Genomic DNA, 57,671 nt, shown 5'->3' with positions numbered 1-57,671 from the left:
AGATTTTCAGGCATTGCGGCAAATTGTTGTGTACAATCCATCATCTCCCGAGAAAGTAGTTTTAAATGATACTTCAGAATGGACTGCTTCTGTTTTTCCGGAGAGCGGAACATTGGTAGAGGGCATCAATACAAAATGTGCAGTTCGGTTACAGTCAAAAGGCATCACCCCATCCGAATGGAGCGGTTATGTAGTAGATGCAACCAAACCTGATGTAAAAATAAGCTCTTTTAAAGGCTTTGATCAAAACGTAGGCGCCTTTTCATTAACCCCGAAAGCGGGAGTACAATACCAGTTGATCATAAATGATTCTAAAGGAAACAGAAAGGTTGTTGATTTGCCTGCTGTTTCCGATTCGGGGATAAACCTTCAGGTTTCAACCGGAAATGAAGCGGTAAAGTTTTCTTTAAAATCTAAAAACACAGCATCAGGAACTTCATATACCGTAATCGGTACCATCAACAATCAGTTGGTTTTTAAAGTTAATTCTGATAAAATTTTTGAAAAGAACTTTTCAATTCCCGCACAGCAGCTTGTTAACGGAATTCTTCAGCTCACCGTGTTCGATGATAAAGAAAATATTGTAGCCCAAAGACTTACTTTTGTTCAGCCGGGATTATTAAATATTAAAAAACCGGAAATCAAATCTGTAGCGTTCAATGAAGCTTCAAGAGCTTCAAATGCTTTCAGTATCGCTCCGAATGAAAACAACGATGCTTATACGGTACTTGTAATGGACGGAAGCCTGGAAAGTTCTGAGGATGAAAACAGCCTCTTGAGTACGTTATGGCTTACCGGGGATATTCCTTCTAAAATATATGCACCGGCTCAATACTTCACGCCAAACCGTAATCCTGAAGCGTTGGATGCTCTTCTGATATCAGAAAAATGGAAAAGATTCGACTGGCGTAGCATCATGTCGGGTACGTTCCCAATCATCAGTTATCAGCCGCAGCCCTATATTTCGTATAAAGGAAAAGTGACGGTACAGGGAAGACCTGCCTCGAATGCGGAATTAAATCTTTTATTCGAAATGCCGCAAGGCGGAACAAATCTGTCTCAGATAAAAACGGATGATAAAGGATTTTTTACCCTAAAAGGACTGATCTTTGAAGATGCCATTAAATTCTCTTATCAGCTAAATGATCCTAAAATCCCAAAGGAGCAGGTGCAGGTGATTTTCCAGCCGGATTATTCATTTGTTACTTTGAAAAAAGCATTGCCGGAAAGCAATTATCATCTTGTACCACGTGAAAATAATGAGCAGCCGACTGAAGCCGTAAAGAGATATATGGCAACAAAAAATACGCAGAGCAATATTGATGAAAAAGCAACGCTTATTGAAGAGGTGCGATTAAAAGCCAAGAAAAAAGATAAAACAAAAGAGCTTAACGATAAATTAAGCAGTCCGTTATTCAGAAGTATGAATGAAACGGTTTTTGATTTTGTAAATGACGACAACTCAGCACAGGGATACATGAATATTTTGCAGTGGCTTCAGGGAAGAGTTGCCGGACTGACCATAGAATCCAATATGGGAAACTATATTCCAAAATTAAGAGGAGCTAACATCAATATTTATCTGGATGAAATGAAAATTGATGCCTCACAGATCAATTCAGTACCCATCTCTGATATTGCGATGGTAAAAGTCATCAAAGATTATTTTGCCGGCGGATCCGGAGGAAGCAGCGGGGGCATTGCCATCTATACCAAACGTGGCGGAATAACCGGTTCTTTAAGTGATTCCGCAACTTCTACAAAATTAAAAAAGTCCGTTATGAATGGCTTCGATAAAGAAGCTCCTTTTGTCAGCCCCGATTATAATGACCGTGGATTTAAAGACATTTCTCAGGATCTGCGGACCACCCTGTACTGGAGTCCTTATGTAGAAACAAACACAAACGAATCAGCAAGGATACAGTTCTTTAATAATGATGAGGCTAAAAATTTTAAAATAATCATTATGGGATTCGATACCAAAGACTATGTTCCCATCTACTATAATGAAATTGTTCAATAAAACTAAATGAAAACAGTACCACTCGTACTGTTTTTATATTTTATAATAGTCTTAAAATAATTCAGGACATCCGGGAAAAATCAAAGATTTTTTTAAACTTATGTATTCTTAAATTTGTGCAAAAATTATCCTTACATCTAGTGTGACTATGTGTTTTAAAAGCTTTTGCAACCTTTGTGATTTATAAACTTTAAGCATCCTTTTTACAATACATTCCTCTTTTATAAAAAAGTCTGTATTTTAGCCGCTTAAATTTTAAAATGAACGCCACACGTTATATACAGCAGATTCTTGATATTCCTGAAAAAAATATTGTCCCTACCCTTCAGCTGTTGGCCGAAGACTGTACCATTCCTTTTATTGCCCGGTACCGGAAAGACAAAACAGGAAATCTGGACGAAACACAGATTGAACAGATCTCAAAGATCAGCAAACAGTTTGAAGAGATTGTCAAAAGAAAAGAGACCATCCTGAAATCTGTAGAGGAGCAAAATGCTCTTACCCCAGAATTAAAACAAAGAATTGAAGAAAGCTTCAACCTGCAGGAGCTTGAAGATTTATATCTTCCGTTTAAGAAAAGAAAAAAAACCAAAGCCGATGCTGCAAAGGAAAAAGGTCTTGAACCTTTAGCTAAAATGATCATGAGCCAGAAAGCCCAGGACCTGCAGTCTCTGGCTTCAAGATACCTCAATGAGAAAGTCGGGACCGAAGAAGAAGCACTTCAGGGAGCGAGAGATATCATGGCTGAATGGATCAACGAAAACATGTATGTCCGCAAAAACCTGAGAAGGATCTTCCAGAGAAAAGCTGTGATTACCTCGAAAGTTGTAAAGGCAAAGCAGGAAGAAGAAGATGCTAAAAAATTCTCACAATATTTTGAGTGGGAAGAAAACCTCAGCAGAACTCCCTCCCATCGTCTCCTGGCCATGTTGCGTGCAGAGTCTGAAGGCTATGTAAAAACAAATGTGGGAATTGATAAAGATGAAGCGATTGAATTTATAGAAAATGCAATTATTAAATCCAATAACGAAACAGCGGAACAGATTGCGCTGGCTATAAAAGACAGCTACAAACGCTTGCTGGAACCTGCCATTTCAAATGAAACACTGCAGGAAGCCAAAGAAAAGGCAGATAAAAAAGCCATCGAAATTTTCTCTGAAAACCTCACACAGCTGCTGCTTGCCCCTCCACTGGGAGAAAAGAGAATTCTCGCCATCGACCCGGGTTACAAAAGCGGATGCAAAGTCGTTTGCCTGGATGAAAAAGGCGATCTTTTGCATAATGAAACCATTTATCCTCACGCACCACAAAATGAATCCGGCATGGCTATGAAGAAAATACGGTCTATGGTAAATGCTTATAATATTGATGCCATCTCCATAGGAAACGGAACTGCGAGCCGCGAAACGGAATTTTTCATCAAAAAAATTGCTTTCGACAAACCGTTACAGGTTTTTGTAGTTTCCGAGGCAGGAGCATCCGTATATTCTGCCAGTAAAATTGCAAGAGAAGAATTTCCATCGTATGACGTCACCGTTCGTGGTGCAATATCCATCGGAAGAAGATTATCGGATCCTTTGGCAGAGCTTGTGAAAATAGATCCTAAATCCATCGGCGTAGGGCAATATCAGCATGATGTAGACCAGACCCAACTGAAAAATGAGCTGGATTCTACTGTGATGAAGTGCGTCAACGCAGTGGGGATCAATCTTAATACGGCCAGCAAATCATTGCTGAGCTATGTCTCCGGGATCGGTGAAAAAATGGCGGAAAATATTGTAAATTTCCGTGCCGAAAATGGTGCTTTTGAAGACCGTAAACAACTGAAAAAGGTTCCGAGACTGGGCGAAAAAGCTTTTCAGCAGGCCGCTGCGTTTGTAAGGATCAGCAATCCGAAAAATCCTTTGGATAATTCTGCCGTACATCCTGAAGCATACGGAATTGTGGAAAAAATGGCAAAAGATTTAGGCATCAAAACGCATGAACTCATTGCCAGTAAAGAAAAAATTGCACAGATTACACCTGAAAAATATATCACAGACGATGTCGGAATTTTAAGCATTAAAGATATTTTAAAAGAGCTTGAAAAACCGGGACTGGATCCAAGAAAAGCAGCAAAGGTTTTTGAATTTGATCCGAATGTGAAGAAAATTACGGATCTGAAAATCGGGATGATTCTTCCCGGAATTGTTAATAACATTACAGCTTTCGGGTGTTTTGTAGATCTGGGAATAAAAGAGAGCGGACTGGTACATATTTCCCAGTTGAAGGACGGATTTGTATCTGATGTGAATGAAGTGGTAAAACTACACCAGCACGTTCAGGTAAAAGTAACGGATATAGATGAAGTCAGAAAAAGAATACAGCTGAGTATGATCTTATAAATTATTGTGAAAATATCAGAAATTAAAGAGCGAAAAGTGATTCACAGGCCGACTTTTGATTTTGACAGGTACGGTAAAAGGATCTATCATGCCTACGAGTATTATCTGCCTTATAATCCCGGTTTTAAAGGAAATGAAACCCAGAGATTATTTGCCAAATGGATTGATATGGCTTTATTTTCTGCACTTTTCTATTATTTGTTTCATGAAAATATCCTGATAAGTATCGGGTTGTCTATTCCGGCCGTTATCATTTCGGGGTCAACAACCGAAACGTATTTCGGCACAACATTAGGAAAAAAAATATTCAGAATGAAAGTGATTGATGATGAAGGAAATTACCCTGTTTTTCTTCACTCCTTAAAAAGAAATCTCCTGTGTCTTGCGAATTTATTTCCTCTTTTTACGGAATATAGTTCAAAAACCGCTGCAATGGGTAGAAGAACAGGAATACAGATGAATTTCCGCATGCATCTCAATAATAAAATCTGTACCACTTATATAGTTAAAGAAAGTAAGATGATGGAAATAAAAAGTATACTGGATGCAGAGCATCCTAAACATAACGGACTGATCGACTCCGATAACTGATAAAACAAAGCCGGCTAATTCAGCCGGCTTCATTATTATTTTTTAGATTCTTCAACAGAAACTTTTCTGAAATCCTTGAAAAGTTTGCTTAGTTCTAAAGCTGCTTTACGAGCTCTGGTACCAGCTGCTTTGTTTCCTTTTTCTGCCTGTTGGTTTGCTTCAGTTGTAAAAGCTTCAAATTCCGCGTTGATTTTTTCAATTAATTCTTTCATTATTTTTAAAATTTAGGCTGCAAATATATGTTTTATGGCAATTCCAGCCTAATAGAGAAGAAAAAAAATAGAATAATTAACCAAATTTAATCTTTTCCTTGTGGTTTCAATTTATTTTTTAAATAAAATCTTATCTTTTAATGTTTTTTGTTCGGCATCCAAACACATATCTTTTACATTTATGAAATGAAACTTAATCCTAAAAAAAGTCTTTAAAAATTAATTTAAAGACTTCATTCATTTTACTTTTTCTGAAATTTATCTCCTCAGCAGATATTTGTGCTGTCCCTGAAGTACAAGTTCCGATTTCTGATTATAAACGGTCACTTCAGTCGTTACTACTCCCAGGTCACCTTTTGGTTCCAGATTGGTAATCATCAGTGAAGAATATAAAGTATCTCCGGAATGCACTTCTTTCAGAAATCTGCATGACTGTTCTAAAAAACTGACGAAAACATTCCCGAAATAATGCGGCAACAGCGTAGCTCCCGGTGCAGTAAAGGCTAAAACCTGTAATCCGTGTACTACCGGTGCCTCATGGCCGTACCTCTTTGCATATTCCTTATCGTAGTGAATAGGATGATTGTCGCAGGATACTGTCTGAAAAGCAGAAGCATGTGCATCCGTAAGTGTTCTGCTTGGAGCTCTGAAAACCTCTCCTATTTTCAACTCGTCGAAACCTCTTTGCGGGACAATAGAAAAATCTTCAGGATTAAAAACAGGTGATTCGGCATTTGAATTTTCCATAAAATTAATTTGGCGTTAAGAGTAAATATTAGCTTTCACCAATAAATATTCTAAAGTTTATGCTGTGATAAAATCCAAAAGATCTTTGTTAATAGTTTCATGCTCGGTAGTTGGCATTCCGTGAGGGAAACCGGGATAGGTGATCAGTTTTCCGTTCTTTAATAATTTAATGGACTTTAATGCAGCATTGGCAATAGGAACGATCTGGTCATCCTCACCATGCATCACCAAAACCGGAATATCCACCGCTTTAAGATCTTCACTTAAATCGGTCTCTGAAAACGCTTTAATTCCGTCATAATGAGCTACGATTCCGCCCATCAGTCCCTGTCTCCACCAGTTTCTCTGGACACCGTCTTTTACATCAGCGCCTTCTCTGTTATACCCGTAAAAAGGAAAAGTAAGGTCATAATAAAACTGATTTCTGTTGTTCATGGTCTGATTTCTGATATCATCAAAAACCGACATCGGCACACCATCCGGATTGCTTTCACTCTGCACCATCACAGGAGGAATTGCACTGATCAATACTGCTTTTTTAGCTCTTCCGTTGGCATATTTATTCACATAACGGATTACTTCACCACCGCCTGTTGAGTGTCCGATGTGAACCACATCCTTCAAGTCTAAAAATTCAACCAATTCTGCAGCATCAGAAGCATATTGCTCAATGGTGTGGTTATAAATATTCTGGCTGGAACGTCCGTGACCTCTCCTGTCGTGAACGATTACCCGGTACCCTTTTTTCAGAAAGAAAATAACCTGGGCATCCCAGTCGTCTGAAGATAATGGCCATCCGTGGTGAAACATTAATACCGGTCCTTCACCCTGGTCTTTGTAAAAAATTTCTGTTCCGTCTTTTAATGTAAGTGTACTCATTGTTGTAATTTTTTGATTAATGTTTAAATTCAAAATTATAATTACAAAATATGCCACTTAATAAATAACTATTTAAATATCAATTATTTAAATCTAAATATAATTATTTTAAAATACGAAATACCGTAATATTATGAGGAGTGTATGATTAAAACGGATAAAATATATGAAAATCAGGAATCCCCGGTGAGCCTTTTAAGCATTCCTTTAAAAATAATTCCGTGAAAAGGCAAAACGGCAAACCAGTATAATCTTCCTGAAATCCCATGCGGCCTGAATACGGCTTTTTGCCATAATTTCCCGCGGTAAATTTTAAACATCAGCCAGGCTTCTCCAGGAAGTTTCATTTCAGCAAAAAGAATCAGTTTTCCTTCCTGTCGATCTGCATATAAAACCCTCCAGAAATCCAGGGCGTCGCCTTCATGAAGTCTGTCCGGATGCGTCCGCCCCCGCCTGAGGCCGGGTCCGCCTACCAGAAGATCCATAAAACCGCGAATTTTCCATAAACTCTGTCCGTACCATCCGTTACTGCCGCCGAGCCGGAAAATTCTTTCGATACATTTTTCACGATCATCATAAGCGCCGCTTCTAAGATCAGTAAAACAGCCGTAATGAGGAACTTCCATAAAATCTTTGAGGCTGGTATCTCTCCTGCTGCTTATAAAACTGTCTTTCCAGCTCGAAACAATTTCATTTGCCTGAATTTTTGCAAGCGTTCTTTTTAAAGCTGTTTCATAGGAAAAAGGCTGTATTCCGGTAATACGTTTTATTTCAGACAGACTTTCGGGTCTGCAGATTACTTCAATTTTCATGCTTCCTACCAATGCTGTTGCAAGATTATATGACGTGGAAGTAATAAAATAAAGCCAGTATGAAGAAAGTTTCGGGGTCATCACCGGCAGTGTGAAGATCTTTCTTTTCAGGTTTCTTATCCGTGCAAATTCCAGAAGCATCTGCTTATAGGTAAGCACATCATCACAGCCGATATCAAAACTTTTATGATAACTTTCTTCTTTAAAAAGAACAAAGATCAGGAAATCCAGGACATTAGCGATACCAATGGGCTGACATTTGGTATCCAACCATCTTGGAGCTACCATTACCGGCAATTTTTCTACCAGATCCCGAATGATCTCGAATGAGGCACTTCCCGACCCTATAATAATTCCTGCCCTTAAAACCGTAACAGGAATCTTGGATTCCATTAAAATTTTTTCAACCTGAAATCTCGAACCCAGATGTTTTGAAAGTTCTTTTTCATTTACCAGACCCGATAAATAGACTATATGCTGACATTCGGTAGTTTCAATAAATGTTGCAAAATTATCTGCACATTTCTTTTCAGAATCTTCATAATCATTACTATTGCTCATAGAATGCATGAGATAATATGCCCCGGAAATGTCTTTGGGAATATTTTCCAGAGTTTCCGGTTTCAGGAAATCTACTTCCACCACTTCGATAAGAGATTCGTCGATATCCGTATTTCTTGAAAACCGGCTTGCATCTCTGCAGCAGCACACTACTTTATAGCCTTGTGCAGCGATCACGCTGATCATCCTTTTTCCGATATATCCGGTGGCTCCCGTAAGCAGTATTTTTTTCATATCATATGATTCTGTGAATTATTATTCAATCCCCGAAAAAATCATACCCTTTCGAGCAGATGTCCAAAATAATCTTTCTTTTTGACCAGATAACTTTCATTGACCTCGTTTGAATCGATCTCAAGAGGCAGCCTGTTTTCAAGGATAATTCCACTGTTTTCAAGAGATCTCAGCTTATCCGGATTATTGGTAAGAAGGTTTATTTTTTGTATTTCCAGCATTTTCAGAATCTCAACGGCAACATCGAAATTTCTTCCGTCGGCCGGTAAACCCAATTTAAGATTGGCTTCCACTGTATCCAAACCTTTTTCCTGAAGTGCATATGCTTTAAGCTTATTAATAATTCCGATGTTTCGGCCTTCCTGTCTCAGATAAATGATGACCCCTCCGTTTTCAGCCATAAATTTCATGGCGGCATCGAGCTGCTGCCCGCATTCGCATTTTTTGGAATGAAAAATTTCTCCGGTAATGCACTCCGAATGAAAACGAACATTAACAGTTTTATTAAAATCCGTGTTTTGTGCAACCAGAGCCAGGTGCGGATTCCAGTCGGACTCATTTTCGGAAATTGCGTACATCGAGAATACTCCGAAATCGGTTGGTATATTGGATTGTGCCTGTATCTTCATCATAATAATTTTATTTAAGTGATTTTTTATAATACAAATTTATACTTTATTTATATATAAAGTAAATTAATTTACTAAATTTGAATATTATTTATTTAATATAAAGGATAAGCATATGAAAACCATCGTAATAGTAGGCTGCGGTAGCGGTATCGGGCTTGAAACAGCAAGAACACTTTCGGAAAAATACAATATAATAGGAATTTCCAGAACTAAACATCCGGAACTTGATAATATCAATCTAAAATTTTATGAAAAGGATATTTTATCGGATAACCTCGAGGACATTGCTTTTCCAGATGTAATCGACGGACTGGTTTATGCACCGGGAAGTATTAATCTTAAACCACTTAACAGACTTTCTGAGGAAGATTTTACCCATGATTTTGCCATCAATGTCCTCGGTGCCGTGAAATGCATACAAAAATTGCTTCCCAATCTGAAAAAATCCGGGAATGCATCAATTGTTCTTTACAGTTCTGTGGCAGCAAAAACGGGAATGCCGTTTCATGCTTCAGTTTCAGCCAGCAAATGCGCTGTAGAAGGTCTTACAAGAAGCCTTGCAGCTGAATTTTCAGCACAGAAAATAAGATGCAATGCCATTGCCCCATCCTTAACAGATACTCCACTTGCTTCACAGCTGTTATCTACCCCGGAAAAACGAGAAGCTTCAGCAAAAAGACATCCGCTGCAGAGAATCGGGAACGCCGGTGAAATGGCCAGATTAACTTCTTTTTTACTTTCTGATGATGCTTCATGGATTACAGGCCAGATTATCGCTATTGACGGAGGTTTAAGTACCATAAAACTGTAATATTTGATATAAAATGATATTTTTACTCTAAATTTGTACTATGAATACTGATTTTTTTATCGATCTGCTTCATCAGGTAAAAGATTTTGAAAATTCGGATGCACACAAACCGAATTCCAGTGTTGAAGACTTCCGTCTCTGGCTGAATGATAAAAAATACAGGGAAGAAAGCCCTACAAAACTATTTACCACTGAAGAACATGAAGTTTCGTTTACAGAAAATGAGATCTGTAAGCAGGTGTTATTGTTGGGCAGATATTCCAGACAGCTTATCCGGAAAGGTTTGGGAGAATTCCCGAATCTTGCCAATGAAGAGTTTACTTATCTCTATCGTCTGAAAGATGAACCGGACCTTACAAAAATTCAGCTTATTGAAAGAAACGGCCATGAAAAACAGACCGGAACCCAGATCATTAAGCGCCTTCTGGAATCCGGTATGATTGAAGAAAGAAATGATGCGGAAGACAGAAGAAGCAAACGACTGAAACTCACAGCAAAGGGGGAAGAAGTTTTTCACGAATCGGTAGAAAGTGTTAATAAAACCTCTCAACTTCTTTCGGGCAAACTGGCCAAAGAAGAACGGGAAGAACTTTTAAAGCTGCTAAAAAAGCTGAATGAATTCCACTCTCATCTTTATCACGAGTATAAAAATTCCGGTTTTAATGATATGATACAATTATTATAACAGTTGATTTATTTTTTTGTGATAAAAACTATATTTTACTTACCAATATTTATTTACAGATACAAAAAGTTCAATATATTTGTTTATTATATCATTAATAAGAGAACTGTCTAACCATTCCCCGTTTCAATGAAAAAATATATTGGGTTTTTATTACTCGTATTGCTTCCGTTTTATGCATATAGCCAGCAGGATCCATCTGCAGATGAATTATTTGTGAAGGCAAGAACTGCCGCATTCGACGAAAAAGATTATACAAAATCAATTGACCTTGCCAAACAGGCGTTGCAGAAAGCTCCCAACTATACGGATATTTCCGTTTTTTTAGGAAGAGTATACACGTGGAATAAGGATACCGGGTCTGCAAGAGCGATTTTTGAAGAGCTTGGCAAACGAGAGGTCCGGGATGAAGATTATTTCATTGCATATGCTTCTCTTGAATATTGGAATGATGATAATACGAAAGCCATTGAAATTGTTGATAAAGGACTATCCTTTCATCCTAAATCTGAAGCATTATGGCTTCTGAAGGCAAGAGCTTATTTTGCCGACAAAAATTATAAAGAAGCTGAGGATGCAATCAAAAATCTTTTAGCCATTAACCCTAAAAATACGGAAGCGATCAATCTTGCAGTAAGAATCAATGATCTGGCTGCTAAAAATGCAATCAGTGTTACCTATAATTACTCTCATTTTGACAAACAGTTTCCAGATGACTGGCACATTGTAAGTGTAGGCTATAAAAGGGTAACTCCCATAGGATCTGTAATCCTGAGAGCAAACTATGCCAACAAATTTGCGGAAAACGGTATACAGGCAGAGCTGGAAGCTTATCCGAGATTATCCGATATGTTCTACCTGTATGTAGGCGGAGCCTATTCTAATGATGTGGGCATCTTCCCGAAATACCGCACAGGAGTTTCATTAAATGCAAATCTCCCGCACAGCTTTGAAGCGGAAATCGGTTACAGACAGCTTTATTTCAGCAATAATATATGGATGTACACGGCTTCTGTAGGAAAATATTACAAAAATTTCTGGTTCAATATCCGTACATATATTACTCCTGACAATAAAAATATTTCCCATTCTTATACAGGAACGGTGCGTTATTATACCAAAAGTGCTCAGGATTATTTTGCATTCCAGATCGGAACGGGAATCAGTCCTGAAGAATCCCGCAACAATCTCCTGGAAAATGAAACCTTCAAGCTGAAAACCTTTAAAGTAGGCGCCGAATATAATTTCTCAGTTAAACGAAACCTGTTTTCGATAGGTACTATGTATTTCAATCAGGAATACCGGCCTAATGAAAAAGGAAATCAGTTTGACGTTACTTTAGGATATACAAGAAAATTCTAATGTTCATAAATACCTTCAATCATTTATAGCGTAAATAATAATTTAAGGATGGCTGCTGAGCTATCCTTTTTCATTACTTATGGATAATAGTCTTCAACCATTTTCTGCAATGGCACATGAAGATTTTTTCGTAATGACTAGATGATTTAATTAAGAAAAAAAAGTTTATTGAAAACAATTTCAATAAACTTTAAATATTATCAATAATAACAGATATTACAGAAGATTACACCAACTATTTTACTGTTAACTTATTTGGCTTTTTTCTTAAAATTGGTGAATACGGAATCCGGCATCAGTTTTTGCGTCTGATAGAATTTGGAATTCATTCTTTTAAACTGATCAAAACGTCCTTTTACCCTTTTTAAGACCTCTGGATTATCATAGCTTTCTTCATCAAGGTTATTAAGAATAAAAAGTTTGTCGTCGTGCAGATAGTATTTGTCGGAAACAAAATCCGTGAGAAGACTTTTACTCTGCATGATCGGATAATCCGCTTTGGTGATCTGTACATCCGAAGACAGTCCTTTTCCAACCCATGTTACGGTAGATGGCGTAATAAGATTATAATTTTTCCGGTAATATGCCAGAAAAGATGGTGCTATGTCCAAATGACTTACTGTTTTCATGAATTTTTTAGGCCCTTTCAGCAATGGTGAATAAATCATCATTGGTACATGGAACCTGTCAATTTTATCCTGAATAAGAATTTCCGGCATACTGTGATCTCCTGTAATAAAGAAAATTGTTTTTGCAAAATCCGGCCTTTTACGGTAGTTTTCAAAAAACTGTTTTAAAGCATCATCAGCATTTAAAATGGAGATCAGCTGATCTTTATATTGTCCTGCCCATTTTTTCTGGTCAGCAGTTAAAAGATTTGATGCTAACTTCTCATTGTACATTTTTTCATAATACGCTTTATTATTAATCAAAAACGGATTGTGGGTGGAGAGTGTAAGAACCATGTTAAAATATGGTTTCGACTGCACTTTCTGTACTTCAAGTACTTTTCTGAACACTGCCTGATCTTCATAACCCCAGCTATCGCCTTCATTATTTGCAGGAAGCCTTTTATACCCTTCACCATAAGATCCGATATCTACAATATGATTCACTTTGCTGTATTCAAGATAATTCCTGTAATTATCAAATTTCAGGTTACCTCCATAATAAAATCCGGTTTCAAAACCGTTAGCTTGAAGAATATTGAAGAGATTAAAATGATCCGGAATTTTTTCCATTTCAAGAAATCCGTTTTTACCGAAGGGCAAAGAACCTGTAAGCGACGGTAACGCAGCAAAAGTTCTTCCTGCACTGCTCAGACCATTTTCCCAATAAAGACTCTGATTGGAAAGAGAATTCAGGAAAGGTGTAAAATTCCCGACATATCCTTTTGGAGAAGTGTAGGCGTGTCCGAAGCCTTCCAATGTGACAAATACAAGATTCGGGATTTCATCGGATTTGTTTAAATATGCTCCCAGAAAATCCTGGGTATCTTCTTTTTTCCAGAAAGGAAAACCTTCATTCAACATCGTATTGGAAGATGCTATCTTTTCATCGTCACCACCAAAAAATTCTGTAATTTCAGGATGATCACTTATAAAATTTTCTTCATTGGCTTTAAAGAAATATTCCCATTTGCTCTTTCCTGCATTCTGACTGAATTCATTAGCCTTATCAAGTGTTTCAGAATGTAGGGCTTCCGAAGGAATAAAAAATGCAATTAATCCAAGCGACAGAAAAGTTATACCCGGATAAATTGATTTGAAGCCGGAACGTCCTGACATCCACAACGGAACGAATGATACAGCCAGCAAAATAGCAAACAGCGCATAATTTTTAAAATTGAGCATTCCGCTGGCCTGAAGAATCTGCTTCATTTCTTCTTTACTGTAGTATATAAGGTCTGCCCCCAACAAATTTCCTGTTTCGGAAAAATAAAGAAATAAAATATACTGTAAAACAACGACAAGTCCGCAGGCAGCTATTGCCAGCGTTTTGGCCCAGCTTTCTTTAATAAAATTAATGATGAGATACAGAATACCAAATCCGAACATAAGTTCGAAGATAAAAAGAATATTGTCTGCAAAAAGAGAACCTGCCACTGCAGAAGTGTCAATTTTTGTAAACATATATCTGTACCAGAACCACTCTGCCAGAATTCCGACAAGAAAAAGGACACTGAAAACAGAGGCTAAAGCGCCCCATTTTTTAAGTCCGTGTTTCAGGATAGCCCAGATTTTTTCTTTCAGCGGTAAATTTTTTGTATTCTGATTAAAACCCTGCCTCGTCATTTCCCCCCAGCCATGAGACTTTTTAAAATAATCGATAAAGCCATTTACACCCGCTTTTACAACAATTGGGTGAAAATAGAATGGTTCTGAAAATGCTGTGCTGATCAATGCAAAGAAGTCCTTTCTTTTACCATACACCTGCCGGCTTACCATGTCTACCAGTATTCCGTAAACCGAATAGAGGAATCCCATGGATAATACCAAAGCAAACAAAACAAAGAAAAAAGGCCAGTTGATGATTCCTAAAAGAAGAAATATGATAAATACGATGTACCCTGAAAATTCTACCAAAGGTCCTAGAAACTCAAAGAAGAACCAGTATGGAAGACTTATCATTCCTAACTTTTTATATTTAGGATTAAACATCATTTTGCGATGTTTCCAGAGGGTTTCTATAGTTCCTCTCATCCAGCGGTTCCTTTGTTTTTTGAGGATATCTTTTGTTTCCGGAACTTCTGTCCAGCACAAAGGATCCGGAATGGTAATTACTTCATACGGCTCATTCCGTTCTTCCATATATTTTCTCATCCTCACGACAAGTTCCATATCTTCTCCTACCGTATTCCTGTCGTAACCTCCGCAATCCAGAACTATTTTCCTGTCGAAAACCCCGAATGCCCCGGAAATAAGAATAAGCCCTGAAGCTCTTGACCAGGCCATTCTTCCCAATACAAATGCGCGGATATATTCCAATGCCTGTGTTCTTCCCAGCAGCGTTTTCGGCATATTTACACTGACTACTTTTCCGTCTTCGATCACACAATTGTTTGCCAACCGGATCACTCCGCCACAGGCAATAATTTTTTTATCAGTCTGTTCAAGAAACGGTTTTGCCAGCCTCAAAATCGCATCCTGTTCCAGGATACAATCTACATCGATACATACAAGATACTCTCCGGAAGAAACATTAATTCCGACATTCAGCGCATCTGCTTTACCCCCGTTTTCTTTGTCTACAACGATGAGTTTTCTGAAAGCCTGATTCCTGCTTTTATATATTCCTTTTATTTTATTGGTTTCGATTTTTCCCTGAACAAAATAAGACACACATTCCAGATCGTAAGCTTCAATAAGCTTCTGCATAGAATCATCCTTACTTCCGTCATTGATAATAATGATCTCAAGGTTATGATAATATAAAGAAAGCAGGGATCTTACATTTTCAACAATGGTCATTCCTTCATTGTAAGCAGGAGCAAGAAGGCTGAAAACAGGCGCATTGGGATTGGCAGCAATAATACTGTAATCGGTAAAAACATTTTCTTTTTTATATCGTAATACTGCTCCGAGCGCGTAAATTCCTACCCAGCCGTAAATAATTGCCACCGCCGTACCGTACAATAAATACAGCCATATAACAACATCATAAACAATGTGTGAAAATTCTAACATACTTTTTCCTGCAATGCGTATTTAATAATTTGGACTAACTCTTCCGAGTCTTCTTCATTTTCAGCGAGCTCTGATAAATAATCTCCATACCCCAGCTCATATAGTGCCTGCGCAGCATTCACCTTTATTCCGGAATGAGCATCTCCGGAAAGCTCTTTTTTAAGCAGATCTATACAGCACTGATCTTTTGAGATTTTCATCACCCTGAGAATTTCAATACGAACTTCATCCGGCTGATCATAATAAATTCCTGAAAGATACTGGACGGTTTCCGGGTTTTCCAGCGACATGAGCGTCTGCACGGCTTTTACACGGACTTCAACTGAAGAAATATTCAGCAATCCGATGAGTTTCGGATAGAAATTAAGAAGCTGAAACTTTTTTATTAATTTAAGCGTAAAAATAACAACCGAATCGTTTGTACTTTCAAGCCATTTCGATATAGCATCTTCCGAATCTGCGGGTAATGAAGAAATAGATAGCAGAAACCGGAGCTGCTGCCATTCTGAAATCCTGGTGGGAAAATCATCTAAGAAATGAAGACCCTCAAATCCTTTGAACCGTACCATCGCGAATTGTGCTTCCTGGTAAACCTGGGGTGATGGATGTGACAAATACTGCTCAACCTTCGGAATAGCATCCTGAACTTCCATTACGGTAAGTTCCCGTATTCCCCTGGCAATGAGATAAGCTTTCTTCTGATTCAGCTTTTTCATCGCTTCTTTACGGAGATCATATTCCCTGAAAAGCTCCGTAATTTTATTTTTTGCCACACCTGAAAACTTTTTTTCCGAATCCACAAGTTTCTCAAGAAACAGATTCCTGAATGAAGCGTTTACAGAAAGAGCTTTAAAGTAGATATCTTCCGGGATCTCATCATCCGCATATACAATTACATCAGATATTTTCTTATTGATAACTTCAGACCAGCCGGCTCTTCGTACAGATCTGTTGTATTCTATGATGTTGTAAATAAGTACAATCAATGCCAGCATCAATACCAATGACAACATGACAATAAAAACAACAAAAAGAAAATGTATCGATGAAATTACCATATATCTTATTTTGACAAAAATCTTTTAACCCTCAACATCAATTCACTTGGACTGAACGGTTTTACGATAAAATCCGACGCCCCCAGATCAAAAGCATTAAGCACCACCTCTTCCTGTCCCATACTCGAAAGCATAATGACAGGTACATCTTTTCCCATTGTTTTTATTGCTGAAAGGATTTCTATTCCCGAAGCAAAAGGCATCATAATGTCGGTAATGGCAAGATCAACGTCATTTTCCTTTAATGTTTCAATAGCTTCTTTCCCGTTTCTGGTCAAAATTACTTCATGTCCTTCTTTCAACAATTTATGTTCTATTGTTTTAAGAATCAGTTCATCATCTTCTGCGATCAAAATTAGCATAACTCTGATTTTTTTACTTTATTAAATTTTTTATGATATTTATTCCTCTTTTTACTTCTTCTTGTATTTCTTTATTCATGGCTGAAAAGTCCATTTCTTCTTCTGCCTTCTTTTCCCACCTCAGTGCACATTCAGCGAGTTTAAAAAGGCCGGCAATTCCTCCTGTTCCTTTCAGTTTATGAAGAATCATTCTGGTTTCTGCAATATCTTTTTCCTGTGCTGCTTTTTCTACATTTTTTTCTACCTGTACAAGTTCCTGGATGAGCAGATTGAGAAACATTTCCTTAAAATCATCGTCATCATCCCCAATCTGTTCTTTCAGCATATTGATATTGATGTATTTCTCAGGTTTTATTTCTGATTGATCTTCATTTTTTTCATGATGATCAGTTTTTTTATTATTGCTTCCAACACTGATGTATTTTTCGAGCATTTCCTGAAGATCGGTCTGTCTGAGAGGCTTAGGAAGGAAATCATTCATTCCGGCTTCCAGACATTTTTCTTTTTCACCCAGGATATTTCCTGCGGTAACGCCAATAATCGGAACATCAGCATAATCCGGAAGCATACGGATCTGTTTTGTGGCTTCAATACCGTTCATTACCGGCATCTGGACATCCATAAGAATGGCAGAATATCGTTTTTTCCTGCATTCTTCCAATGCTTCCAGCCCGTTTACGGCTTCCGTAAGATGTGCATCAGGAGCAATGGATGTCATCATTCTGTTATTCAACACCATATTTACAGGATTATCATCTACCAGAAGGACTTCAAGGTTACTCATGAAAGAGTGGGATTCATTTTCAGGATGTTCCTGCGCTGCAACTTCTATCACACTACTTTGCGCCACTCTTCTCAGAGTTTTGTATAAATCATCAGATTTAATAGGTTTCAGAAGGAAATAAGAGTTATCCTCTTTTTTAAATGAATTAATAATATCATGTTCCTCTGAAGAGGTATGAAGAACCACCAACGGTGAAATTTCTTTTCGCTGATTAAACAATTCCCTGATCTTATCAATGGTTTCCAGTCCGGAAATAACCGGCATGTGATAATCCATAAGAATTACATCGAAGCGCTCCCCTTTCAGAAGAATCTGCAGTGCTTCCATTCCGTTGGCAGCCAATGTAGAATCAATATTTTTATACGCAAGCATGTGCTGAAGAATAATCCTGTTGCTTTCGTTATCATCTACCACCAATGCTCTTTTTATCGTCATATCTTCCTCTTCCCTGGATTCGGAGATTTCATAAGGCATTTCTATATCAAAGAAAAATACAGAACCTCTATCCGGCGCACTGATCAGCGACAAATGACTTCCCATATATTTCAGAATATTGTTTGAAATGGTAAGGCCAAGCCCCGTTCCGCCATATCGTTTGCTGATCGAACTGTTTTCCTGGGTAAATGCATTAAAAATATATTTCTGCTTTTCAACCGGAATACCAATTCCCGTATCCCTTACAGAAAACCGCAGTGAAATATTTTTATCATCCATACGGAGTTTCTCCACTTTCAGCTCAATCTCTCCTTTTTCCGTAAACTTAACGGCATTTCCAAGCAAATTGATCAGGATCTGTTTTAATCTGGATTCATCGATCAGAAGTGTTTTCGGTAGTCCCGGCTCGATATTCAGGAGAAGTTCGATATTTTTTTTCTGCGACTGATAAAGGATCACATTGATGACCTGGCTCACCATGTCATACACATCGCTTTTCTCAATCAACAGCTCCAATTTTCCGGATTCTATCTTGGAAAAATCTAAAATGTCATTGATAATGTTGAGCAGGTTTTCCCCCGATTCATTAATATAATTAAGATATTGGGTCTGAATTTCATTCAGTGGTGTTCTGAGAAGAAGATCAGAAAATCCGATCACTCCGTTGAGAGGCGTACGGATCTCATGGCTCATATTGGCAAGGAATTCAGATTTTGCCTTACTGGCCATATCGGCCACTTCCTTCGCATTTCTCAGTTCCTCATTTACTTCGACTGCTTTTGTGACATTCTGTACGGAAACAATCACACCACCTACTTCATCTTCAGTAAGATACCAAGGTCCCACCTTCAGATCATAATGCTGAGTTTCTTTCTGGCCCTTCAGCTGAACAGTGAAATCTTCATTGATATAGGTCTTTCCTTTGAGTGCATTTTCATATATTTCTTTTCTCTCCTCCGGAATATCTGGCGATATGGCGAACAAGTTATTTCCGATAAGATCCACATCGTTCATATTAAATTCCTCCCTCCATTGGGTACTTACGGAAACATAATTGAGATCCTTATCAAACATGGCCAGAGGAATCGGAACATCCGTCACAAACGACTGCATCATCGCTTCTTTTCTGGTCACTTCCAATAACATTTTTTTGAATGCATCAATATCCTGGATGATCCCGAAAACCCTGCTGCAGACCTCACCCTCAAACTCCGGGAGCCCTTTTACCCTTACCCAGATCGTAACTCCGTCATTGCGGACAAGCTGCAATTCTTCATCAAAAGGAACTCCTTCTGTAACTGCCCTGTTAAAGAGAAATTCCATCCTTTCACGGCTATCTTCTTTATAGAATCCGAGCGCATTTTCAAAATCAGGCTGGAAATTATTTTTGATTTTATGAATTTCTTTTGTACTCTGGGACCAGAAAACAGTTCCTGTTTTCATATTGACTTCCCAGCCTCCTACCTGGGCAACGGAGCTTGTTTGCTCCAGCATTTTTTTAGTGTAAATAAGATCTTTCTCAAGCGTCATTCTTTCAGTTACATTAAGAGCAGTGCTTACTACATAAGGTTTTCCTTCCTTATCAATCTCCACCATATTATGGTACATCCAAATCAGTTCTTCACCTTCTTTGGTTTTGAGGATCATGGTTCCGAAATCTTCGTTATTTTGCTTGATGCGGTCAAGATATTGTTTTAGTAAAAGCCAGTTTTGTTCCGGCACAAGATCTTTCAGATTAAGACCCGCAACCTCATCTGCAGAGTAATGTAATGTTTCTCTTCCTTTTTCATTTACGGCAAGAATATTTCCTTCCATATCATGCATGCTCATCAGGCCGATGGCATTTTCAAAGAAACTTCTGAAACGTCGTTCCGAGCTTTCCAGCTGCCTTCTTTCTTCGATCTGCTGGGTAATATTAATTCCGAAACAGAATATTTCGGAGTATTTCTGATTTTGTGTAAGATACCATTCTACAATGACCGAAGTCCCGTCTTCAATTTTTGTAGAAGTTGTAAAGGTGGCTTCTTTCATGCTGCCAGGAAATTTTTCAAGTTCCGGCAAAGATTTTTTATCCTGTTCTAAGAGGGTTAAAAAATTATGTTCTATCGCTTTATCTTTAGTAACTGAAAAAACTTTTTCAAAAGAAGGATTAATATCTTTCAGCATAAATTTATTATCCAGCACACAGATAAGATTATTTGAAATATTAAATGTCTGCTGGAAATATTCTGCATTGATGATCTCTCTGTTGCTCATTAAAAGTCTGGTTACAACTTCACCAAGTTTTTTGAGTGCGGAAATCTGGTTTTCCGTAATATTTTTGGGTTCAAAATCGATTACACAGATTGTTCCCAACGCAAATCCTTCATCATCAATAAGCGGAACACCGGCATAGAAGCGGATTCCCCCTTCCAGAATCATAGGATTATCAGAAGATCTTTCATCTAAAAGCGTATCATTGATAACCACTACTTCCGAGCTTGCTACGGAATACTGGCATAAAGTATCCTTACGGTCTACAGAATCTATGGCAAGACCTATACAGCTTTGAATCCTCTGCGTATCTGCTTCCATAATTGATATCAGTGATGCCGGACAGTCCGTAATAAGACATGCCGTTTCTGCAAAAACATCCAGTTCCGGATCTTTGCCAAGATTGATGAGATCAAGAAGCTCTAATTTTTTTACTCTTCCAGCCTCATTGTCAGGAAAAGGATAATTATTCATATTGATAACTAATTTCTTTCATAATGTTAAATATAATTAGAAAATTGCTAAAAAAATAGTTTTTTATAAAGTTTTAGTATTATATCACATTTAAGAGATTAGCATTTTCAGGCTTAAAACTAATAAAAATTTATCTGAGTATCAAAAAAGTACATTACATATGCATCAATGTGGTATTTTTCTCTCTTATGGATATTATAAATTTAAAAAGCTTCTCAATGGGAGAAGCTTATAGAAATGACTGCAAAATGAAGTGATAGATATTTCAAAGATATTTGATATCTAATAACATTTTTATGATTCTTGTCATAAAATATTTTTTTTCACCTTTTACGACATTATGATATTGATCTGTTTTCATGATGCTTATCAAGCTCCAGCTTAAAGCAGCCAAGAATAAATTCTGTATAATACAATTGTGCGTTTACCTGTTTTGTACGGGAATGCAGATCAAGTTTTTCCGAAAGAAGCACCTCTCCTTTATAAACAATAGCAAAATAGGCAAATAGCTTTTGTTTTGATTCCGGAACCGGTGTAGCATATCCTGTAACAGCTATCGACCAGTCGCTTTTAAAAATCTTTGAAACATTCAGCGCCATAGTTTCGGCAATATTAGGGGATACACAGTCGCAAGCCAGCGCTTCAGATTCATCTACCTGCAAAAGATTGATTTTTTCATCAGGTGTATAAGCTGTAATACCGCCTTTATAAAATTTGGAAGCATCTTTCATCTGCGAAAAAGAAAACTGTAAAAACCCCGAAGTAACACTTTCTGCTACAGCAATGGTTTCATCTACTTCCAAAAGGTAGTTTCCGATATATTTAAACAGATTTTGCAGTTCCATAATAAAATATATAAGAGATCTTACGGAGAGTTCTTCTGAACTGATTCCGATTTTTGAATTTTTTAAAATCATTAATTCTGTCTGTTTTGTAATTTAGATCTGAAATCGCCAGACCTTCTTTTGCGAAGCAATCAATTTCAGTAAACCTGAGAATTTAATACAATTTCTGTTCTTAAGGCTTTGCCGGAAGGTCTTCTCCTTCATATGCAAAAGCGTTGCCAGTAAAAACAAACATGGTACCTGAATTTTTCAATTTTTTAGCATAAAAATAAATTGCAGCGAGTAGACTTGTTCTTATAAAAAAGGATTAAATGAATTTAATCTAATTTAGACAATGTGAAAGATAATTCTTATGATTCTGATCAATACGAAATGATTATAGTATAATTTCAAATTATGGAAATAAGAAGAATTAATTTATCTCTTTTAATATAAAGTCAGGTTAAAAGTCTGCGTACTTGTACATTCAAGAAATAATAAAATAAGAATGTTTGTGTGATAAAAAAATAATCTGAATTTTGTCTCCACTTTGTATAAAAGACCCGTCTGATAATGAATTAAATTTAGTAAAAAAAGATTATAAAACCAGAGAAAATATTAACATTTTTATGATTTAAACATCTGTAATGCAATTATGGATAATATTATCCTGGAATAATGCACAATGCTAAATAATATAATTCAGATTATAATTTTATATGAGTAATTTAAAAATCACATCACGTATATAGTATAAATAAATACCATTTTATAATTATAGATAAATTTTATTACTAAATTTACATATAAAATAAATTGGTCATGCAAGAACAAACAAAAATTACAAAGGAAAAAATATTCGAATTATATGGCGATTATCTTCTAAACAATGGTGAAAAACCTAAAAATGTTTATCTCTTTGCAAAAGAAAATAACTTTGAAGAAATAGAATTTTATCATTATTTTTCAGGATTTGAGCAGATTGAAAAAGAAATCCTCAATCACCTTTTCATTAAATCCCTTGAGCTGGCTAATGAAGTTAATTCTTCTGATGAAATTGCCACAAAAGAAAAACTTCTGAATGTCTATTATATTTTCTTTGAAAACCTTACCATGAACCGGTCTTTGGTGTTATCAGTTTTAGGAACTCATAAAATACAAAATATCAGAATCCTTCAGAATCTTCGGGAAACACACAGACAATTCATTAATACTTTAGATTTTAAAGAATGGGAAATTTTTGAAAAAGCGAAGCAGGATATCAGAACATTCAATGAAAAATCGAGACAGGAAGCATTGTGGCTTCATTTAGTTTCTGCCATTGAATTCTGGAAAAAAGACACTTCGCCTGATTTTGAAAAAACCGATATTTTCATCGAAAAAACTATTGATACCGGTTTTGAATTAATTGATAATGAACCATTAAGAAAAGTATTGGATTTGGGAAAATTTCTTTGGAAGGAAAAATTTAAAATGAGTTGATGTATGGTTTTTGGCCACTTGCTTTTAGCTTTTAATCCAATTATTGCATTTAAGACTTTGCTGAGTACAACGCCTTTGCCTCAATTTATGATTTATTGTTAGAATCGGCGAAACTTCGTCTTGCGAACCTTAAAACAGTCAGCAATAAAAAAATCATTGTGAACATTGCGTTAAAAAGATTTGATAAACAAAATTTAAAAATGAAAACACTCAATAAAATTCCTACAGGAAAAATTGAACGGACAAGCAGCCTTCTCAAAGCAGGAGCAAAAGTCGGGGTCAATTACCTGAAATATTACGGAAATAAAATTACGAAAGATGAAGATGAAGCCCGTAAGATTCTCAATGAAGATAACGCATCAGACATCTACGATTCATTAAAAGAGCTGAAAGGCTCTGCTCTGAAGGTAGCCCAAATGCTGAGCATGGAAAAAAATATTCTTCCGGTAGAATATGTAGAAAAATTTTCGCTTTCACAGTTTTCCGTTCCGCCCTTGTCGGGCGCTTTGGTGAAGAAAACATTCAGAAAATATTTCGGAAAAAATCCGGAGGATATTTTTGATGAATTTTCCTCCGAATCAGTCAATGCAGCAAGTATCGGGCAGGTTCATACCGCAAAAAAAGACGGTCAAAAAATGGCGGTTAAAATCCAGTACCCCGGTGTAAGAGAAAGCATTTCCAGCGACCTGAAAATGGTAAAACCCATTGCCATGAAGATGTTCAACATCAAAAAAGAAGGTTCGGAATCGTATTTTCAGGAAGTGGAAGACAAATTATTTGAAGAAACCGATTATAATCTGGAGCTCAGGAGAAGTCAGCATTTTGCAGAAGAATGCAGTCATCTTCCGAATGTCAGATTTCCGCATTATTATCAGCAATATTCTTGTGAAAAAATCATCACGATGGACTGGATGGCCGGAATTCACTTTTCGGAATTTACCAAAAAACAAAATTCTCAGGAAGATTTAAACAAAATCGGACAAACCCTTTGGGATTTTTATATGTACCAAATGCACGTTCTTAAAAAAGTTCACGCCGATCCGCATCCCGGAAATTTCCTTATTTCGGAAGATAAAGAATTGCTGGTTATTGATTTTGGCTGTATCAAAGAGATTCCGGAAGATTTTTACACTCCGTATTTTGAATTGGCGAAAGAAGAAAATTTAAAAAATCCTGAAGTTTTCCGTGAGAAATTATTTACATTGGAAATTCTGCGCGAAGAAGATTCGCCACAGGAGAAAGAGTTTTTTTCCAAATTATTCTACGAATTGCTGGAACTGTTTACAAGACCATTCAACCGGGAAAAATTCGATTTTGCTGATGAGTCTTTCTTTCAGGAAATTGCCGACCTGGGACAGCGATACGCCAAAATAAGCAATATAAAAGGAATGAATACCAACCGGGGTTCCAGACATTTCATTTATCTGAACCGAACATTTTTCGGACTGTATCATATGATGCACGATCTGAAAGCAAAAGACGTGGCGATTAATAATTTTAAAAATTACAGTGAGTAATATTTAACCGCAAGAGCCACAAAAGATTTTTGATGAATTTATAGTTATTCAAAAGTACGAAAAGAGTTTAAAACAGAAATTCAATAGATTTTGTTAGCTTTTAAGTCTCTATATTTTATAATAATTTTTTGTTTCTTTTATGACTTTTACGGTTAAAATTATAATGATAAAACTTAAAATATGCCATCAGGATTACCCTCCAAAATCTGTGAAGTCTGCGGACTGCCCTTCAACTGGCGGAAAAAGTGGAAGAAAAACTGGGACGAAATAAAATATTGCAGCGAAAGATGCCGAAAAAACAAAAAATCAACATCCTCTGGTTCACCAAAGATCTGAGAACGAGAGATTCTGAATCGTTATACAACATTTTGCAGGAAGATTTACCTTTTCTTGCCGTTTACGTTTTTGATGCTGACTTTTTTCAACAACAACAGTTCGGATTTAAAAAAATCGGGAAATTCAGAGCAAAATTTTTACTGGAAAGTATTGACTATTTAAAACAAAATTTAAGCGGAAAAAACGTTCCTTTCTTAATAAAGTATGGTAATCCGGAAGATGTTTTCAGAGAAATTTCCGAAGAATTTGAAATCGTGAAGATTTTCTGCCAGGAAGAATGGACAAAAGAGGAAACCGTTATGCAAACAAAAATCCGGCAGATCATTCCAGATGCAGCTTGGGAAAAACCGTATTCCCAGTTTCTTGTACATCCGCTTTTTGTTTTCAAAACGTTGAATAAAATTCCGATGCTTTTCACTACTTTCAGGCAAAAGATTGAAAAAAATCTGTTGATCCGCCCTGAATTTGAATCGGAAAATCTGATGTACAACAAAGAATATATTGTGGCTGAAAGTGATGAAATTTCACTTGAGACTTTAGGTTTTGAAGATTTTGAGCCCGATAAAAGAAGCGCTTTTCCTTTTTCCGGAGGTGAAGATACAGCTTTAAAAAGGTTACATTATTATTTCCGGGAAACGCAGAGTCTGAGCAAATATAAAGAAACGCGAAACGGTTTGTCAGGAACAGATTACAGTTCCAAGTTTTCACCTTGGCTTTCGGACGGAAGTATTTCAGCTGTAACAATTTACCACGAAATTAAAAAATATGAAGAAGAATCGGAAGCCAACGATTCGACCTATTGGCTGATTTTCGAACTGCTCTGGCGGGATTTTTTCAGATATATTTCCTTACAGCATAAAGATTTGATTTTCAGGAAAAACGGAATTAATCATCAAAAATATTTCTACAAAAATAATGAAGAAGCAATTCAAAAATGGAAAGATGGAAAAACTAATTCCGATTTTGTGAATGCCAATATGCTCGAATTAAAAAATACCGGCTGGATGAGCAACAGAGGACGACAGAATGCAGCTTCCTATTTCTGCAAAATTCTGAAACAGGACTGGAAAATAGGGGCCGCCTATTTTGAAGAAATGCTGATTGATTATGATGTGCACAGCAATTATGGCAACTGGATGTATCTTGCCGGAGTCGGAAATGATAACCGCAATCGTATTTTTAATCCCGAAAAACAGGCAGAAATGTATGATCCTAATGAAGAATTCAGAAAATTATGGCTAAAAGAATAAAACATACCGCCCAACTGGTTTTTCCGCATCAGCTTTTTAAAGACACTGATTATCTGCATAAAGACCAGCCTGTATTCCTCCTGGAAGAATTTCTGTTTTTTAAACAATATTCATTTCATCAGCAGAAAATTGCATTTCACAGAGCAACCATGAAATTTTATGAAAATGAACTAAAAAAATCAGGTTTTGAGGTGGAATATATCGAGAGTTCATCGAAATTTTCAGACATCAGGAATCTAATTCCGAAACTTGAAAAAGAGGGTTATACAACCCTAAGAACTACAGACGTCTGCGACCACTGGCTGGAAAAAAGACTTCAAAAAACAATTCTGGAAATTGAAATTCTGAACAGTCCTCTTTTCATCAACACGAAAGAAGACCTTAAAGAATATTTTAACGATAAAAAATCCTATCATCAAACCGATTTTTACAAACAGCAGAGAATTACCCGAAATATATTGATGAAAGCCGGAAAACCGTTAGGCGGAAAATGGACCTACGACACGGAAAACCGTAAAAGATACCCGAAAAATAAAAAAGCTCCTGCGATCCATTTTCCGGTAAACAATGAATATTATGAAGAAGCTAAACAATATACCGAAAAATATTTCGCAAAAAATTACGGAACGCTTACGGAGGAACAGCTCTACCCTACTACTTTCAAAGAATCCGAAAAATGGCTGGAACAGTTTCTGGAAATGCGTTTTCATGAATTTGGAATCTATGAAGACAGCATGGTGGAAAAAGAGCACTTTCTCCATCACAGCATCCTTTCTCCGCTGATGAATGCAGGATTGCTAACTGCTGAAAATGTTCTGGAAAAAGCGATTTCGTTTGCTAAAGACAATGATGTTCCGGTAAATTCTCTGGAAGGTTTCGTACGACAGATTTTAGGATGGAGAGAATTTGTGCGTGGTGTTTATATTTATCAAGGAACCTATCAGCGGAATAAAAATTACTGGAAACATCAACAAGAGCTTCCCGAATCGTTTTATACCGGCGAAACGGGAATCCGACCGATTGACAGTTCGCTCCAGAAGATTCTGAAAACCGGTTATGCCCATCACATCGAACGGCTGATGATTTTTGCCAATTTTATGAATCTCTGCCAATTCAATCCAGATGAAGTTTACCAATGGTTTATGGAAATGTTTATTGATTCGTACGACTGGGTAATGGTTCCGAATGTCTATGGTATGAGCAGTTTTTCAGATGGTGGAAAGATGAGCACAAAACCATACATCAGCGGAAGCAATTATATCAAAAAGATGAGCGATTATCCCGATGGAGAATGGACGGAACAATGGGATGCGCTGTTCTGGAATTTTATTAATGACAATAAAGATTTCTTTGCTAAAAACCCTCGTCTGGGAATGATGCTGAGAACACTGGAGAAAATGCCGGAAGAAAAACGAAAGCAGCATTTTAAAACGGCAAGGGAATTTATCGGAAGTTTAAAATGATTTTTAGACATAAACAATTGATTGGTAAATTTAGTAAAAGAGCAAAAAAGCTTTGTAAATAGAGGCTTTCCTTCGTCAGGCTCAGGATAAACTAAGCTCAGCCTGACAATGCAAAGTAAAAGTTAGTATTAGAGATGTCATCCTGAGCTTGTCGAAGGATCTTACAATAAAATTTATAATATGAATAAAAACCTCAACATACAACAAATCGACAGAATCATCGAAATGGCATGGGAAGACAGGACTCCGTTTGAAGCCATACAATACCAGTTCGGAATAAGTGAATCGGAAGTGATTGAACTGATGCGTTCGGAACTGAAAGAATCAAGTTTTAAACTTTGGCGGAAAAGGGTAAATTCCGGGATAAGCCAGAAACATTTAAAAAAAAGAAATGAAGAAATCAACCGTTTTAAATGCAGCAGGCAAAGAGTGATCAGCAATAATAAAATTTCGAAAAGATAAGAGGCTTACAATTTATTTATTCTGATTCTTTAATAAAATAATGAAGAAAATTTACAACAACCTATAAAAAACCAAAGCAAAAAGTTCTGCTTTGGTTTAATTGATAATAGAGTTTAAGAATAAATTACTAGCCTTTACTTCAATTTGATCTATTCATATTTAGAAAAATCGACAGCAAATATACATCTGTTGACCTGACTTCCATTTTGTGCTCCTGCATTCGGCTCATATTCCGTGAGGCTCCAGAGGTAACTATATTGAGATTCGTAGTAGAGTGATTCTGCTCCATAAGGCCATCGGTAGCGCACCGTATCGTCGGCTCCGTCTGTATAACGTGCTAATCTAGCATTTGATCCGTAAGAATTGCTTGGAGATCCTGTACATGAGAGCCATGTTCTGTTCCCCTTTCGGAATACGCCCTGTATTCCATGCGCATGATTATCCGGAAAAAGACTATTCTTTGGAGCAACCTCTGAAATTCCGGCATTCTGAAGTATCCCACTTGCATTAATCGGGAAACCAAACACCTTTGGAATAATGGAAGCATCAGCACTACCTGCATAATATTGCCCGGTCCACAACTCAGTTCCTTCTTCATTAACCTGTACAGTAGAAAACGGATTGGCATTATTGATCTTCTGATACCCAACCTGAGGCAATATATATCGATAATTAAAGGCGAATAAATTACCATTGGCATCTTTACCACACTTATCATTGGTGGTATCGCCGGTGCTCACTTCAATGATCTTGTTCAAATCAAACACCCGAACCCCTAAATTGGTACTGCTGAGATATATTTTACCTTTAAAATAAGCTATTCCGCCCGCATGCACATTCAGAGGCGCGTAGGAACCGTATTGTGAATAGGCTGTTGTATTGGCGGGAATATCAGGCTGTACCAACAGCATGTGGCGGTATGTAAGATAGGTGCCTGAACTTGGACTGATGTCAATAAGAGTAATACGGGATCCTTTAAATTCGGCATCATTTTTTGCATACCAGCTTACCAGCAGATAACGGACGCCATCTTTGGTAAATCCTGCAATTCCCTGCGGTCTCCAGATTGATGTTGTTTCATCATCGGTATTCCAGCGGATTCCCCTTACCCTGTTTTCTTCCGGAATATTGAATCCGTAAACCTCTGTGTAGGCACTTCCGCCGATTGCCTGCCGGTTTTTGTCGATCTGAGAAGGATTTAAAAAACTAAAACCGGAGCTGATATAAGCACTTGTATCAACATAGGCATTGACAGTAGCATCCGTAGCTGCTTTATTGGCATGGGTTTGTGATGAAAGCTCTTCTTCCGTTGAAGCTGAAGCCCATTCATTATTCTGGCATCCGACACCTGTAAGAACAAGTAAAAGCATCCAGCCGAGGAGTTGTTTCTGAAGCATAAGCAATTTAAATTTTTAATAGTTATAATTGCCTGCGAAACTATCAGATTCTCTTTTGATTCAGGTCTCGTAATCGTTAATTATGTATTAAGTTTATGATTCCGGAACGGTTGTAAAATCTTCAATACCGAAAATTTCAAGTCTGCTTTAATATAATGTAGCTGCTTTATAAAAACATAAAAAACCTCGCATTTTGCAGGGTATTTATTATTGCTAATGGATTAAAAATCTGCGGGATCGGATCTCTTTAATTTTATTGTTGATAATCGGTTAATATTTTTCCATTCTTCGCATTGATTACTAATGTCCTCACTCTTTTATTTTTTTCTTCTTTAAAAATCCAGACATCTTTATTTACTGATTGAATATGGTTGCTTTTTGTTTTATAATATTGATTTTCTATGCTCTGAAAATCGATATTTTCAAATCCATTTTTTCTTGCTATATTTTCAGCTATTTGTGGAGAAATAAATTTACCTTTTTTTATTTTTGCGCAAATCAAATTAATATTATCAACTTGCAACTTAATAGATGATTTGTCGTATTGTGAAGTATATCTAAAAAAAGTATTATAAAACACTAAACCATTAATAGTAAATTTATATTTATAAATTATTAAATAATCATATTTTTTATCACTATTCATAATTTTGTTGAAATTTGATGTATCAGATAAAGAAAATTTTAGTTTCGTAGGTACAAAGCCTTCGTCCTTTGTCAATTCTCCAAAATTTATATAAGTATTTTTTTCATCCAAATAAAAATTAAAACACTTATTACTATTTTCTACAATGACAGATTCAATAGCCTTATCATTTAGTTTTATTTGAGATTGAAAAAAATAGCTAAACAGAATTAACGTAAATATTATATGCTTTTTTTTCATAAAATTATTTTCCTGAATTTTTCCATTAGAACCACTCTTATAAATTTAAATAATTAAATTGAAAAAAGAATGTTGCACTTTCAGTATCAGATGCTATGAAAAGACGTCTTTAATAAAAATGCTGGTTAATTATAACATACAAAAATCTCACAAAATCCCGAAGCTTTTGTTATTCCTCAAGGATTATAATCTACGAGAGCGCGTCGGGAACATATAATACCCCTTCCGAAGTCGGGATGATCTCAGCTTTATTTCATTATTAGTCATCGTTCCCGTTTCATCTTTCCATGCATAGGTGAACTTATACTGGAAGCCATCCAGGTAATCCGTCTGCAGTCCTCCAAAGAGCTTCTTTATTTTTACTCCGTCTGCCCGGTAACCATAATCCGTTACCTGAGCATTCTAGGTGATCTTCTTCGGTAAATTTAAATAATTATATTCAATGAAGATAAATGATTAGTGTTTTGCTAATAAAAATTCTTTAATAAATATAATTGCTGTATCAAATACAAAACCCATCGCAAAAACGGTGGGCTTATTATTATCAACTCAAAGTCGGGAGACTTTGCGCAGCGGATAAATGCTCACTAACAAAAATAAGATTTCCTTAATAAAAGTGGAGCTGCATTATAAACAAAATGAAGCTGTCTTAAAAGTAAGACAGCCTCTTTCCTATTTTTATTCTTGATTATAGATTATAAATCCACGATCTTGGTTCAATAAAAAATATTTTCTACTAGATCCTCTTGATCAATTGTTAAGTCACTAAAAACTTTCACTTGATTTTTACCGTCCACACAACTCCATAAGATTAATAAACCCTTAACCGGAGTGAATCTATTATTTTGAGAATTCATCAAAAAATTAAAACTATTTAATTTCTGATCACAATTTACTCTATTCACATTCAGTTTTTGATCAAAACCATCATTAGTTATTAAATAAGAACGACATCTATTTGTTTTTTGAAAAACATATGTATATTCGTAATGGCCGTCCCCTTGATAAAAATATTTAATTAAAAAAAAATTATTTCGGTCCTTTAGTTTTAAATTTTTAAATCCTGAGTATAAAAATTTTTTCTCCAAATAAGAATTATCTATTGAATTAATAAATTCAATATTTTCTGACAACTTATTCTGTTTTGCATTAAACTGTGGATTTTTCTTCAGTTCTTCGATAACTAATTTTTTCCATTTGAAAGTCGTAAAAACATAATCACTATTACTTTCAGTCCTATTTTTAGACTTCTGAGCAGAGCATGATACTAATAATATGAAAATGACTAAATATTTTATATACATAGAATTTATTCTGATTGTTCTTTTGGTAATTTTCTGGGAGTTACGTTTTGCTCTTTTCTTAACTTATTTTCTTCGATCCTAACTTCTAATTCATCAATGGGCAACGTATAATTTCTATTATCTGGATCTCTAATAGTCGATTTGATATTTTCATTTACAGTAATGTAGCTGTTTTTATTATTGCTTACGGATTGTAAATCCATGAGATCGGGGCTATGTTATCGTAAATAATTCAAGCTTTTTAGAAGAACCGGATGAGACGAAAAATATCTCTTTAATATTATTGATATTGCCATTGGTAAAAAGCCTCTTAAAAATAATCTTGGTAATGTTTAGAGAAATACAAAGAAGCCAACTTCATTAAGTTGGCTTCTTTGTAATCTTTCAAGGATTATAAGACATTAGTTTATTCTTCATCTTCTAAATTTTCGTATTTATAATCATTAAGAACCAATATCCCAAAATACTTCCATTCAAATTCATCTTGGTAATTAACTCTAATTATTAATTTCTTTTTTGTTTTTTGAAGTACATCTATGGATTTAATTATTTTGTGATGTGACGGATATTTTCCATTTCCATATGGTGACGACGCTATAAATGTATTAGAATTTTCTCTCTTTAAAATAAATCCATCAAACATCCCAAATTTTATTTCCTCTTTAGATTTATAGTTTTGATTATTCAGACATAATATTGTTTGGGAAATTTTATTTGTGTCATCATACTTGTACAAAACTCCTTTATCAGAATCATATTTCAAATACTCATATTTCATTTTTGAAGTATCCTGCTTAAAATAATCAAATATACCTAAATCAATCTTTTGGTTGTTAAGCAGTCCTGATTTATAAGTCACTACAATTGGCTCATAAAATTCCAATATTTGTCCTTTAACACTTCCTGCAAAAAATAATATTAAAAAATATATAAGTATTTTCTTTTTAATTTGTTCCATTACTTATTTTTCTTTTGTTCTTCTCTTACTTGGACAAGTTGATTTACTATCGTTTCCGAACTAGATCCCGATGCTCTTGGAGCTATCAGCTTAAATCCGTCAGCTCCATACTTAGTATGGTCTGTATCTGCATCGCCAGTAGTATTTTCTATATGGGCATAAATTTCATGATAGACCGCTTCTGCTAAATCATAATTACTATACCCCACCTTCTTTTCATTCCCTTTATCATCTGTAAGTGCTGTGGTGTATCTTGAATCGCTACTGTTTTCTTTAAAAAAATTTTCATTTAAAGAGATCAAATGTACATTTTTATCGCCAGATTGGGATATATCAAGATTATTAAACTCTGAAGAATCAGAATAACCTTCTGGTATTGAAACCTTACCATCTTTTGCAAGTCCCATAGATTTAACATCCGTAATTGTTTCTGCCACAGTAGTCGAATTTGTACCAAAATTTTTAGAGTTAATATATATGTCATCCGTTTTACTGGTTCCATACTTATCCCAGATTCTTTTTCCTTCCTGCGTTTTATATAATATATCTTTTGAAGCTTTGAAAGAGCCATTTGCTGTTAAAATAATAATGTCTTTTGTACCACGTCCATCTGGATCAATAAATCTAATTGGATTATTTACTGCATAATTATATGTGCTATGCCTTCTATATTTCTCCGCCAACGGATCCACAACACCCCATCTCCCGATATCCGGCATATACATCCTTGCCCCGTAGTCATACATTCCCGTCTCCTGTAGTTCTTTACCGTTGTACTTATACTTATAGGCATTTTCACTCACTGCCTGAATATTGTGATCAAACAGCATCCCAAAAGGATAATACGTGTTATTGGAAACAATCTCTCCCGGGATGAAAGAATCGATGCAGGTCATGCCTCCGTCTCCTGTAGGATAACAATTCGAGACCCTTGTATCCCTTCCTCTTATCGTTCCGTCGTGATCAGAATCTGCATACCCGATTCGTACATTCCCCAGATGATCAACATAATTGTAAACATACAACCCCAAAAGCGTATCATAATACCCTTCCGAAGTCGGGATGATCCTCAGCTTGATTTCATCATTGGTTGTAGCTCCCGTTTCATCTTCCCAGGCATAGGTAAACTTATACTGGAACCCATCCAGGTAATCCGTCTGCAATCCTCCAAAGAGCTTCTTTACTTTCACCCCGTCTGCACGGTATACATAATCTGTTACCTGAGCGTTTTGGATAATTTTCTTGGGTAAATTTAAATAATTATATTCAATCGAAGAAATATTTTTATCCGGAAAAGAAGTCATATTCCCATTGCTGTCATACCCGATATTGGTTGGGGTGGCTTTATAAGGGAAACCTGAAAAACCGGTAACGGCATCACTAACTTTCTGCAGCCTGTTGCTCAGGTTGTTATTTTCATAGTCGTAGGTAAGATTATCTGCCAGTAAAACTGTCGTTCCTAATTTCTGGGCGGTCCGCTTCATGGTTTTGATATTTCCGTTCAGGTCATAGGTTACCTTTTCGTAATATTCCCTGATCGAAGGATTCATATCGTTCTGGTAAAACCCTGCCGATAAGCGGTTGAGTCCGTCATAGACGTAGCCGTACCTTTTCAGCGGCTCATTTTCCTGAGTGGAGGTCTTCCAGTCTACCTCGGCAATATTCCCGTTGTATTTCGGAAGGACCTGCAAAGAGGTTTCTGAGGTGTCCGGGGCCTGCAATCCTTCCACTTCATTGTATTTAATCTTATACCCGAAAAGATTGTTTCCAAGGCTGTTCGGATCATTGATCTGGGTCATCCAGCCACGAATATTATATTTATAGCTGATATCCTGAAGCGGTGTGGAAACGGATGCTCCGCCCACTTTCTTTCCGGAAAGCTGCGACAGTTCATTATAAGTGTTTCTTGCCAGATATTCCACCGGGTTGCTGTCTACCTGATGGGTATGCGTTAAAAGCCTGTTCTGACTATCATAGGTAAACTTTTCCGTAACGACTTTTTGAGGATCTGTGGTTATCCGTCTATGGTACGTGCTGGTCTGAAGGATGGCGCCCGAAAAATCCATCTTATGATTGGTAACGGTATAGCCTCCCGACTGGTATTGATTTCTTCCCCCGAAACTTCTTCCACGCGTATCATACCAGGTGTAGCTTTTGGTCCATTCATCATTTTCAATATTTTTTACAAAACCCGCCACAGGGAGTCCTTTGGTAGAAATGCCGGTCGAATGGTTATCTGTTAAAAGAGGGTAGGCAAAAGCATTCGTTACCGCAGGAGATCCTGCAGGATAGCTGTCATAATAGTTAACAGACAAAAGCTTGGTAATGGTGTTGGGATAATTACTTGCAGCAGCATTATCATAGTATACACTTGTACCGCTGTTGCTGAAACCTACCGCCGTAGATCTGGTAACATTATTACTTCCTTTTGAATCAACATAGCCCTGCTCTGCTACCCTTCCCGGACTGCCGTAATTCTCAGCGCTCGTGTAAATACCCGTATAGACTATCCTGCCAAATTGATCATATTTGGTAAAAAGCCACTGCTTTGCCCCTCCCATATTGGCATCCTGGGTCATCACCAGCCTGTCCTGCTTGTCATACACCATGTATTCCCAACCTTTGCCCGGAAGCTTCTTTTCTACCAGGCGGTTCCTGCCGTCGTATTTGTACTGGTAGCAGAGGTTGTCCAGATCAGAAGCTGAAAGGGTCTGAGCATTGGAGGCTAAGGGCGGAATGACGTATGCCAGTTGATTGTATTCATTGTACACATAATACGTATCCACTTTTTCCGTGGCGCTGAGCATCTTTCTTACCAACAAAACCTGGCCTTCCCCGTTTTTAAATTCAATGGTCTGGTTTCCGTCTTCATCAGTTACCGTGTTTTTATAGAGCTGTGCGGCCAGATAATTCGCACTCTGGCTGATTTGTGAACTGGTAGCTCCATTAACCCAGCTGGTTACCGTGGTGTATTTTTTAACGGCATCTTCAGCCGTATTTGCATCATAACCAAACTGTACGGGTTTAGTATCCCACGCATTTCCCACCTGCTTCTGTTGTAAGAGCCTGTCTAAAGGTGAGCTTTCCAGGATTTTCTCTGAAAAGATCTTCTCAGAACCGTACAGCGTGGGCTGGGTAGCATTGCTCAATGGAGATGTGTAGATTGCTCCATTCTGGGTTCCCTGCTGGGGAACCGGAAGGTAGTCTTTCACCTGTCTTCCAAAACCGTCGTATTCGATATGGGTGACCACATCTTTCCCCGTTGGGGAAGCTTTGACATTCACCACCTGCTTGGGTCTTCCCAATCCGTCGAAATACTGAACGGTTTCTGCGGATTTGGTGGGTGTTGTTCCGTTATAATCCAGATAGGTTTTGGAATACACGTAGTTTTCTGTAGTGGTCAGCTGTGCCTGGGATAAACCAGATATCAGCAAAGCGCCTATAGGAATTAATATTTTTTTCATCGTATTAGTTTTTGTAGTTGTACTTGAATTCTTTTAACAGCTTTCCGGTCTGGCCTTCTCTTACTTCTTTCAGCCTGCCCGCGGAATCATAGAGATACACTTCCCGGATTCCTGAAGGAGGGGTAATGCTGGTTACCCCGATCAATGGATCATAAGTGTAGGTACTAATCTGGTAATTAACCATTGTACTGTCTTTCCTGAAATTATCCAAAGCTGTGATCAATGCTGCTTCATTGGAAGGATCGGAAGCATCAAGGTCGGAAGCTGAGATAATGGCCGCCGCCAGACTGCTTACCTGGGCATAGGTTGCTCCCACGATTTTAGCAATAGGCTGGGCCTGGTTATACCCCCATACAATGGCAGTAGGAATACCGTCTTTCGTGGTATACTGCTTTAGGTTGCCTTTGGAATCATATTGATTATAGGTGATTTCCGTGGAAATTGTATTTAAAAGATTGGTAGACTTAACTTCAGTAGGCAGTGGTAGTCCAGAAGTTTTTGTATCGGCTTCTGATTGATTGAGAGGATAAATAGTTTCTATCTTAGAAATTGTTTTTCCTATATCCTGGGCATTGATTTTTTTTGTAGCGACAGTTTCTAGTGGCACTCCGATAATATTATTGGTGATCAGATACGTGTTATTTTTATCAGATGCATAGTTATAACTGATTTCATTCACTGAGTTATCAGGATAGGTTGTACGGGAGGATTTTAACTTTAAATTTGTTAAGTTATAAGTATAATCGCTGGTGGTTGTCAGGATTTTTTCGTTTGCATTTGAATCGTAATAATCTTTGTTTATTGAATTTGTAAGTTCTGCCCAGCCGAACGTATCTTTTTTCCTGTAATAGCCAATATAGTTAGCTGGTTTTCCACATGACGACGCATTAGAGCATCTGATATCACTGCCACAAAAAGGAGCTGAAAATGCCGAAAGCAAATCCGAATACGACAAGTAAGTACTAGCATAAGGGCAATCAAAATTGAAATAATATAAAGATAATCCTGTAACTTCTACATAATCATGGAAATTATAATTATTGCTGATTGTGTTCAATAATTTGTTGTTATTATTATACTTTTTATCTGAAAGAAGAAGCCCTCTTTTATAGTCCTGATTACTTGTTTCTATGAAAGGATAACTTACAGCAATTGCTGGAAATTGTTCAGGATAATCAATAGGAGATGTATAGGTGTATTCTGTTTTACCTTTCCCCTGTTCAGTAACAGTTACATTTTTATACCCGACATCAGAGCCTTTTGTTACAATAGCAGAGAGGTTGTTAAGTTCTGTTTGAACTTTATATGTTACATATCTCCAGTCAACATTTAAACCACACGAAGTCCCAAACTCTTTAAATTTTCTATTTACCTGATACTCCATTACAGGTTTTGGATAAACCAGAGAACCGCTGCTCTTAGTATTATCATCAAACAAGTGATACTGATAAGAAAGCTTTCTTTCAAAACCAATTGGATAAGTATGCAATTTAATATCATTATCATTTATAGTGGGGCTTCCTTTGAAATAATAAATATTTTTAATCCTGATTCCTCCTCCATAAAGCCACTTATTGATTTGTGCATTTAAGGTTTTCCCATAGATATCAATATGGGCAGTTCCGGTTACAGGTAAGTTACTTACCGGATTTTGCCCAACCTGGGCTTGATGATTCCATCTGAATCCAATTCTATAAGTATATCCTTCTTCTAATAGATATTCATTGTAACATTCTGGCCCTGCTGTCAGTGAGGTTGAAGAAACTAAGTTCTGATTTTGATATTTGTATAAATTTAAAAAGCCCGCAATACCTGAGTTGTTATCAATAATAGCTTTTATAAGCAATCTCTTATCAGTTAATATTAATCCAAGATCATAAAACTGCTCAACGCTGTTACTGCTGTTTAAATTTGTATTATTGATGTGAGAGATTGTCCAGTTATCCGAATTATTTAATATTTCATTATCTGCACTTGTATCTCCTATAAAGGAATAAGTATTAGGTTCATATTCAAAAACGGCAGATCCTTTGGTAGGATAAATAATTTGCGTAAGAACATCCTTTGCGATATTCTGCTTATCTACTTCATTATTAGAGAATCCTGCTAACGGATCATCACAAAAATTTTCTGCAGATCTGTAATACCCCCATAAATCTTTAGAAAAGCCCTGATAGGATTGAAGGTTATTAAAGTATTTAAATCCATATTTTAAAATTTCATTATCACTTGCTGTTTTATTGATAATTTCTTTTAAAAACAGCTTGTGATAGAAATCATAATTAAAAACAAAACTTTTAATTTCTACGTTATTCCAATTCTTAACAGTAATTTTCTTAAGATAAGGCGCTTCACTTTGCTGAAGAATATTTTCATCCTGCCTGTTGCCTTTTTCAAAACTGAAATAAATACGAGCTTTATCAATAATGTTTATTTGCTGGAGTACTTTACTTTTTGTTTCTGTTGTAGTACTTGTAGAAACTTGTAATGGCAATAGATTATTGGGTATGTAATTGCCACAGTTTCCCATTTGGTGAATACTCAGATATGTTTGTGAATTTACCGGCGTAAAATCTCTGGCCATAACAGGCTCATTTTTCACAATATTATTTCTTACATTTTTCTCCACAAAAACATTACCATCATACATTAATTCTGCAATAAGATTATTTTGGAATTTTATTTTTGATAAATGGAAAGCACTTATGTAGTCGTTATATTGTTTACTTCCTGACGTAAAATCCAAAGAAGGATCAAGAAGCTGATTATGGGAAAAGGTAAAGTTACTTGAAGTCTCTTTAATATCAAACGTAAAGGTATATCCTTTTTCATCAACGATTTCAAATTTTTTATTAATATCATCGTACGTTATTTTTAAAGTGTCAGTGGTTAACTTTTTGACTTGATAAGTCCCATTAGTAAGCTTTACTATAATAAACCGACCGCTATATCCCATAAAATTGTATTGATACAGATCATACTCCGTGTCAAATCTCTGTTTTTCACTGGCTTCAAAAAAGAAGTTATTGATATTATAATCATCGTGATCAAATGAATAATTGTCATCAAGAACATTAATTATGTCATTATAAGAATTAAAATAAATGCCTTTTTTTTGAGAAGCAACATCGTTGTAATCATCAGGATAACCACCTCTTATTGTTCTGGATATTGTACCTCCGGCAAACAAGCTCCAGCCGAGGCCTGTATCTCCGGCTACTTCATTATGTTTAATTGATAATGGGTGATATTTTAGGGATATATCAAAATTTAAGTTTCCTTCAACTCCGTATATTGGAATTGAAATATCAGGAATACCATTATAGTTACTTACCGGGGTCTCTTCAAATTTCATCAAAGCTGCAACCGTTGGAGATGCAGGGATTACCTGGGGTACATGATTATCTGTAGAGGTTGTGTTGGGACTTTGCCCGAAAAATGTATATAAAAATAGTACAAAAATTAAAGTATACGATTTCTTTTTCATATGTATGTTACTTCTTAATCAATTTAGCACTCGCTGTTTTGTTATCATTGGTTTTCACCGTTACCAGATACGCTCCCTGAATCAGGTTCTGCGTATTGATCTTCGTGACTTTATTTTTTGTTTTCAGGCTCTGCAATTGTCTTCCGCCCATATCATACACAACAATTTCTGCCTCGAACCCCTGCCCTGAGCCTGTCGAAGGGATTCCAATCTCCACATACGCATAATCTGATACAGGATTTGGATAGATCTTAATATCCTGCTTTTCAATCAGCTGGTCAATCTGCCTGTCACCCAGCTTTACGATCTTCCAGTTTTCTTTGCCAAGCTCTTCGGCGCTCGTCCCAGCCAAAACAATCGAACCGTCTCTGTTTAGTTTTATATCCGAAAGTCGTTCCTCTCTTTTCCTGGATTCTCCTTTTACATGCTTTCGCCACTGCTCATTGCCATTCTGATCCAGATACAGCATCCAGAACGTTTCATCATCACTTTCTATCCTTCCTTCAGCCTGGGTATAGCCTCCCAATAAAACGCCTTTAGACTTCCCGCTTCCATCTTCCTGCTTCCCGGCTATTACACTCATTCCCATCAATACATCCCGGTTCTTGAAATTGTAGGATTTCTGCCAGATCTCTTCTCCTCTTTCGTTGAGTGAGATCAGCCATAAATCCGTTCCTTCTTCGATGCCTACGGTTTTATTCCCTGACCGTTCCGATCTTGATTCGCCTCCGATTAAATAACCTGTAGAGGTTAAAGCTAATGTTCTCAAATGGTCATCGCCCTTTCCTCCGAAATTCTTTTCCCATTCTACTTTGCCGTCTTTATTGAGCTTGATGATCCAGTAATCACCCTCCCCAAAATTGCCGCTGGCTTTTGGCATCTGGCTGCTGGCTTTACTTCCCGCTTCCGGCATCCCGCTTCCAGCTACCGCTCCGCTTCTGGAATACACGCCCAGCAATGCGCCGCCGTCTTTCGTAGGAATCATTTTCTCTACTTCATCCAAGCCTTTTCCTCCTAAAATAAGTTGCGATAATTCTTTTCCGTTTTTATCTAATTTAACGACCAAAACATCTTTGGATCCGTAACCTTTTGCTGAATTCTGGACATTTCCTGCCACAAAGAATCCCATATCCGTTGTCTGAATTACCGCTCTGGCTTCTTCATCCGAATTACTTCCAATCGTTTTCTGCCACAATTCATCCCCGAATTCGTTGATGCGAATCAGCCAAAAATCGCTTCCGCCTTTGGAATCTTCCTTCTTGTCTAAGCCTTTCCCGCTGAATGAAGTTCCTGCTAAAACGAATCCACCGTCCTGAGTGTTCACCGTAGCCGAAAGGAAATCATGGTTTTGCCCCGAGAAATATTTCTCCCAGACTTCTTCGCCCTGCTGGTTGAGTTTAACCAAATGAAAATCGTAACCGTTGTTGGGCTGCTGGTTGTTGGCTAAAGCAGCGGTCCCTGAGGCTCTCGAAGGAGTGGTCCCTGAGCTTGTCGAAGGGATGCTGCTTCCTGTTATTAAATACTGCTGGTCGATAGTGGTGGTAACCTGGGAAAGAAAATCCTGGGTGGAGGATTTAATGTCTTTCTGCCAGATCACTTCCTGGGCAGAAACCCCCAGAACAGAGCACAAGAACAGTGCTCCTGAGTAGATTTTATTCATTCCTAATGTTTATTTCGAGTTGTTGATTATTAATTTTAAATCGCCGCAAAAATACTTATTTTATACAAGCTGGGGAAAAACTACAATATCAATTTATTATGAATTTGATCAGATAAAATATTTCCCCTTATTATAAATATCATTTGCAAAACTATAATCCATTAACGACAGAACATGTCGTTTCTTATATTAACATGATGAGAAAAGGAACAAAAGTTGCAGTTGTAATAGACTTACTTTTACCTATCTTTGTTATATTTATGACTCCTGAACATTCAACAGATAATATTTTCAGTCCTGATTTAATCATACAGGCACTGGCCTCCTCTCCTGCACCAACTGCCATATATTCAGGTGAAAATATGATCATCCGCTTTGCAAATGAAGGCATGCTGGCTTTATGGGGAAAAGATTCGTCTGCAATCGGTAAACCCTTAATGGAGGCGATTCCGGAGTTGGAGGGACAGCCCTTTTTGGGATTATTACAGCAGGTCTGGCGTTCCGGTAAAACCTACTCTATATCGGAGGCTCCTGCAAAACTGATCAAAAACGGACAGGAAATGCTCGATTATTTTGATTATGAATACAAAGCACTTACTGATCAAAACAATAAAACATGGTGCATACTTAATACAGCACTTAATGTAACTTCGCGCCGTGAATTTTTACAGCAGATACGAGAGAAAGAAGAAAGAGAACATGCACTCAATGAGGAAATGGCTGCTACCCTTGAAGAGCTGACTTCCACTAATGAAGAACTCAGTGATTCTATAAAACAACTTGCACACAGCAGGGAGTACATACGAACGATTATTGAACAGGCTCCTGTTGGAATTGCAATGCTGAAGGGACCAGACCACATCATTGAAATTGCCAATCCTGCCATCCTTAGCATTTGGGGCCGCAAGGAGTCGGAACTTGTTGGCTTTCCCCATGAGGAAGCCCGCCCCGAACTACAGGGACAACCCGTTAACAAATGGCTCAGAGAAGTTTACAATAGTGGAAAACCTAAGATAAATAATGAATTTACAGTCAGATTACGGCACAATGATGGCTTAAGAGAAGCTATTGTCAATTCCATATATCAGCCTATATTTTCTGAAGGAACTATTTCCGGAGTTCTTATCATTCTTGAAGAAATTACTCAGCAGGTTTTAGAGCGCCGCAAAAGTCAGAATGATCAGCAAATGCTTGCTCTTGCCATTGATGCCGGAGCACTTGCCACTTTCTATTATCAACCCGCAACCAACCTCTTTTCCGGGAATTCCTTACTTAATAATTGGTTTGGATTGTCATCAGAAGAAAATTTAGACTTATCTATTGCATTACAGGTCATTCTGCCTGAAGATAGAAACAGGGTTATTAATGCTATCACCAATGCTCTCAGTAAAGAATCTGACGGCCATTATTTTATTGAGTACCGAATACAAAATAACACCGATAAAAAAATAAGGCTGCTACAGGCGAACGGAAGAGTTTTTTATGACTCACAGGGCAATCCTTTAAGCCTTAACGGTACGCTTAGAGATATTACGGAACAGAAGAAAGAAGAACAGCGAAAAGATGATTTTATGGGAATGGTGAGCCATGAACTTAAAACACCACTCACCTCATTGAAAGCTTACCTTCAGCTGTTGCAAAGAACGAAAGCAAACGAGGAAAATTCCAGACATCAAATTATGCTGGAAAAATCTGTAAAGCAGGTGGATTATATGAACAATATGATCAATGGTTTTCTTAATGTATCAAGACTCGATTCCGGACAAATGCACATTGAAAAAACAGTCTTCGATTTTCAGTCATTATTCACGGAAATTGAACATGAGATTCTTTCCACCAACCATAGCCGCAGCTTTATTTTCAGAGCTTCCGGTCAAACATTAATCAATGCAGACCGCGACAAAATATCGCAGGTTATCCATAACCTTATCGGAAACGCCATAAAATACTCACCTGTCAATACATCGGTCATTATTGAATATGCAGCCATCGGCCAAAATAGCTTACAAGTTACTGTTACCGATCACGGAATCGGAATCTCCGAAGAAGATCAGCAACGAATTTTTGAACGTTATTACCGTGTAAAAGACATTAATAGCAGAACGACATCGGGATTTGGTATAGGACTTTACCTTTGTAAAGAAATTATTGATCTTCATAACGGTACAATAGAGGTCCAGAGTTCAAAGATGGAAGGTACCACATTTGCATTCGTTTTACCGATTGAGTGACAAAACCTCCCAGCTAAGTATCTGTCTGTAAATATATACCGGAATTCCTACAAAGAAAAATTCCGGTAAAATTCTATTTCATTAAATCTTTAACAATATCTAATCCTATTTTTATTTCCTGATGTATTTCATTGCTCATGGTATAAAAATCCATTCCATCTTCTCCTATCTTCTCCCATTTCAGAGCACACTCAGAAAGCTTGAAAAGCCCGGCACTGCCTGCAGTTCCTTTAAGTTTGTGAAGGATCATTCTGGTTTCTGCAATATCTTTTTCCTGGGCTGCCTTTTCTATATTTTTTTCTGCATGAGAAAGTTCCTGGATCAGCAAATTGAGAAAAACTTCTTTGAAATCTTCATCATCTCCAATCTGCTCATTTAACATATTGAGATTAATATACTGTTCCGTATTCATTTCTGACTGATTTTCATCATCAACAACATGAGCATCCGTATTATTATTCCCGTTAATACCGATATATTTTGTAAGCATTTCCTGAAGATCTGCCTGTCTGAGAGGCTTGGGAAGAAAGTCAGTCATTCCGGCTTCCAGGCATTTTTCTTTTTCACCCAGCACATTTCCTGCAGTAACGCCAATAATCGGCACACCGGTGTAATCCGGAAGCATGCGGATCTGTTTCGTGGCTTCAATACCGTTCATTACCGGCATCTGAACATCCATAAGAATAATGGAGAATTGTTTTTTCTGACACAATTCCAAGGCTTCCAGCCCGTTTACGGCTTCCGTAAGATGTGCATCAGGAGTAATGGATTTCATTATTCTGTTATTCAGTACCATGTTCACTGGATTATCATCTACCAGAAGAACTTCAAGTTCTGATACAAATGAATAGGAATTTTTCTCATCCTGATGTTCAATAATAATTTCTAATGTATTATTTCGGGCCACCTTTCGCAGCGTTTTGTATAAATCATCAGATTTAATAGGTTTCACCAGCAAAAAGGCATTTTCCTTTTCCCTGATTGACGTAATTACTTCTAATTCTTCCGAAGAAGAGGAAAGTATTATAATAGGAAGATTATCCTTTCTCTGTTGGAAAAGCTCCCTGATTTTATCAATAGTTTCCAGTCCGGACATGAGTGGCATATGGTAATCCATGAGAATCACATCGAACTTTTCACCTTTCATGAGGATTTCCAGCGCCTCCATTCCGTTGGCAGCCAGTGTAGTCTCAATATTTTTATAACCAAGCATATGATCAAGAATAATCCTGTTGCTTTCATTATCATCTACCACCAACGCTCTTTTTATCGTCATATCTTCCTCTTCCCTGGATTCGGAGATTTCATAAGGCATTTCTATATCAAAGAAAAATACAGAACCTCTATCCGGCGCGCTGATCAGCGACAAATGACTTCCCATATATTTCAGAATATTGTTTGAAATGGTAAGGCCAAGCCCCGTTCCGCCATATCGTTTGCTGATCGAACTGTTTTCCTGGGTAAATGCATTAAAAATATATTTCTGCTTTTCAACCGGAATACCAATTCCCGTATCTCTTACAGAAAACCGCAGTGAAATATTTTTATCATCCATGCGGAGTTTCTCCACTTTCAGCTCAATCTCTCCTTTTTCCGTAAACTTAACGGCATTTCCAAGCAAATTGATCAGGATCTGTTTTAATCTGGATTCATCGATCAGAAGTGTTTTGGGTAGTCCCGGCTCGATATTCAGGAGAAGTTCGATATTTTTTTTCTGCGACTGATAAAGGATCACATTGATGACCTGGCTCACCATGTCATACACATCGCTTTTCTCAATCAACAGCTCCAATTTTCCGGATTCTATCTTGGAAAAATCTAAAATATCATTGATAATGTTGAGCAGGTTTTCCCCCGATTCATTAATGTAATTAAGATATTGGGTCTGAATTTCATTCAGTGGTGTTCTGAGAAGAAGATCAGAAAATCCGATCACCCCGTTGAGAGGCGTACGGATCTCGTGGCTCATATTGGCAAGGAATTCAGATTTCGCCTTACTGGCCATGTCGGCCACTTCCTTCGCATTTCTCAGTTCCTCATTAATCAATATTGCATTTGTTATATTTTGTACGGAAATAATGATACCCCCCACTTCATCTTCAGTAAGATACCAAGGTCCCACCTTCAGATCATAATGCTGAATTTCATCTTTACCTGGTATTTTAAGGGCAAAATCTCCATTAGTATATGTTTTACCCAATAAAGCATTTTGGTATATTTCTTTTCTTTCCTCCGGAACATCCTGTGATATGGCAAACAAGCTGTTTCCGATAAGATCCACATCATTCATATTGAATTCCTCTCTCCATTCGGTGCTCACGGAAACATAATTAAGGTCCTTATCAAACATGGCCAGAGGAATCGGAACATCCGTCACAAACGACTGCATCATCGCTTCTTTCCTGGTCACTTCTAGAAACATTTTTTTGAATGCATCAATATCCTGGATGATCCCGAAAACCCTGCTGCAGACCTCACCCTCAAATTCCGGGAGCCCTTTTACCCTTACCCAGATCGTAACTCCGTCATTGCGGACAAGCTGTAATTCTTCATCAAAAGGAACTCCTTCAGTCATAGCTCTGTTAAAGAGGAATTTCATTCTGTCCAGGCTATCATCTTTGAAGAAGCTGACCGCATTTTCAAAATCAGGCTGAAAATCATTTCCGACTTTATGAATTTCTTTTGTACTCTGGGACCAGAAAACAGTTCCTGTTTTCATATTGACTTCCCAGCCTCCTACCTGGGCAACGGAGCTTGTCTGCTCAAGAATTTCTTTTGTGTAAGAAAGATCACTTTCCAATTTATCCCTACGGATAAGGTCGGCTTTTAGCTGTATATAAAAGAATATTGTTACCGCAATGGCTGCAACAGCAGAAAAAATAATAAACAAAACAGTGGATTGAGAAGAGCTGTTCAGATCATTATCCTTTACAGCAAGCTGCATTTCTTCATATTTTACAAATTCCCCAACCAGCGTACGGCATTGATCCATAGCTGTCTTGTTCTGAACGAGTTCTTTTGGGGTCATTACTATTCCGTTTTTGCGTCTTTCAATGAACAATGCATTTGCTTTCATCATTATATCTGAAGTGCGCATCAGCTCATTCAGAAGCTTAAGCTGGTGTTTATCTCTAATATTTAAATCATTTATAGTAGAAATAAGCACAGCATATTGTTTCATCCCTTTATCCAGAGGTTCAAGAAAATTTTTCTGCCCTGTAAGCTGATATCCACGGATACCTGTTTCCGTATTTAAAAGAGAATTTAAAACATCTTTAACTAAACTTATTGACTCTTTACTTTTCAATAAACTTTCTCTGTTTTCCATTTGCTTTTGTATGCTAATAAAAGATGCAACAGAGCCTGCAATCAGCAGTAATAAGGAAAGTGCTACTCCAATCCGGAGATTTCTTATGATTTTTTTCGGCATTAAAAATTCTTTATGGTAAAGTAAAAAAAATAAATTCTTATATAACTAATTTAATTTAACAATTTATCATAATATACGCCAAAATAATAAGCATATATTAAAGAATCAGAGAATTAATATTTTTGAAAATCAATTGATAATTGTTCAGAACACCTACAGAAAAAGCTTATCCTTATTTTTAAAAAATAATTCTCCAGTTTGATTATCAGATATATCTAAAAATCCGAAGAAATTCTCCGGATTTTCATAGCCTCTTCATTTATGGTGATGTAGCGACTGTAATAGGGAAATCGACTGATTGTTCTCCCATAGTCAAAAATTTTTTTTACTCTTTATTACTAAAAGCATTTTTTTTAACATAAGCCGCTATATGTTCTATAGGAATCAGGTCAAGTAGATCATCTACGTTAATTATTTTGTGCTCATCCAGAATACTTTTTACGGCTTTGGATGCTCCCGGATATGTGGTAATCCGTTCCAAAAGACCGTATACATTAACCATTTTTTTATGCGTGTTTTCTGAATCACCACCAAACCAGGAACCATTGAAATGATGGCTTACATAATTTTTAGGCAGATCTTGTGAAAAATAAATCGATGGATATAAGGTCACATCATGTTTTAGCTTTTGAATGGTGTCACTATAGCGATCCGCACTATACTTTTTTTCAAGCATTTCTGAGAAAATATCAGTATTTATACGTTCTTCAAAACCTTCTTGTTTATTGTAATAGTCTACAAAATCTTTAGATAACTGATGTTTTGGTTCGGCCATCCAGAAAGCAGAATACGGTACTCCTTTAACCTCAAAACCGCATACTGCTTTTTCATTCAAGAATTCATCCAAAGGCAGCTTCAGTTCCATGTCGGTATCCATATACACCCCACCATGTTCGTACATCACTTTAGATCTTACATAATCTGAAACAAAAGCCCATTTTTTTTGGGCAAATGCTTCCTTCACATAATTATTATCATCCAGAGGGGCATTATTTTCATTCCACTCGATAATTTCATAATCCGGGTGAATTTTTTTCCAGGTAGCGATGCAATGTTCGGCCAGCTCATCTTTAGGATGCCCTCCAAACCAGCAGTAGTGTATTTTCTTTGGTATCATAACTTAATATTTTAGAATTGGTTTGATTTAACCATACAAACATTAAACCTTTATCGAAAGCAAAAGCAATAAAAATATGCTTTTACATCAGTTTCTTGCAGATACCCTGTTTATTTTTTTCTAAATCTATTGATTTTATGCCTGATAGGTATGATATTCGATACAGCATTGATTGATTATTAATAATATTCTTATGGAACATATTTCAGATCGCAGGTACCAGCCCAGATCCTATGTTGAAATTTCCACGCCGGAATGGGTGAAAAATGCAACACTTTATGAACTCAATATAAGACAGTTTTCTGAAGAAGGTAATTTTAAAGCGATAGAAGAACAACTACCAAGACTTAAAAAGCTGGGGATTGATATCATCTGGCTGATGCCGATACACCCCATCGGGGAACTTCATCGTAAAGGAAGCTTAGGAAGCTACTATTCTGTTAAAAATTATTTTGAGGTTAATCCTGAATTCGGAACTGAAGAAGATTTCAAAAGCCTGGTAAAGAAGATTCATGATGAAGGGATGTTTGTGATTCTGGATTGGGTAGCCAATCATACAAGCTGGGACAACACCCTGGTTGCAGAGCATCCAGAATGGTACACGAAGTCGAGAAAAAATACTTTTCAGTCTACAAGATGGCGTGACTATGACGATATCATTGAATTAGATTACAGCCATCCTGAGCTGCGCCGGTATATGACTGACGCTTTGAAATACTGGATCAGCAAATTTGATATTGACGGCTATCGTTGTGACATTGCGAGTTTCGTGCCCCTTGATTTCTGGGAAAATGTAAGATCAGAGCTGGACACCTTAAAACCTGTTTTTATGCTGGCTGAAGGTGAAGACCGGGATTTGCACAGGAAAGCATTTGACGCCACTTATAACTGGACTTTATGGAATATCCTGCATCAGATTGCTGTTAATCATTACAGTGTTAAAACGTTAACTGAGGCCTATCTTGCAGAGCATGTATCCGTATTTCCCAAGGAGGCTTTAAGAATGAACTTTATTGATAATCACGATAAAAATTCCTGGGAGGGGACACCTTCCGGTAATTTTGGAGATGCTTTACAGGCAGCCACCGTCTTTACTTTTATGATGGATGGTATTCCTTTGGTTTACAATGGTCAGGAGGCCGGACTTGACCGTTCACTGGAATTTTTTGAAAAAGATCCCATCAATTGGCAAACGCATAACAATGCAAAACTTTATGCTACGATTTTTGATCTGAAGCACCGCAATCAGGCATTGTGGAATGGCCGTTTTGGAGGTGAAATCGTAAGAATTATGAATGATAAGATGGACCAGATCATTTCGTTTGTCAGAGAGAAAAACGGCCATAAAGTACTTACATTTATTAATCTGAGCAAAGATCATGTACTCGCACAGTTTGATACATCTTTTGATAAAGGATCCTATGAAAATCTTTTCTCAGGAAAAGAACAGATTGTAGATGGTACCCTGATTATTGATTTGGAGCCATGGGATTATGTTGTACTGCACCATACTCCATCAAATTGAAGTAAAAATTTCAATACAAATTGCATTTGGCACTAATTATGAATGGTTTATATTATTACATTAACCTTTAAATCTAATTGTTATGGGAATTAAACCAGGACCGAAAAAAGTTGCAGAATCAACGGATAAGTTAGATCAGCGCCAAAGAGATAACAAGGAAACTCCAAAGAATAAAAAAGAACTTAAACCTCATCACCACAAAAAAGGTGACTAAAAGTATTTTTAAAATTAAATTCTAAAATATCCCGGCATAAGCCGGGATATTTTTGTACTAAATTTAGTTGAGATCTGCATTCAACAAACTTCCTTATTTGCCGTTTAGCAATAGTATTGGTGTTAATTACATCAACTTGTCAAAATGAATAGGAAGGTCATATATTCTTTTTCCTGTTGCATGGAAGATAGCATTTGTAATAGCAGGAGGCATTCCTACTCCACCGATTTCTCCCACTCCTTTTACTCCCAGGTCATTCACAAATGAATCATTTTCTTCTACAAAGATCACTTCCAGGTCATGAATATCTGCATGTACAGGAATATGATATTCCCCAAGATTGGCGTTCATATATCTTCCGAATTGATGATCGAGTATGGTTTCTTCGTGCAGTGCCTTGCTGATTCCCCAGATCATCCCTCCCAAAACCTGGCTTTCCGCTGTTTTAGGATTGATAATTTTACCGGCTGCCACCGCCGTAACAGCTCTTTTCACTTCAATAACGCCGAGTTCTTCATCCACTTCTACTTCAACGAAAACTGCACTGTGAACAGCTCTTGCTTTTTTTCCGTAAGTTAATGGATTGGGCATCGCAGAATTAGTCGTTCGGATGGCTTTACCGTCGTTTGCTTTTAAAATTTCTTTGATATCAATCTGTATTTCAGGCTGATCTTTATGTATAATAAAACCATTTTTAAAAATAACGTCCTTAAATTTCACATTTTTAAACGATTCTTTTAAATCTCTGGCTTTTTTAAAAAGTTTCTTATTCAGCGCCTGACAGGCATTTTGTACCGCAGGTCCCACTGTTGCAGTAGTAAACGATCCTCCTTGGATAGGTGCAAAAGGCATTTTACTGTCGGCATATGAAAATGTAATATTTTCAACCGGAAGGCCAAGTTCATCGGCTGCAATCTGGGTCATGATTGTTTTCGTGCCGGTTCCGATGTCGGTAACGGCACTTTTTATTTCAACTTTTCCATCAGCAGTCATGATCGCTTCTGCGCGTCCCAAAATACGGTTGGCATCCCAAATTCCGGTAGCCATTCCGTAACCGACGAGCTTATTTCCACGCTTCATACTTCGGGGTTCAGGATTCCTTTCCTTCCATCCGAATTTTTCCGCACCTTCAAGATAACATTTTCTGAGTTCCTTACTGGAATATTCCTTATCGCTGCTTTTATCAATTTCCGAATAATTGATAAGTCTTAATTCCAGCGGATCTATATTTAACTGGTAAGCAATTTCGTCCATTGTCACTTCGATAGCGTGCATTCCGGTACTTCCGCCGGGAGCTCTCATGTCAAGCGGACTGTAAACATCTAGTGGAACAATCTCATGTTCCAGCAATGTATTTTCTGCAGGGTATAGCATATTGGCCCAGTTAACAACAATTTCCACATAATCTTCAAACCTCGACGTTTCTCCGATTGCTTTGTGATAAATTGCATTGACTTTACCTTCTTTATCAGCCCCAAATTTTGTATGCTGCAACGTTGGAGGCCGATGTCCTATCATGTACATCTGCGAACGATCTAAGGTTACACGAACATTCCGTTTTAAAGCCAATGATGCCATTACTGCCATAAAAAGCTGCTGTTGCGGACGAAGACCAGAACCAAAACCACCACCAACAAACGGTGAAATCACCTGAACGTTCTTCATTTTCAGCCCAAAAACATTGGCAACATACATTTGGGAATTGATGGTTCCCTGGGTTTTATCGTAGATGGTCAGTTTATCTTTTCCTTCGTAAATTACGGTAGAAGCATACATTTCCATAGGATTGTGATGCTCGGTGCCATGACTGAAATGACTGTCCGTTTTTACAAACGAATTTTCATATTCTTTTTCAAAATCACCGGTAGGTTTTGGCGGAGGCGGTTTCAGTAGCGATGCCAACCCTTTCTTAGGATCCCTTGCTTTATCCAAATTCGTTTTAAGATCTGTTTCAAATTTCTCCTCTTCATAGACGACTTTTATTTTTGCTGCAGCAAAACGTGCTAACTCAAAAGTTTCTGCTACGACCAAAGCGATTGGCTGACCATTGTATTTAATCTCATTATCTTTAAGCGGTTTAAAAACAATTCCCGGAGGAGCATCCATATCGGCATACTGAAAATCAAACCAGGCCGTCGAAGGTCTGTTTTCGTGGGTGAAAACCTCAACAACGCCTTCCATTTTCTTTATTTCTGAGGTATCAATGGCTTTAATTTTACCTTTCGTGATCGTGCTGTTTACGATATATCCATATAACAAATCGGGAGCGTCATATTCTGCGGCATACTTTGCTTTTCCTGTCACTTTCAGATGCCCTTCCAAACGACTTATTGGTTGTCCGACAGACGGTGTATTTTCCATAAAATTTTAATTAGCATTAATAGTAAATTATAAAGAAGGTTTTGCTCCAGGTCTCTGAGAGGTCGGATCGATTGCCATCATACAGTTTCTCACGATCGCTTTTTTAGCCAGATTAATTTTAAAGCTGTTATGTTCAAAACCTACCGCTCCCTGTAAAATAATATCTGCAGCGGCAGCAAAACTTTCAGCATTTGCCACTTTGTCCTTTAAAAATTCTTCAGCTTCTTGTACACGCCACGGTTTGTGTGAAACGCCGCCCAACGCAATTCTCGATTCTTTAATCATTCCATTTTCAAGTTCCAGACCTGTCGCAACCGAAACCAGTGCAAATGCATAAGAACTTCGGTCCCTTAATTTCAGATAGGAATAATTTTTTGAAAATCCTTTTTCAGGCAGCTCAATTCCTATGATGACTTCCCCTTTTTTCAGGTTATTGTCTATGTTTGGAGTGTCTCCCGGAAGTCTGTGAAAATCTGAAAATTGTAATTTACGGTCTCCATCTGGTCCCGATATATGAACAACCGCATCCAAAGCAGCAAGCGCAACACACATATCCGAAGGAAAAACAGCAATACAGTTTTCGCTGTGACCTAAAATAGCATGAATACGGTTGTATCCTTTAATTGCAGAACATCCGGATCCGGGAGTTCTTTTATTGCAGGGAGTATTTATGTCGTAAAAATAATAACATCTGGTGCGCTGTAATAAATTTCCACCGTTGGTCGCCATATTTCTGATCTGCGCCGAAGCTCCTGCCAGAATTGCTTTTGAAAGCAACGGATATTTTTCTTCGATAAGTGGATGGTAGGCTGTATCTGCATTGGTCATTAAAGCACCGATAACAATTCCTCCGTTATCAATTTCAACAATATCACCTATTCCCTCAATTTTATTAATATCAACTAAAGTTTCTGCCTCAGTAACAAAATATTTCATCAGATCAATAATATTGGTACCACCGGCAATGATTTTGTTGTCTTCGTTTACATTGGTCAGTGAAACTGCCTCATCAACACTGTATGCTTTTGTATAGGAAAAATTATTCATAAGCACCTTGTTTTACTGATAATACAGCGTTAATAATCCCTCTGTTGGCACCACATCTGCAAAGATTTCCACTCATCAGATCCTGAATTTCTTCACGGGTATTCGCTTTGTTTTCATTTAATAATCCGATGGCACTGCAGATCTGTCCCGGAGTACAGTATCCACACTGAAAAGCATCATGATCAATGAAAGCCTGCTGTACAGGATGTAGATTTTCACCATCTGAAATGCCCTCAATCGTTGTAATTTCAGCATCAGCCTTCATCACACATAGACTCAGACAGCTTAGAACTCTTTTACCATCAATTAAAACGGTACACGCTCCACACTGTCCGTGGTCGCAGCCTTTTTTTGTTCCGGTAAAATGCAGATTCTCTCTGAGAGCATCAAGAAGTGATACCCAGGGAAGTACATCCAGATGATGTTCCTCTCCATTTACTTTTAGTGTAATAGATTGTTTTCCGGTATTTGCCATATCTCTGTAATTTGGTTACCGGTATTGATACAAAAAAGAAACCGTTATCCATGAAAATGTCTTATCTAAGGCAGATTAACTACTAGAAATGTTTAAATGTATTCAATCTAAATAAGAATAATGACTAAAAAAAATATTCTGTAACCTTCAGATACAGAATATTTATATGATTGTAAAATTTGAAATGATAATTTATCTGCGTGATAATGCTATAAGTATTTTATCTGGGGTAATGGGCAAATCTCTCATCCGTACACCGATAGCATTATAAATAGCATTGGCTATTGCCGGTGCCGTACCAATAATTCCAACCTCTCCGAGACCTTTGGCGCCGGAAGGATTGATATTCGGATCTGGTTTATGAATAAAATCAACCTCGATAATGGGTGCATCAGCATTTACAGCAAAATGATATCCTGCCAGATCATTACCGATTAATGTTCCCAATTTTGCATCGATCTGGTTTTCTTCCATCAAGGCCATTCCGATACCGCCAACCGCAGCTCCTGACATCTGATTTGCCGCAGCCTGACTGTTGATGATTTTTCCGCCATCTGCCACGACAGCCAGTTTTTCTATTTTCACTTTTCCGGTTCGCTTATTGACGCGGACTTTGCAAAAATGTGCCGCAGATGAACAGAACGCAAATTTTTCACGCTCACTTCCCGGTTTTGATGCTACTTCAAGACGTATTTCAGTCAGATTATTCTTTTCAAATAATTCGTCATACGAAACAGAAACTTTAGAATTACTTTTTAAACTGATGCCCGTATCCGAAAGAATAATATTTTCAAGAGCCACTTCTTTAAAGCTTTGATTAACTGACGATGCATATTCTGCCAGCTTTTGTTTTAATTGATTGCTCGCGTCGTAAACCGCTCCGCTTACAGAAGACAGCCCTGTACTTCCGCCCTGGCTTGGTGCGGGAGGAAGTGCTGAATTTCCAAGCTCTATACTGATTTTATCTTTTGAAATCCCGGTAATTTCGTGTGCGATATTCTGCATTCCGGTTCCCGTACCAGTTCCGATATCGGTCATTGCCGTCTGGACAGTGATGGCGCCATTTTTATGCATGATAATAGCTGCTTTTGCTTCTCTTCTTCCCGCATTCCACATTCCGACAGCCATTCCGTAGCCAATATACCAATCTCCATCACTAACAGTGGTGGGAATTGATTTTCTGGCCTTCCATCCGATCATTTCAGCGCCTTTCTTCAAACCTTCGTCGAGAAAATGGGTAGACCACGGCAGATTGGAATCAGGATGTTTTTCCAGTGAGATATTTTTTAACCGCAGTTCTACAGGATCCATTTTAAGCTTGTAAGATAATTCATCTATGGCAGATTCTAAAGCAAATACCCCGGTACAGTCACCCGGGCCGCGCATCCACGTTGGAGTACTTAAATTTAAAGGAACACTTGCAGCTTCTGTCTTTAGATTGGGAAATTTATAAATTAACCTCGTCACACGGGTAATACCATCATTAAAGTTTTCATATACTGAAGTTTCGTTCTTCGCCTGATGTAAAATTCCTAAAAGGTTTCCCGACTGATCTGACCCTATCTTAATTCTTTGCCAGGAAGCCGGTCTGTATCCTGTCGCTGCAAACATCTGCGGACGGGTGAGCATGAGCTTTACAGGACGCCCGACCTGTTTGGCAGCCATCACGGAAGCTAAAACGTGGGGCCAGACTCTTAATCCGGAGCCGAAACCACCGCCTACAAATTCACTGAATACTTCTATATTTTTTTCAGGAAGTTCAAATAATTTGGAAAAGGTTTTCTGAACATTGTTTACCCCCTGGTTTTTATCATAAAGACGTAAGCTATCATTTCCTGTCCAGTGGGCAATCGTAGCGTGCATTTCCATAGGATTGTGCACATCTGCCTTAATATTGTATTGCTCATCTACCATGAACGGTAAATTTTGCCAGCTGTCAACGCTTCCTCTTTCTTTTCCTTCTGCTTTTAAAGCAACGGACTCTTTCTCAGAATCAAAATCTACCGCAAAACGGTCTTTCTGATACTGAGCTTCTACCAATGATGCTGCGAAAGTCGCGTCTTCCAACGTTTCGGCGATAACCATTGCAATAGGCTGACCTTTGAAAAATATTTTATCCGTATGAAAAATTGGTAAGCCAAATTTTGCTTCTTTGATTTTTTCTTCACTTGCCAACCCCGGCACCGAAGGTTTATGCAGATGGGTAATGATATCAATAACACCTTCCACTTCTTTGGCTTTATCAACCAATATCGATTGTATTTTACCGGAAGGCACCGTACTGTTTACCAGAACAGCATAACACACGTTTTTTACCTCATATTCGGCAGCATATTTACCGATTCCGGTCACTTTTTCTACCCCTTCAACGCGTCCTTCTGGTCTTTTAGACTTGATTTTCAATAATTCGAGTAATCCCATAATTGTTACTTTTTAATTTTCCACCCTTATTGATTGACACAATTTTGTAATGCTGTTACCATCGCTCCCTGAAGCATCGGAATCTTATAGCCGTTCTCAGACAGTGGTTTCAAATCTTTGGTTGCCAATCTTGCTGCTGCCTCAAAGACATCTGTTGTAGCGCGTTTGCCATTCAGAAATTTTTCCACGTCAAACCAACGCCAGGGTTTATGTGCCACGCCTCCTGAAGCCAGGCGTGCATTTTTTATTGTTTTCCCGTCAAGATCCAGTGCTGCTGCGACAGAAACCAATGCAAAGGCATACGAAGTCCTGTCTCTTACTTTCACATAGGCAGAATGTTTCCAGAATGCATTATCCGGAACTTCAATATTCGTTATTATGGCATCCTGCGGTAAATTATTGTCCAGCCAGGGCGTATCTTCCGGCAACTTATGAAAATCCTTAAATGGAATTTTAATTTCTTTCTGATCCTTCGTTTTTGCCGTTACGTTAGCATCAAGGGCTACCAGTGCTATACAAAAATCTGAAGGATGAACAGCGATACACTGATTATTATAACCTGCAATGGCACTCATTCGGTTGGCTCCATCAATAGCGCTGCAACCGCTGTTGGGCTTTCTTTTATTGCAAGGTGTCGTGACATCATAGAAATAAGGACATCTTGTACGTTGCAACAGATTTCCTGCCGAACTTGCCATATTTCTGATCTGTGGTGATGCACCGGCCAAAATAGCTTTTGAAATAAGAGGAAATTTCTCAACAACTTCTTTGTTATTTGCGACTTTACTGTTACTGGCCATTGCGCCAATCTGCAATATATTATTCTGATAATTTACTGTATCAGATAATGCTGTGGTTACATCAATCAGCACTTCCGGTTGAGCAATATTTTTCTTCATCAGATCTACCAGATTCGTTCCGCCTGCAATATACTGACTGACTGCTGATTTCATGGCAGAAGCTTCAGTATCAGATTTTACTTTTTCAAAATTAAACGGTCTCATGGGCTGCAACTTTTTGAATGGATTGAACAATTCCGTTATACGCTCCGCAACGGCAAAGATTACCGCTCATATATTCTTTAATCTCCTCTACAGAACCTGTGTGGCCTTCCTTCACGCACGCAACGGCCGACATAATCTGTCCCGGCGTACAATACCCGCACTGAAAGCCATCACATTCAATAAATGCTTTCTGCATCGGATGAAGCTCATCTCCGTTTGCCAGACCTTCAATCGTTGTGATCTCTTTTCCCTGAGCCATAGCCGCCAGTGTAAGGCAACTCAATGCCCTTTCACCGTTAATATGGATGGTACAGGCACCGCACTGTCCGTGGTCGCAGCCTTTTTTAGATCCCGTAAGATTTAACTGTTCT

At 37.5% G+C, this 57,671-nt stretch carries 41 protein-coding genes (2 of these 41 running past the window's edge); 15 read left to right on the top strand and 26 right to left on the bottom strand.

Going from position 1 to position 57,671, the window contains the following annotated elements; genetic code table 11:
* From ODE14_RS02685 to ODE14_RS02675, 3 genes are all read left to right on the top strand, one after another.
* A protein-coding gene (locus ODE14_RS02685; protein WP_263602875.1) for a hypothetical protein crosses the window boundary here: on the top strand, nt 1-2,023 show its 3' portion. It extends 380 nt beyond the left edge of the window; 2,023 of the gene's 2,403 nt are visible here — the last part of the coding sequence; its start codon lies beyond the left edge, outside the window; it ends in the stop codon at nt 2,021-2,023.
* Nucleotides 2,024-2,283: 260 nt separating this feature from the next.
* The gene (locus ODE14_RS02680; protein ID WP_263602874.1) at nt 2,284-4,407 is read left to right on the top strand and encodes a Tex family protein; all 2,124 of its coding nucleotides are present in this window, start codon (nt 2,284-2,286) and stop codon (nt 4,405-4,407) included.
* 6 nt (nt 4,408-4,413) lie between these two features.
* Entirely contained in the window at nt 4,414-4,998 is a 585-nt protein-coding gene (locus ODE14_RS02675) for an RDD family protein (RefSeq protein WP_263602873.1), read from the top strand.
* Nucleotides 4,999-5,033: 35 nt separating this feature from the next.
* On the opposite strand, the gene ODE14_RS02670 is transcribed toward ODE14_RS02675, so the two are convergent.
* From ODE14_RS02670 to ribA, 5 genes are all read right to left on the bottom strand, one after another.
* A complete protein-coding gene (locus ODE14_RS02670) occupies nt 5,034-5,210 on the bottom strand; it encodes a histone H1 (protein ID WP_027381692.1) in 177 nt (58 codons plus the stop codon).
* A 258-nt stretch (nt 5,211-5,468) separates the two neighbouring features.
* On the bottom strand, nt 5,469-5,957 hold the full coding sequence (locus tag ODE14_RS02665) for a MaoC family dehydratase (protein WP_248393756.1): 489 nt from the start codon (nt 5,955-5,957) through the stop codon (nt 5,469-5,471).
* A gap of 57 nt (nt 5,958-6,014) precedes the next feature.
* Nucleotides 6,015-6,836 carry an alpha/beta fold hydrolase gene (locus ODE14_RS02660; protein ID WP_263602872.1) on the bottom strand — a complete coding sequence of 274 codons (822 nt, stop codon included), beginning with the start codon at nt 6,834-6,836 and terminating at the stop codon, nt 6,015-6,017.
* Nucleotides 6,837-7,009: 173 nt separating this feature from the next.
* The gene (locus ODE14_RS02655) at nt 7,010-8,443 is read right to left on the bottom strand and encodes an SDR family oxidoreductase (protein WP_263602871.1); all 1,434 of its coding nucleotides are present in this window, start codon (nt 8,441-8,443) and stop codon (nt 7,010-7,012) included.
* Nucleotides 8,444-8,484: 41 nt separating this feature from the next.
* Nucleotides 8,485-9,075, bottom strand: coding sequence for a GTP cyclohydrolase II (gene ribA, locus ODE14_RS02650; RefSeq protein WP_248393759.1), 591 nt, complete (start codon nt 9,073-9,075; stop codon nt 8,485-8,487).
* Between the two features lie 112 nt (nt 9,076-9,187).
* On the opposite strand from ribA, the gene ODE14_RS02645 reads away from it, so the two are divergent.
* The 3 genes from ODE14_RS02645 (at nt 9,188) to ODE14_RS02635 (ending at nt 11,933) form a co-directional block, all read left to right on the top strand.
* Nucleotides 9,188-9,886: an SDR family NAD(P)-dependent oxidoreductase gene (locus ODE14_RS02645; protein WP_248393760.1), complete on the top strand. Its 699-nt coding sequence runs from the start codon at nt 9,188-9,190 to the stop codon at nt 9,884-9,886.
* A 40-nt stretch (nt 9,887-9,926) separates the two neighbouring features.
* The gene (locus tag ODE14_RS02640; protein WP_263602870.1) at nt 9,927-10,571 is read left to right on the top strand and encodes a MarR family winged helix-turn-helix transcriptional regulator; all 645 of its coding nucleotides are present in this window, start codon (nt 9,927-9,929) and stop codon (nt 10,569-10,571) included.
* 129 nt (nt 10,572-10,700) lie between these two features.
* Entirely contained in the window at nt 10,701-11,933 is a 1,233-nt protein-coding gene (locus ODE14_RS02635) for a YaiO family outer membrane beta-barrel protein (protein ID WP_263602869.1), read from the top strand.
* 251 nt (nt 11,934-12,184) lie between these two features.
* Here the strand turns inward: ODE14_RS02635 and ODE14_RS02630 are convergent, their stop codons facing one another.
* The 5 genes from ODE14_RS02630 to ODE14_RS02610 form a co-directional block, all read right to left on the bottom strand.
* Complete coding sequence (locus ODE14_RS02630; protein WP_263602868.1) at nt 12,185-15,619, bottom strand: sulfatase-like hydrolase/transferase; 3,435 nt, start codon at nt 15,617-15,619, stop codon at nt 12,185-12,187.
* On the bottom strand, nt 15,613-16,677 hold the full coding sequence (locus ODE14_RS02625) for a HEAT repeat domain-containing protein (protein ID WP_263602867.1): 1,065 nt from the start codon (nt 16,675-16,677) through the stop codon (nt 15,613-15,615). The genes ODE14_RS02630 and ODE14_RS02625 overlap by 7 nt, the downstream gene beginning before the upstream one ends.
* 5 nt (nt 16,678-16,682) lie before the next feature.
* A complete protein-coding gene (locus ODE14_RS02620; protein ID WP_248393765.1) occupies nt 16,683-17,039 on the bottom strand; it encodes a response regulator transcription factor in 357 nt (118 codons plus the stop codon).
* A 13-nt stretch (nt 17,040-17,052) separates the two neighbouring features.
* A complete protein-coding gene (locus tag ODE14_RS02615; RefSeq protein WP_263602866.1) occupies nt 17,053-20,985 on the bottom strand; it encodes a response regulator in 3,933 nt (1,310 codons plus the stop codon).
* A 338-nt stretch (nt 20,986-21,323) separates the two neighbouring features.
* Complete coding sequence (locus ODE14_RS02610) at nt 21,324-21,902, bottom strand: CinA family protein (protein ID WP_263602865.1); 579 nt, start codon at nt 21,900-21,902, stop codon at nt 21,324-21,326.
* A 729-nt stretch (nt 21,903-22,631) separates the two neighbouring features.
* Between ODE14_RS02610 and ODE14_RS02605 the strand changes: the two genes are divergently transcribed.
* The 6 genes from ODE14_RS02605 to ODE14_RS02580 all read left to right on the top strand — a co-directional run bounded on the left by ODE14_RS02605 (nt 22,632) and on the right by ODE14_RS02580 (nt 28,319).
* Nucleotides 22,632-23,291 carry a TetR family transcriptional regulator C-terminal domain-containing protein gene (locus tag ODE14_RS02605; protein WP_263602864.1) on the top strand — a complete coding sequence of 220 codons (660 nt, stop codon included), beginning with the start codon at nt 22,632-22,634 and terminating at the stop codon, nt 23,289-23,291.
* A gap of 200 nt (nt 23,292-23,491) precedes the next feature.
* Nucleotides 23,492-24,808: an ABC1 kinase family protein gene (locus tag ODE14_RS02600; RefSeq protein ID WP_263602863.1), complete on the top strand. Its 1,317-nt coding sequence runs from the start codon at nt 23,492-23,494 to the stop codon at nt 24,806-24,808.
* A gap of 180 nt (nt 24,809-24,988) precedes the next feature.
* Nucleotides 24,989-25,144, top strand: a complete 156-nt coding sequence (locus ODE14_RS02595) for a DUF2256 domain-containing protein (RefSeq protein ID WP_263602862.1) — start codon at nt 24,989-24,991, stop codon at nt 25,142-25,144.
* Complete coding sequence (locus ODE14_RS02590) at nt 25,096-26,394, top strand: DASH family cryptochrome (RefSeq protein WP_263602861.1); 1,299 nt, start codon at nt 25,096-25,098, stop codon at nt 26,392-26,394. The genes ODE14_RS02595 and ODE14_RS02590 overlap by 49 nt, the downstream gene beginning before the upstream one ends.
* Nucleotides 26,379-27,857 (top strand): cryptochrome/photolyase family protein, encoded by a 1,479-nt coding sequence (locus tag ODE14_RS02585; protein ID WP_263602860.1) that lies wholly within the window; start codon nt 26,379-26,381, stop codon nt 27,855-27,857. The genes ODE14_RS02590 and ODE14_RS02585 overlap by 16 nt, the downstream gene beginning before the upstream one ends.
* 180 nt (nt 27,858-28,037) lie before the next feature.
* Complete coding sequence (locus ODE14_RS02580) at nt 28,038-28,319, top strand: TIGR03643 family protein (RefSeq protein WP_263602859.1); 282 nt, start codon at nt 28,038-28,040, stop codon at nt 28,317-28,319.
* A gap of 149 nt (nt 28,320-28,468) precedes the next feature.
* On the opposite strand, the gene ODE14_RS02575 is transcribed toward ODE14_RS02580, so the two are convergent.
* The 8 genes from ODE14_RS02575 to ODE14_RS02540 form a co-directional block, all read right to left on the bottom strand.
* A complete protein-coding gene (locus ODE14_RS02575; protein WP_263602858.1) occupies nt 28,469-29,716 on the bottom strand; it encodes a hypothetical protein in 1,248 nt (415 codons plus the stop codon).
* 253 nt (nt 29,717-29,969) lie between these two features.
* On the bottom strand, nt 29,970-30,602 hold the full coding sequence (locus ODE14_RS02570) for a hypothetical protein (RefSeq protein ID WP_263602857.1): 633 nt from the start codon (nt 30,600-30,602) through the stop codon (nt 29,970-29,972).
* Nucleotides 30,603-31,318: 716 nt separating this feature from the next.
* Nucleotides 31,319-31,906: a hypothetical protein gene (locus tag ODE14_RS02565; RefSeq protein ID WP_263602856.1), complete on the bottom strand. Its 588-nt coding sequence runs from the start codon at nt 31,904-31,906 to the stop codon at nt 31,319-31,321.
* A gap of 5 nt (nt 31,907-31,911) precedes the next feature.
* The gene (locus ODE14_RS02560; RefSeq protein WP_263602855.1) at nt 31,912-32,109 is read right to left on the bottom strand and encodes a hypothetical protein; all 198 of its coding nucleotides are present in this window, start codon (nt 32,107-32,109) and stop codon (nt 31,912-31,914) included.
* 203 nt (nt 32,110-32,312) lie between these two features.
* Nucleotides 32,313-32,864: a hypothetical protein gene (locus ODE14_RS02555; RefSeq protein ID WP_263602854.1), complete on the bottom strand. Its 552-nt coding sequence runs from the start codon at nt 32,862-32,864 to the stop codon at nt 32,313-32,315.
* Entirely contained in the window at nt 32,864-36,328 is a 3,465-nt protein-coding gene (locus ODE14_RS02550; RefSeq protein ID WP_263602853.1) for an RHS repeat-associated core domain-containing protein, read from the bottom strand. The genes ODE14_RS02555 and ODE14_RS02550 overlap by 1 nt, the downstream gene beginning before the upstream one ends.
* Nucleotides 36,329-36,332: 4 nt before the next feature.
* Nucleotides 36,333-39,815, bottom strand: coding sequence for a hypothetical protein (locus ODE14_RS02545; protein WP_263602852.1), 3,483 nt, complete (start codon nt 39,813-39,815; stop codon nt 36,333-36,335).
* Between the two features lie 7 nt (nt 39,816-39,822).
* Entirely contained in the window at nt 39,823-41,475 is a 1,653-nt protein-coding gene (locus ODE14_RS02540) for a T9SS type A sorting domain-containing protein (protein WP_263602851.1), read from the bottom strand.
* A 143-nt stretch (nt 41,476-41,618) separates the two neighbouring features.
* On the opposite strand from ODE14_RS02540, the gene ODE14_RS02535 reads away from it, so the two are divergent.
* Nucleotides 41,619-43,706, top strand: a complete 2,088-nt coding sequence (locus tag ODE14_RS02535; protein WP_263602850.1) for an ATP-binding protein — start codon at nt 41,619-41,621, stop codon at nt 43,704-43,706.
* A gap of 73 nt (nt 43,707-43,779) precedes the next feature.
* On the opposite strand, the gene ODE14_RS02530 is transcribed toward ODE14_RS02535, so the two are convergent.
* Together ODE14_RS02530 and ODE14_RS02525 are read right to left on the bottom strand one after the other, a co-directional pair.
* The gene (locus tag ODE14_RS02530) at nt 43,780-47,136 is read right to left on the bottom strand and encodes a response regulator (RefSeq protein ID WP_263602849.1); all 3,357 of its coding nucleotides are present in this window, start codon (nt 47,134-47,136) and stop codon (nt 43,780-43,782) included.
* A 325-nt stretch (nt 47,137-47,461) separates the two neighbouring features.
* The gene (locus tag ODE14_RS02525; protein ID WP_263602848.1) at nt 47,462-48,253 is read right to left on the bottom strand and encodes a glycosyltransferase family 32 protein; all 792 of its coding nucleotides are present in this window, start codon (nt 48,251-48,253) and stop codon (nt 47,462-47,464) included.
* Between the two features lie 193 nt (nt 48,254-48,446).
* On the opposite strand from ODE14_RS02525, the gene ODE14_RS02520 reads away from it, so the two are divergent.
* Nucleotides 48,447-49,778 (top strand): alpha-amylase family glycosyl hydrolase, encoded by a 1,332-nt coding sequence (locus ODE14_RS02520; RefSeq protein WP_263602847.1) that lies wholly within the window; start codon nt 48,447-48,449, stop codon nt 49,776-49,778.
* Between the two features lie 82 nt (nt 49,779-49,860).
* Nucleotides 49,861-49,992: a hypothetical protein gene (locus ODE14_RS02515; protein WP_262484279.1), complete on the top strand. Its 132-nt coding sequence runs from the start codon at nt 49,861-49,863 to the stop codon at nt 49,990-49,992.
* Between the two features lie 126 nt (nt 49,993-50,118).
* Here the strand turns inward: ODE14_RS02515 and ODE14_RS02510 are convergent, their stop codons facing one another.
* The 6 genes from ODE14_RS02510 to ODE14_RS02485 form a co-directional block, all read right to left on the bottom strand.
* Nucleotides 50,119-52,353: a xanthine dehydrogenase family protein molybdopterin-binding subunit gene (locus ODE14_RS02510; protein ID WP_263602846.1), complete on the bottom strand. Its 2,235-nt coding sequence runs from the start codon at nt 52,351-52,353 to the stop codon at nt 50,119-50,121.
* Nucleotides 52,354-52,380: 27 nt separating this feature from the next.
* On the bottom strand, nt 52,381-53,400 hold the full coding sequence (locus ODE14_RS02505; RefSeq protein ID WP_263602845.1) for an FAD binding domain-containing protein: 1,020 nt from the start codon (nt 53,398-53,400) through the stop codon (nt 52,381-52,383).
* Complete coding sequence (locus tag ODE14_RS02500; RefSeq protein ID WP_248393788.1) at nt 53,393-53,875, bottom strand: (2Fe-2S)-binding protein; 483 nt, start codon at nt 53,873-53,875, stop codon at nt 53,393-53,395. Before ODE14_RS02500 ends, ODE14_RS02505 begins: the two co-directional genes overlap by 8 nt.
* Nucleotides 53,876-54,067: 192 nt before the next feature.
* Nucleotides 54,068-56,296: a xanthine dehydrogenase family protein molybdopterin-binding subunit gene (locus tag ODE14_RS02495; RefSeq protein ID WP_263602844.1), complete on the bottom strand. Its 2,229-nt coding sequence runs from the start codon at nt 56,294-56,296 to the stop codon at nt 54,068-54,070.
* Between the two features lie 26 nt (nt 56,297-56,322).
* Nucleotides 56,323-57,300, bottom strand: a complete 978-nt coding sequence (locus tag ODE14_RS02490; protein ID WP_263602843.1) for an FAD binding domain-containing protein — start codon at nt 57,298-57,300, stop codon at nt 56,323-56,325.
* Nucleotides 57,287-57,671, bottom strand: partial view of a (2Fe-2S)-binding protein gene (locus tag ODE14_RS02485; RefSeq protein ID WP_263602842.1) — the 3' portion only. It continues 218 nt past the right edge of the window; the window shows 385 of its 603 coding nt (coding positions 219-603); the start codon falls outside the window, past its right edge; the stop codon is at nt 57,287-57,289. Before ODE14_RS02485 ends, ODE14_RS02490 begins: the two co-directional genes overlap by 14 nt.

It is taken from the genome of Chryseobacterium sp. PET-29 (assembly GCF_025736815.1).
Lineage (GTDB): Bacteria > Bacteroidota > Bacteroidia > Flavobacteriales > Weeksellaceae > Chryseobacterium > Chryseobacterium nepalense.
Note: the sequence above shows the minus strand (reverse complement) of the source record. Positions and strands in the feature narration are given on the sequence as shown.

Bases quoted from the DNA above. Each gene is read 5' to 3' on its own strand.
- ODE14_RS02680 (WP_263602874.1), top strand. From the start codon at position 2,284: ATGAACGCCACACGTTATATACAGCAGATTCTTGATATTCCTGAAAAA.
- ODE14_RS02670 (WP_027381692.1), bottom strand. From the start codon at position 5,210: ATGAAAGAATTAATTGAAAAAATCAACGCGGAATTTGAAGCTTTTACA.
- ODE14_RS02665 (WP_248393756.1), bottom strand. From the start codon at position 5,957: ATGGAAAATTCAAATGCCGAATCACCTGTTTTTAATCCTGAAGATTTT.
- ODE14_RS02660 (WP_263602872.1), bottom strand. From the start codon at position 6,836: ATGAGTACACTTACATTAAAAGACGGAACAGAAATTTTTTACAAAGAC.
- ODE14_RS02655 (WP_263602871.1), bottom strand. From the start codon at position 8,443: ATGAAAAAAATACTGCTTACGGGAGCCACCGGATATATCGGAAAAAGG.
- ribA (WP_248393759.1), bottom strand. From the start codon at position 9,075: ATGATGAAGATACAGGCACAATCCAATATACCAACCGATTTCGGAGTA.
- ODE14_RS02645 (WP_248393760.1), top strand. From the start codon at position 9,188: ATGAAAACCATCGTAATAGTAGGCTGCGGTAGCGGTATCGGGCTTGAA.
- ODE14_RS02640 (WP_263602870.1), top strand. From the start codon at position 9,927: ATGAATACTGATTTTTTTATCGATCTGCTTCATCAGGTAAAAGATTTT.
- ODE14_RS02635 (WP_263602869.1), top strand. From the start codon at position 10,701: ATGAAAAAATATATTGGGTTTTTATTACTCGTATTGCTTCCGTTTTAT.
- ODE14_RS02630 (WP_263602868.1), bottom strand. From the start codon at position 15,619: ATGTTAGAATTTTCACACATTGTTTATGATGTTGTTATATGGCTGTAT.
- ODE14_RS02625 (WP_263602867.1), bottom strand. From the start codon at position 16,677: ATGGTAATTTCATCGATACATTTTCTTTTTGTTGTTTTTATTGTCATG.
- ODE14_RS02620 (WP_248393765.1), bottom strand. From the start codon at position 17,039: ATGCTAATTTTGATCGCAGAAGATGATGAACTGATTCTTAAAACAATA.
- ODE14_RS02615 (WP_263602866.1), bottom strand. From the start codon at position 20,985: ATGAATAATTATCCTTTTCCTGACAATGAGGCTGGAAGAGTAAAAAAA.
- ODE14_RS02610 (WP_263602865.1), bottom strand. From the start codon at position 21,902: ATGATTTTAAAAAATTCAAAAATCGGAATCAGTTCAGAAGAACTCTCC.
- ODE14_RS02605 (WP_263602864.1), top strand. From the start codon at position 22,632: ATGCAAGAACAAACAAAAATTACAAAGGAAAAAATATTCGAATTATAT.
- ODE14_RS02600 (WP_263602863.1), top strand. From the start codon at position 23,492: ATGAAAACACTCAATAAAATTCCTACAGGAAAAATTGAACGGACAAGC.
- ODE14_RS02595 (WP_263602862.1), top strand. From the start codon at position 24,989: ATGCCATCAGGATTACCCTCCAAAATCTGTGAAGTCTGCGGACTGCCC.
- ODE14_RS02590 (WP_263602861.1), top strand. From the start codon at position 25,096: ATGCCGAAAAAACAAAAAATCAACATCCTCTGGTTCACCAAAGATCTG.
- ODE14_RS02585 (WP_263602860.1), top strand. From the start codon at position 26,379: ATGGCTAAAAGAATAAAACATACCGCCCAACTGGTTTTTCCGCATCAG.
- ODE14_RS02580 (WP_263602859.1), top strand. From the start codon at position 28,038: ATGAATAAAAACCTCAACATACAACAAATCGACAGAATCATCGAAATG.
- ODE14_RS02575 (WP_263602858.1), bottom strand. From the start codon at position 29,716: ATGCTTCAGAAACAACTCCTCGGCTGGATGCTTTTACTTGTTCTTACA.
- ODE14_RS02570 (WP_263602857.1), bottom strand. From the start codon at position 30,602: ATGAAAAAAAAGCATATAATATTTACGTTAATTCTGTTTAGCTATTTT.
- ODE14_RS02565 (WP_263602856.1), bottom strand. From the start codon at position 31,906: ATGTATATAAAATATTTAGTCATTTTCATATTATTAGTATCATGCTCT.
- ODE14_RS02560 (WP_263602855.1), bottom strand. From the start codon at position 32,109: ATGGATTTACAATCCGTAAGCAATAATAAAAACAGCTACATTACTGTA.
- ODE14_RS02555 (WP_263602854.1), bottom strand. From the start codon at position 32,864: ATGGAACAAATTAAAAAGAAAATACTTATATATTTTTTAATATTATTT.
- ODE14_RS02550 (WP_263602853.1), bottom strand. From the start codon at position 36,328: ATGAAAAAAATATTAATTCCTATAGGCGCTTTGCTGATATCTGGTTTA.
- ODE14_RS02545 (WP_263602852.1), bottom strand. From the start codon at position 39,815: ATGAAAAAGAAATCGTATACTTTAATTTTTGTACTATTTTTATATACA.
- ODE14_RS02540 (WP_263602851.1), bottom strand. From the start codon at position 41,475: ATGAATAAAATCTACTCAGGAGCACTGTTCTTGTGCTCTGTTCTGGGG.
- ODE14_RS02530 (WP_263602849.1), bottom strand. From the start codon at position 47,136: ATGCCGAAAAAAATCATAAGAAATCTCCGGATTGGAGTAGCACTTTCC.
- ODE14_RS02525 (WP_263602848.1), bottom strand. From the start codon at position 48,253: ATGATACCAAAGAAAATACACTACTGCTGGTTTGGAGGGCATCCTAAA.
- ODE14_RS02520 (WP_263602847.1), top strand. From the start codon at position 48,447: ATGGAACATATTTCAGATCGCAGGTACCAGCCCAGATCCTATGTTGAA.
- ODE14_RS02515 (WP_262484279.1), top strand. From the start codon at position 49,861: ATGGGAATTAAACCAGGACCGAAAAAAGTTGCAGAATCAACGGATAAG.
- ODE14_RS02510 (WP_263602846.1), bottom strand. From the start codon at position 52,353: ATGGAAAATACACCGTCTGTCGGACAACCAATAAGTCGTTTGGAAGGG.
- ODE14_RS02505 (WP_263602845.1), bottom strand. From the start codon at position 53,400: ATGAATAATTTTTCCTATACAAAAGCATACAGTGTTGATGAGGCAGTT.
- ODE14_RS02500 (WP_248393788.1), bottom strand. From the start codon at position 53,875: ATGGCAAATACCGGAAAACAATCTATTACACTAAAAGTAAATGGAGAG.
- ODE14_RS02495 (WP_263602844.1), bottom strand. From the start codon at position 56,296: ATGGGATTACTCGAATTATTGAAAATCAAGTCTAAAAGACCAGAAGGA.
- ODE14_RS02490 (WP_263602843.1), bottom strand. From the start codon at position 57,300: ATGAGACCGTTTAATTTTGAAAAAGTAAAATCTGATACTGAAGCTTCT.